The organism is Streptomyces sp. NPDC057438 (assembly GCF_042802995.1).
Classification (GTDB): Bacteria; Actinomycetota; Actinomycetes; order Streptomycetales; family Streptomycetaceae; genus Streptomyces.
On the sequence record NZ_JBHVDD010000068.1, the window covers coordinates 1 to 56480 of the forward strand.

General features: G+C 71.9%; 48 protein-coding genes and 1 riboswitch. Of the genes, 8 read left to right on the forward strand and 40 right to left on the reverse strand.

The features are described 5' to 3' along the window. Nucleotides 1-74 precede the first annotated feature (74 nt). Nucleotides 75-1460, reverse strand: coding sequence for a peptidase C39 family protein (locus ACFU5F_RS29665; protein WP_383893682.1), 1386 nt, complete (start codon nucleotides 1458-1460; stop codon nucleotides 75-77). A 173-nt stretch (nucleotides 1461-1633) separates the two neighbouring features. On the opposite strand from ACFU5F_RS29665, the gene ACFU5F_RS29670 reads away from it, so the two are divergent. Continuing rightward, nucleotides 1634-2287: a uridine kinase gene (locus tag ACFU5F_RS29670; RefSeq protein ID WP_383893685.1), complete on the forward strand. Its 654-nt coding sequence runs from the start codon at nucleotides 1634-1636 to the stop codon at nucleotides 2285-2287. 435 nt (nucleotides 2288-2722) lie between these two features. Continuing rightward, nucleotides 2723-4597 carry an AAA family ATPase gene (locus ACFU5F_RS29675; protein ID WP_383893688.1) on the forward strand — a complete coding sequence of 625 codons (1875 nt, stop codon included), beginning with the start codon at nucleotides 2723-2725 and terminating at the stop codon, nucleotides 4595-4597. A gap of 195 nt (nucleotides 4598-4792) precedes the next feature. Here ACFU5F_RS29675 and ACFU5F_RS29680 read toward each other — a convergent pair whose 3' ends face one another. From ACFU5F_RS29680 to ACFU5F_RS29725, 10 genes are all read right to left on the reverse strand, one after another. Beyond that, the gene (locus ACFU5F_RS29680; protein WP_383893690.1) at nucleotides 4793-5881 is read right to left on the reverse strand and encodes a hemolysin family protein; all 1089 of its coding nucleotides are present in this window, start codon (nucleotides 5879-5881) and stop codon (nucleotides 4793-4795) included. Then, nucleotides 5878-7221 (reverse strand): hemolysin family protein, encoded by a 1344-nt coding sequence (locus tag ACFU5F_RS29685; protein ID WP_383893692.1) that lies wholly within the window; start codon nucleotides 7219-7221, stop codon nucleotides 5878-5880. The genes ACFU5F_RS29680 and ACFU5F_RS29685 overlap by 4 nt, the downstream gene beginning before the upstream one ends. 270 nt (nucleotides 7222-7491) lie before the next feature. Beyond that, nucleotides 7492-7956 (reverse strand): PH domain-containing protein, encoded by a 465-nt coding sequence (locus ACFU5F_RS29690; RefSeq protein ID WP_383893695.1) that lies wholly within the window; start codon nucleotides 7954-7956, stop codon nucleotides 7492-7494. Between the two features lie 20 nt (nucleotides 7957-7976). Next, nucleotides 7977-8852: an ATP phosphoribosyltransferase gene (hisG, locus tag ACFU5F_RS29695; protein WP_383893698.1), complete on the reverse strand. Its 876-nt coding sequence runs from the start codon at nucleotides 8850-8852 to the stop codon at nucleotides 7977-7979. Nucleotides 8853-8902: 50 nt separating this feature from the next. After that, nucleotides 8903-9175 (reverse strand): phosphoribosyl-ATP diphosphatase, encoded by a 273-nt coding sequence (locus ACFU5F_RS29700; RefSeq protein WP_013005073.1) that lies wholly within the window; start codon nucleotides 9173-9175, stop codon nucleotides 8903-8905. A 33-nt stretch (nucleotides 9176-9208) separates the two neighbouring features. Continuing rightward, a complete protein-coding gene (ribH, locus tag ACFU5F_RS29705; RefSeq protein WP_319364495.1) occupies nucleotides 9209-9694 on the reverse strand; it encodes a 6,7-dimethyl-8-ribityllumazine synthase in 486 nt (161 codons plus the stop codon). Between the two features lie 75 nt (nucleotides 9695-9769). Further along, the gene (locus ACFU5F_RS29710; protein WP_383893701.1) at nucleotides 9770-11059 is read right to left on the reverse strand and encodes a bifunctional 3,4-dihydroxy-2-butanone-4-phosphate synthase/GTP cyclohydrolase II; all 1290 of its coding nucleotides are present in this window, start codon (nucleotides 11057-11059) and stop codon (nucleotides 9770-9772) included. Next, nucleotides 11056-11688: a nicotinamide riboside transporter PnuC gene (locus ACFU5F_RS29715; protein WP_383893704.1), complete on the reverse strand. Its 633-nt coding sequence runs from the start codon at nucleotides 11686-11688 to the stop codon at nucleotides 11056-11058. Before ACFU5F_RS29715 ends, ACFU5F_RS29710 begins: the two co-directional genes overlap by 4 nt. Beyond that, entirely contained in the window at nucleotides 11685-12317 is a 633-nt protein-coding gene (locus tag ACFU5F_RS29720; protein WP_383893707.1) for a riboflavin synthase, read from the reverse strand. The genes ACFU5F_RS29715 and ACFU5F_RS29720 overlap by 4 nt, the downstream gene beginning before the upstream one ends. Before the next feature lie 155 nt (nucleotides 12318-12472). Further along, nucleotides 12473-12603: riboswitch (FMN riboswitch) on the reverse strand. Nucleotides 12604-12983: 380 nt separating this feature from the next. After that, a complete protein-coding gene (locus tag ACFU5F_RS29725; protein ID WP_383893710.1) occupies nucleotides 12984-14219 on the reverse strand; it encodes an ROK family transcriptional regulator in 1236 nt (411 codons plus the stop codon). A 217-nt stretch (nucleotides 14220-14436) separates the two neighbouring features. On the opposite strand from ACFU5F_RS29725, the gene ACFU5F_RS29730 reads away from it, so the two are divergent. Together ACFU5F_RS29730 and ACFU5F_RS29735 are read left to right on the forward strand one after the other, a co-directional pair. Continuing rightward, nucleotides 14437-15648: an MFS transporter gene (locus ACFU5F_RS29730; protein ID WP_383893712.1), complete on the forward strand. Its 1212-nt coding sequence runs from the start codon at nucleotides 14437-14439 to the stop codon at nucleotides 15646-15648. Nucleotides 15649-15813: 165 nt separating this feature from the next. Then, nucleotides 15814-16545, forward strand: coding sequence for a DUF5995 family protein (locus tag ACFU5F_RS29735; protein ID WP_383893715.1), 732 nt, complete (start codon nucleotides 15814-15816; stop codon nucleotides 16543-16545). Here the strand turns inward: ACFU5F_RS29735 and ACFU5F_RS29740 are convergent. From ACFU5F_RS29740 to ACFU5F_RS29775, 8 genes are all read right to left on the reverse strand, one after another. Beyond that, nucleotides 16542-18239, reverse strand: a complete 1698-nt coding sequence (locus ACFU5F_RS29740) for a flavin monoamine oxidase family protein (RefSeq protein ID WP_383893718.1) — start codon at nucleotides 18237-18239, stop codon at nucleotides 16542-16544. The genes ACFU5F_RS29735 and ACFU5F_RS29740 overlap by 4 nt on opposite strands. Before the next feature lie 50 nt (nucleotides 18240-18289). Next, nucleotides 18290-19078, reverse strand: a complete 789-nt coding sequence (locus ACFU5F_RS29745; RefSeq protein ID WP_383893721.1) for a carbon-nitrogen hydrolase family protein — start codon at nucleotides 19076-19078, stop codon at nucleotides 18290-18292. A 240-nt stretch (nucleotides 19079-19318) separates the two neighbouring features. Further along, complete coding sequence (locus ACFU5F_RS29750) at nucleotides 19319-20518, reverse strand: MFS transporter (protein ID WP_383893723.1); 1200 nt, start codon at nucleotides 20516-20518, stop codon at nucleotides 19319-19321. Between the two features lie 152 nt (nucleotides 20519-20670). Beyond that, nucleotides 20671-22140: an HAD-IA family hydrolase gene (locus ACFU5F_RS29755; RefSeq protein WP_383893725.1), complete on the reverse strand. Its 1470-nt coding sequence runs from the start codon at nucleotides 22138-22140 to the stop codon at nucleotides 20671-20673. 70 nt (nucleotides 22141-22210) lie between these two features. Next, on the reverse strand, nucleotides 22211-23293 hold the full coding sequence (locus ACFU5F_RS29760) for an ABC transporter ATP-binding protein (RefSeq protein WP_383893728.1): 1083 nt from the start codon (nucleotides 23291-23293) through the stop codon (nucleotides 22211-22213). Between the two features lie 3 nt (nucleotides 23294-23296). Next, on the reverse strand, nucleotides 23297-24145 hold the full coding sequence (locus ACFU5F_RS29765) for an ABC transporter permease (RefSeq protein WP_383893731.1): 849 nt from the start codon (nucleotides 24143-24145) through the stop codon (nucleotides 23297-23299). Beyond that, nucleotides 24133-25035 (reverse strand): ABC transporter permease, encoded by a 903-nt coding sequence (locus ACFU5F_RS29770; protein ID WP_383893734.1) that lies wholly within the window; start codon nucleotides 25033-25035, stop codon nucleotides 24133-24135. The genes ACFU5F_RS29765 and ACFU5F_RS29770 overlap by 13 nt, the downstream gene beginning before the upstream one ends. Beyond that, entirely contained in the window at nucleotides 25032-26180 is a 1149-nt protein-coding gene (locus ACFU5F_RS29775; protein WP_383893736.1) for an ABC transporter substrate-binding protein, read from the reverse strand. The genes ACFU5F_RS29770 and ACFU5F_RS29775 overlap by 4 nt, the downstream gene beginning before the upstream one ends. 228 nt (nucleotides 26181-26408) lie before the next feature. Here ACFU5F_RS29775 and ACFU5F_RS29780 point away from each other — a divergent pair, with 228 nt between their 5' ends. Further along, nucleotides 26409-27152, forward strand: a complete 744-nt coding sequence (locus ACFU5F_RS29780; protein WP_318814446.1) for a GntR family transcriptional regulator — start codon at nucleotides 26409-26411, stop codon at nucleotides 27150-27152. An 18-nt stretch (nucleotides 27153-27170) separates the two neighbouring features. Here the strand turns inward: ACFU5F_RS29780 and ACFU5F_RS29785 are convergent, their stop codons facing one another. From ACFU5F_RS29785 to rpe, 5 genes are all read right to left on the reverse strand, one after another. Beyond that, nucleotides 27171-27623: an Lrp/AsnC family transcriptional regulator gene (locus ACFU5F_RS29785; RefSeq protein ID WP_013005052.1), complete on the reverse strand. Its 453-nt coding sequence runs from the start codon at nucleotides 27621-27623 to the stop codon at nucleotides 27171-27173. Between the two features lie 10 nt (nucleotides 27624-27633). Continuing rightward, nucleotides 27634-29154 carry an amino acid permease gene (locus ACFU5F_RS29790; RefSeq protein WP_383893740.1) on the reverse strand — a complete coding sequence of 507 codons (1521 nt, stop codon included), beginning with the start codon at nucleotides 29152-29154 and terminating at the stop codon, nucleotides 27634-27636. A 454-nt stretch (nucleotides 29155-29608) separates the two neighbouring features. After that, complete coding sequence (locus ACFU5F_RS29795) at nucleotides 29609-31051, reverse strand: GuaB1 family IMP dehydrogenase-related protein (protein WP_383893743.1); 1443 nt, start codon at nucleotides 31049-31051, stop codon at nucleotides 29609-29611. A 359-nt stretch (nucleotides 31052-31410) separates the two neighbouring features. Then, a complete protein-coding gene (locus ACFU5F_RS29800; RefSeq protein ID WP_041671170.1) occupies nucleotides 31411-32421 on the reverse strand; it encodes a sugar-binding transcriptional regulator in 1011 nt (336 codons plus the stop codon). A 172-nt stretch (nucleotides 32422-32593) separates the two neighbouring features. Beyond that, nucleotides 32594-33280, reverse strand: a complete 687-nt coding sequence (gene rpe / locus ACFU5F_RS29805; RefSeq protein ID WP_275459700.1) for a ribulose-phosphate 3-epimerase — start codon at nucleotides 33278-33280, stop codon at nucleotides 32594-32596. A gap of 137 nt (nucleotides 33281-33417) precedes the next feature. On the opposite strand from rpe, the gene ACFU5F_RS29810 reads away from it, so the two are divergent. Further along, nucleotides 33418-35559 carry an MMPL family transporter gene (locus ACFU5F_RS29810; protein WP_383893746.1) on the forward strand — a complete coding sequence of 714 codons (2142 nt, stop codon included), beginning with the start codon at nucleotides 33418-33420 and terminating at the stop codon, nucleotides 35557-35559. On the opposite strand, the gene ACFU5F_RS29815 is transcribed toward ACFU5F_RS29810, so the two are convergent. Continuing rightward, a complete protein-coding gene (locus tag ACFU5F_RS29815; RefSeq protein WP_383893749.1) occupies nucleotides 35540-36970 on the reverse strand; it encodes an RsmB/NOP family class I SAM-dependent RNA methyltransferase in 1431 nt (476 codons plus the stop codon). The two genes, ACFU5F_RS29810 and ACFU5F_RS29815, sit on opposite strands and share 20 nt — an antisense overlap. A 132-nt stretch (nucleotides 36971-37102) precedes the next feature. Next, nucleotides 37103-38035, reverse strand: a complete 933-nt coding sequence (fmt, locus tag ACFU5F_RS29820) for a methionyl-tRNA formyltransferase (RefSeq protein ID WP_383893751.1) — start codon at nucleotides 38033-38035, stop codon at nucleotides 37103-37105. A 354-nt stretch (nucleotides 38036-38389) separates the two neighbouring features. On the opposite strand from fmt, the gene ACFU5F_RS29825 reads away from it, so the two are divergent. Then, nucleotides 38390-38959, forward strand: coding sequence for a hypothetical protein (locus ACFU5F_RS29825; RefSeq protein ID WP_383893753.1), 570 nt, complete (start codon nucleotides 38390-38392; stop codon nucleotides 38957-38959). Between the two features lie 83 nt (nucleotides 38960-39042). Here ACFU5F_RS29825 and ACFU5F_RS29830 read toward each other — a convergent pair whose 3' ends face one another. The 14 genes from ACFU5F_RS29830 to pyrR all read right to left on the reverse strand — a co-directional run bounded on the left by ACFU5F_RS29830 (nucleotide 39043) and on the right by pyrR (nucleotide 55698). Beyond that, on the reverse strand, nucleotides 39043-41238 hold the full coding sequence (locus ACFU5F_RS29830; protein WP_383893756.1) for a primosomal protein N': 2196 nt from the start codon (nucleotides 41236-41238) through the stop codon (nucleotides 39043-39045). Between the two features lie 164 nt (nucleotides 41239-41402). Then, the gene (gene metK / locus ACFU5F_RS29835; RefSeq protein ID WP_037725700.1) at nucleotides 41403-42611 is read right to left on the reverse strand and encodes a methionine adenosyltransferase; all 1209 of its coding nucleotides are present in this window, start codon (nucleotides 42609-42611) and stop codon (nucleotides 41403-41405) included. Nucleotides 42612-42851: 240 nt separating this feature from the next. Continuing rightward, nucleotides 42852-44054, reverse strand: coding sequence for a bifunctional phosphopantothenoylcysteine decarboxylase/phosphopantothenate--cysteine ligase CoaBC (gene coaBC / locus ACFU5F_RS29840; protein WP_383893760.1), 1203 nt, complete (start codon nucleotides 44052-44054; stop codon nucleotides 42852-42854). A gap of 106 nt (nucleotides 44055-44160) precedes the next feature. Then, a complete protein-coding gene (rpoZ, locus tag ACFU5F_RS29845; protein WP_005485492.1) occupies nucleotides 44161-44430 on the reverse strand; it encodes a DNA-directed RNA polymerase subunit omega in 270 nt (89 codons plus the stop codon). Between the two features lie 64 nt (nucleotides 44431-44494). Next, nucleotides 44495-45088 (reverse strand): guanylate kinase, encoded by a 594-nt coding sequence (gene gmk / locus ACFU5F_RS29850; RefSeq protein WP_383893763.1) that lies wholly within the window; start codon nucleotides 45086-45088, stop codon nucleotides 44495-44497. 60 nt (nucleotides 45089-45148) lie between these two features. Then, nucleotides 45149-45472 carry an integration host factor gene (locus ACFU5F_RS29855; RefSeq protein WP_003977346.1) on the reverse strand — a complete coding sequence of 108 codons (324 nt, stop codon included), beginning with the start codon at nucleotides 45470-45472 and terminating at the stop codon, nucleotides 45149-45151. Between the two features lie 265 nt (nucleotides 45473-45737). After that, the gene (gene pyrF, locus ACFU5F_RS29860; protein WP_383893766.1) at nucleotides 45738-46577 is read right to left on the reverse strand and encodes an orotidine-5'-phosphate decarboxylase; all 840 of its coding nucleotides are present in this window, start codon (nucleotides 46575-46577) and stop codon (nucleotides 45738-45740) included. Further along, nucleotides 46574-47680: a quinone-dependent dihydroorotate dehydrogenase gene (locus ACFU5F_RS29865; protein ID WP_383893769.1), complete on the reverse strand. Its 1107-nt coding sequence runs from the start codon at nucleotides 47678-47680 to the stop codon at nucleotides 46574-46576. Before ACFU5F_RS29865 ends, pyrF begins: the two co-directional genes overlap by 4 nt. Before the next feature lie 54 nt (nucleotides 47681-47734). Continuing rightward, nucleotides 47735-51043, reverse strand: a complete 3309-nt coding sequence (carB, locus tag ACFU5F_RS29870) for a carbamoyl-phosphate synthase large subunit (protein ID WP_383893772.1) — start codon at nucleotides 51041-51043, stop codon at nucleotides 47735-47737. Next, entirely contained in the window at nucleotides 51036-52178 is a 1143-nt protein-coding gene (gene carA, locus ACFU5F_RS29875; RefSeq protein WP_383893775.1) for a glutamine-hydrolyzing carbamoyl-phosphate synthase small subunit, read from the reverse strand. The genes carB and carA overlap by 8 nt, the downstream gene beginning before the upstream one ends. Next, on the reverse strand, nucleotides 52175-52741 hold the full coding sequence (locus tag ACFU5F_RS29880; protein WP_383893778.1) for a hypothetical protein: 567 nt from the start codon (nucleotides 52739-52741) through the stop codon (nucleotides 52175-52177). Before ACFU5F_RS29880 ends, carA begins: the two co-directional genes overlap by 4 nt. Further along, the gene (locus tag ACFU5F_RS29885; RefSeq protein ID WP_383893780.1) at nucleotides 52738-54024 is read right to left on the reverse strand and encodes a dihydroorotase; all 1287 of its coding nucleotides are present in this window, start codon (nucleotides 54022-54024) and stop codon (nucleotides 52738-52740) included. Before ACFU5F_RS29885 ends, ACFU5F_RS29880 begins: the two co-directional genes overlap by 4 nt. Before the next feature lie 4 nt (nucleotides 54025-54028). Next, nucleotides 54029-55009 carry an aspartate carbamoyltransferase catalytic subunit gene (locus tag ACFU5F_RS29890; RefSeq protein ID WP_013005033.1) on the reverse strand — a complete coding sequence of 327 codons (981 nt, stop codon included), beginning with the start codon at nucleotides 55007-55009 and terminating at the stop codon, nucleotides 54029-54031. Between the two features lie 89 nt (nucleotides 55010-55098). After that, nucleotides 55099-55698 carry a bifunctional pyr operon transcriptional regulator/uracil phosphoribosyltransferase PyrR gene (gene pyrR / locus ACFU5F_RS29895; RefSeq protein ID WP_275459688.1) on the reverse strand — a complete coding sequence of 200 codons (600 nt, stop codon included), beginning with the start codon at nucleotides 55696-55698 and terminating at the stop codon, nucleotides 55099-55101. 219 nt (nucleotides 55699-55917) lie between these two features. Between pyrR and bldD the strand changes: the two genes are divergently transcribed. After that, a complete protein-coding gene (gene bldD, locus ACFU5F_RS29900; RefSeq protein ID WP_005485476.1) occupies nucleotides 55918-56418 on the forward strand; it encodes a transcriptional regulator BldD in 501 nt (166 codons plus the stop codon). The last annotated feature ends 62 nt before the right edge of the window (nucleotides 56419-56480 follow it).

Genomic DNA, 56480 nt, shown 5'->3' on the forward strand with positions numbered 1-56480 from the left:
CCCGGAGGCCACGCCACGTCAGCACGTCAGCACGTCAGCACGTCAGCGGGGCACGCCCGTGCCGCACGCCCGTGTCAGCAGACGCCGACCGCCTCGAGCGCCGCGAGCTGGCGGGGCGTGGGCCGCGCCGGGAAGTACAGGTAGCAGATGCCGCCCGTGCCGGAGGCGACCTTGCCGGCGGCGTTGTACCGCTTGGTCCGCAACCAGATGTTTTCCCACTCACGCCGCCGGTAGACGCGGCGCACCGCCTCGTTGGTCGGCGAATTCGGGTCGTTGGCGACGACGTCGCCGTCGGCGGTGAAGCCGATCACCGTCATGAGGTGCCCGGCCGTGCCGTACCCCGCGCCCGTCAGCTCCGAGGCGAGGAAGGACTGGGAGGTGATCGCCGGAATGCCCGCCGCGATCAGCGTCTCCAGGTCCGTGAGCGAGCCCAGCCGGGTCACCACTCCCTGCATGTCCTTGTAGGTGGCGGCGTACGCCGCGTTGAAGGGCCAGTTGCCACAGCCCTCGTACTGGTAGTCGAAGGTGAACCGCGCAGCGTGGCACACCTGCGGGTCCGCGTACGCCGGGTTCACCCAGGCCAGGTCCGCGGCGCTGGGCTTCCGGCCCCAGAACTCTATGATCATCTGCGAGGAGGTGGGGCTGCACCAGGCCTCGCCACCGTTGTCGTACTCGGGGTACTGGCCCTTGTGGGTCTCCTGGGAGTAGCGCGGGACGTTCAGCTCCCGCGCGACGCCGGGGACGGAGGCCGGAACGGTGAAGCGGTCCGGGACGTCGGAACCCATCGCGCCGAGCCGCCACACCGTGGGCGTGAGCCGGGTGCCGGGCGTGCGGTGGAGGGTCAGCCGCAGCCGGTAGGAGGCGAGACGCAGCCCGGTGGCGGGGTCGTCGATGGCGAAGGTGTCGGTCCAGACGGTGCTCCGGCCGTCCTCCTGCCCGTCCACGGAGGTGCGCCTGATGTCCTGGTCGCCGGACGCCCACCGGCCCAGCACGTACCAGGGCGTGTCCGTGCCGTCGGAGTACGTGCCGCGCAGCTCGATCCCGATCCAGGTGCCGGCCGGGGTGCTCGCGTTCCAGGACGCGATCACCTCGGTCGCGGGCACGGTGAGCCGGTGGACCGGGGAGGTCCAGGTCGCGTACTCCCAGGTGGCCGTCCGCCCGGTGTGCGGGTCGGTGTGGTCGAGCGTGCCGAGCGGAGTCCCGACCACCAGACCCGGGCGTTCTCCCGCCTTGGCCCGGGTGCCCCCGTGACTGCCGGAGCGCCAGTCGGTGTAGGTGGTCCAGGCGTGGTAGTCGGACAGGCGTTCCGGTACTGGTGCGCGGTGGGCGAGGGCTTCGCCCCGGCCGCTCGTGGTGTCGGCCACCGCCTGCCCCGGCGATCCGCCCGCCGCGGCGGTGGCGGCGACGGTGACGGCTGCGGTCAGGACGGTTCTGCGGGACGGCTCGGAAAGGCTCGTCATCTGCGGGAGACCCCCAGTGATCTCTGAAGGAACGGTTCAGACGCACGGCTGTTCGCCCACTATGGACGGCGGGCGACGGCTTCTGCCAGCACCTCGCGCCTCGCCACGCCCGCCAATATTGGTCGACACCACTGGCATGGCCCGGAGCTCGCGCCACGGTGTTGAATCCGGGTATGCACGCCTCCCCCGCGCCCATGGACCCGGCCGTCGCGGCCCTCGCCGCCCGGCTGCGCCGGCTGCCGCCCTCCTGCGGGCCGGTCCGGCTGGTCGGGGTCGACGGCCACGCCGGCTCCGGGAAGAGCACCTTCGCCGGGCTGCTGGCCGACGCGCTCGACGGCGCCCCGGTGCTGCACCTCGACGACGTCGCCACGCACGAGGAACTCTTCTCCTGGACCGGGCGCCTGCTGGAGCAGGTGATCGAGCCGTTCCGGCACGGCCGGAGCGCACGGTGCGCCCCGTACGACTGGCGTGCGCGCGCGTTCGGCCCCGCGCGCGTCCTGCCGCCCGCGCCCGTGATCGCCGTCGAGGGGGTGGGCGCCGGCCGACGTGCCCTGCGGCCGCACCTCGCGGCACTGCTGTGGATGGAGTACCCGCAGGAGGCGGCCTGGGCGCGTGGGCAGGCGCGGGACGGGGCGGAGCAGAGCGAGTTCTGGGCCGGCTGGGTCCGGGCGGAACGCCGGCACTTCGCGGAGGACCCTTCTCGGCCGTTCGCCGATCTGCTGATTCGGCCGGGAGACACGGGGTACGAGGTGCTGCCGGGACCTGCGACGACTCCCGGATCGGGACCGTCCCTCACTGAGGGTGACGGACCATCCGCAATGTGCTGAACCTGTGAAGAGGGCTGTCCGAGAAGTGCCCCGAGAGCCCCAACTCGGCTTGACCCAGGGGCCGTACAGGTCTTACGTTCTCAATGTGCGGTCGTCGACGACTGCCCGAAAACGCGAAGCCCCCGGTTGTTCCCCCGTGATCGGGGGCTTCGTTCTGCCCATTTCCGGCTCCACCGGAACGCTTGGGGGCACGATTCCTTCACCCTCGGTCACCGTCCGCGACGCGCCCCGCGCGCTCCCACCTCCCCGGACGAGCACTGCGGCACCCTTCGAAGGGCGACCGACCCGCAGGTACGATGCCCAAGGTGTGACCTTCGGACGGCTGCAGCAACGCTCCGGCGCAACTCCCGTCCGCTGCACAGCGGTTCGACGAAGGCTGCCGACGGGCACCGGCCCGCTCGGTTACCAACGGGGGCACGGTTTGTGGGGGACGTGATGGACTTCGGCTCGCGGGGCCCCGAGGCACCGGCCGACCTCGCCTGGCTGCGAGGCGTGGACGCCTACACGATGGGCGCCTATCCGCAGGCGGAGGAGGAGTTCCGCGCCGCGGTGCGGATGGATCCGGGGATGGCCGACGGCTGGCTCGGACTGCACGCGCTGCGTGTGGACACGACGACCGCGCTGCTGCGGATGTTCCGGCACCGGGAACGCTTCGGGGAGCAGCGCACCCGGCACCGGCGCACGCTCAACTCCTGGTACTGGCTGGGCTGGTGGGTGCAGCCGGTGCTGGAGAGCCCGCGCGATCTGCTCCTCGCGCACGCCTCCCACTGGCTGGACGGGCGCCATGTGCCCGAGCTGGACCGGGCGCTCGCGGGGCTGCCGCCGGTCGACGCGGACCACCAGGTGCGCTTCCTGCACGCCTGCCGGGCCTATCTCGTCAAGGACTGGGAGCAGTTGGTCCGGCACACCGATCCACTGCTCGACGATCCGCTGCTGGGGATCGAGGCGGGCCTGTTCGGCGGGATGGCCCGGGTCCGGCTGGAGACGTACGGACAGGCCGAGCCGCTGCTCTCCGCCGCGCTGATGCGCTGCCGCAGCGAGCAGCCGCAGCGCAAGGAGCTGCGCTACTGGCTGGCGCGCGCCCACGAGGGCACCGGGCGCAGCGCGGCCGCGCTCCCCCTGTACCGGGCCGTGCACCGGGTCGACCCCGCCTTCATGGACACCTCGGCGCGGCTGGCGGCCATCGCCGAGGGCGACGGTTACGAGGACGACGCGAGCGACTTCGCGGCGATCGCGCTCGCCGGGATCGGACAGGACGTCCTCGACGGCGACGGGCTGGAGCCGTTCTTCGACCCCGAGGGCCGGGACCTGAAGGTCTCCGATCCCGGGCTCCCGCCGTCGGGCGGGCTGCCGCCCGAGGCCGGCGACACCTTCGTACGGGAGAAGTCCGTGGTGCCGGTGGAGCCGCTGTCGCTGCCGGCCGGGCCGACGGATCCGGAGCTGCTGGAGGAGGCGCTCGCGGAGTTGGAGCGGATGGTCGGCCTGGAGCCGGTGAAGCGGCAGGTCAAGGCGTTGTCCGCGCAGCTGAACATGGCACGGCTGCGGGCGGGCCAGGGGTTGCCGGTCCAACCGCCCAAGCGGCACTTCGTCTTCTCCGGGCCGTCCGGGACCGGGAAGACGACCGTGGCGCGAATACTGGGCCGGGTCTTCTACGCGCTCGGGCTGCTCGGCGGCGACCATCTCGTCGAGGCGCAGCGGGCGGACCTCGTGGGCGAGTACCTCGGGCAGACGGCCGTGAAGGCCAACGAGCTGATCGACTCGGCGATCGGCGGCGTGCTGTTCGTGGACGAGGCGTACTCCCTGTCCAACTCCGGGTACGGCAAGGGCGACGCGTACGGCGACGAGGCACTGCAGGTGCTGCTGAAGCGGGCCGAGGACAACCGGGACCACCTGGTCGTGATCCTGGCCGGCTATCCGGAGGGCATGGACCGGCTGCTGGCCGCGAATCCCGGGCTGTCCTCCCGGTTCACGACCCGGGTCGACTTCCCCTCCTACCGCCCGCTGGAGCTGACCTCCATCGGAGAGGTGCTCGCGGCGGAGAACGGGGACGTGTGGGACGAGGAGGCCCTCGACGAGCTGCGGTCGGTCTCCGGGCACGTCGTCGACCAGGGGTGGATCGACGAGCTGGGGAACGGGCGGTTCCTGCGGACGCTGTACGAGAAGAGTTGCGCGTACCGGGATCTGCGGCTGTCGGGGTATCCGACGATTCCGACGCGGGACGATCTGTCGACGCTTCGGTTGCCGGACTTGATGCAGGCGTACGGGGAGGTCCTGTCGGGGCGGGGGCCCGGGGAGCCTTCGGCCATGTGAGCCGTTCTCGCCCCCGCCGCCCCAGCCCGTCCGCGGGTCCGGTGGGGCTTCTCGCGCAGTTCCCCGCGCCCGTATTCAGGGGCGCGGGGAACCGCGCGAACGGGGTCCGGGGCGGAGCCCCGAGTCTTCGACACGGGGGCCGAAGGGGCGCGCAGCCCCTGGAGGTGGGACGGGTAGGGGCGGCGGGGGCGTGAATCAGGTGGCGAGGGCCTGCTTCGGAGGCTCGCTAAGCCTTGGCTCTGTCACGCGGGCCGGCTGGACCTCGCGGTGGGCCGGGTCGCGGACCTCGCCGACCAGGAGCTCCAGGACGTCCTCCAGAGCGGCCAGACCGAGCACCTTCCCGGACGCGTCCGCCACCTGTGCCAGATGGGTGGCCGCCCGCCGCATGACCGTCAGCGCGTCGTCCAGCGGGAGTTCCGCGCGGAGGGTGGTCATGGGGCGCCAGATCTGCTGCGGGACGGCGCGGTCGGAGTCCTCCAGATCGAGGACGTCCTTGACGTGCAGATAGCGGCCCATGAAGGCGCCGTTCTCCGCGATCACCGGGAAGCGGGAGTAGCCCGTACGGGCGGTCAGGGCCACGACCTGGGCGGGGGTCACCGAAGGGCCCACCGTCACCAGGGAGTCGCGCCTGAGCAGGACGTCCGTCACCGGGCGCGAGCCCAGCTCCAGCGCGTCCTCCAGGCGTTCCTGCTCCTCGGGGTCGAGCAGCCCTGCCTGGCCGGAGTCCTCGACCAGCCGTACCAGCTGGACGCTGGTGAAGACGGCTTCGACCTCGTCCTTGGGCTCGACGTGGAACAGCTTGAGCACCAGACGGGCACAGGCGCCGAGGCCGGCCGTGACCGGCCTGCACAGCCGCGCGAAGGCCACCAGAGCCGGGCTCAGCCACAGGGCCGTCCTCTCCGGCGCCGCCATCGCCAGGTTCTTCGGCAGCATCTCGCCGATGACCAGGTGCAGGAAGACGACGACGGCGAGCGCGATCACATAGCCCAGCGGATGGATCATGCCGTGCGGCAGCCGGACCGCCTCGAAGACGGGCTCCAGCAGCTTCGCCACCGTCGGCTCGGCCACCGCGCCCAGCGTCAGCGAGCAGACGGTGATGCCGAACTGGGCCGCCGCCATCATCTGCGGCAGGTTCTCCAGGCCGTACAGGACCTGGCGGGCCCGGGTGGTCCCGAGCGGTTCGATCTGGCTGCGGCGGACGGAGACCAGGGCGAACTCGGCGCCGACGAAGAAGCCGTTGGCGAGCACGAGGAGCAGGGCGAACAGGAGTTGGAGCAGGCTCATCGGGCCGCCTCCGCGAGCGGGGCGGTGTCCGTGGCGGCCGCGGTGCGCACGAGGCGTACGCGCTCGGCCCGGTAGTGCCCGACCTGCCGTACCGCGAGGCGCCAGCCGGGCAGTTCGGCCCTGTCGCCGGGCGCGGGGATCCGGCCGAGGAGGTCGGCGACGAGACCGGCGACCGTCTCGTACGGGCCCTCCGGGACGTCGAGGCCGATGCGCTGGAGCACGTCCACCCGGCAGCTGCCGTCGGCGTCCCAGGCGAGCCGGCCGTCCTCGGGCGGGGCGGCGGCGAGTTCGGGCCCCTCGTGCCCGTCGTGCTCGTCGCGGACCTCGCCGACCAGTTCCTCGACGATGTCCTCCAGGGTCACCACCCCGGCCGTGCCGCCGTACTCGTCGACGACGACGGCGATGGGCTGCTCGCTGCGCAGTCGGGCCAGCAGCGGCTGCACCGGCAGCGACTCCGGGACCAGCAGCGGGGCCTTGGCGATACGGCCGACCGGGGTGTGCAGCCGTTCGTGGGCCGGGATCGCGAGGGCGTCCTTGAGGTGGGCCATGCCGACGATCTCGTCGATCCGCTCCCGGTAGACGGGGAAGCGGGAGAGGCCGGTGGCCCGGGTCAGGTTGACCACGTCCTCGGCGGTGGCCGACGACTGCAGGGCACTGACCTTCACCCGCGGCGTCATCACGTTCTCCGCGGTCAGCTCGCCCAGGGAGAGGGTGCGGACGAAGAGATCGGCCGTGTCCTGCTCCAGGGCGCCGGCCTGGGCCGAGTGCCGGGCGAGGGAGACCAGCTCGCCGGGGGTCCGGGCGGAGGCGAGCTCGTCGGTGGGCTCGACGCCGAAGGCGCGGACCAGCCGGTTGGCGACCGCGTTGAGCCCGGCGATCACCGGGCGGAAGAGGCGGGAGAAGACGTGCTGTGGGCCCGCGACGAAGCGGGCGACCTGCATCGGCTTCGACACCGCCCAGTTCTTGGGCACCAGCTCGCCGATCACCATCTGCACGGCGGAGGCCAGCAGCATGCCGACGACCACGGCGATCCCGGAGACCGCGCCTGCGGGTATGCCGAGGGCGGTGAAGGGGCCGTGGAGTATCTCCGCGAGCGCCGGCTCGGCGAGCATGCCGACGACGAGGGAGGTGATGGTGATGCCGAGCTGGGTGCCGGAGAGCTGGAACGACAGCTCCCTGAGCGCGCCCACCACCTTGTGGGCCCGGCGGTCGCCCTCGGCGGCGGCCTTCTCGGCCTCCGCCCGTTCGACCGTCACGAGGCCGAACTCGGCGGCCACGAAGAAGCCGTTGGCGAGGATCAGCAGGAACGCGGCTCCGAGGAGCAACAGGGGGATGATCATGCCGCCGCCTCGATAGGCCGGGAGGGGGCGGCGCAGGTACTACAGGACGATCCGTCCATCGCTGGAAGGAGTCACTCCTCGAACTAGCAGGGAGCCCCTGCCTTCCGGGGACGGAGCGGCAGAGGCGGAGGCGTGACGAAAACGCCTCCGCCAACAGATTAATCAAGACAGGGGCCGCTGCGGCAGGGGCGGCGGCCCCGAGTCGTCCCTGATCTTGCTCCGGAACGTCCCCGAGGCGCGCTCGCGCCGGGCCCCCATGCCGGGGCCCGGTCAGTCCCCGCGCTGATCGGGCTCGGTGACCGACCTGGCCTCCACCAGGGCCCGGAGGGTCCGGGCGTCCTCGATGGCGCGCTGCTTGGCGATGCCGGGCTGGATACCGAGGGCGGGCAGGCTGGTGCCGTCGGTGAGGTCGAGGAAGACCCAGGGGTCACCGACCCGCAGGTTCACCTGCACGATCTCCGCCCAGCCCAACTGCCGCCTGGCGGTGATGTTGACCACGGTCACCCCGGACTCGTCGGCCACCACCCGGGGCCGGGAGAGCAGGCCGAGCACTCCGGCGAGGAGGGCCGCCGTGAAGACGAAGCTGAGGCGCTCCCCCGGACCGAGTGTCGGCAGGAGCAGTGCGACCACCGTGATGACCACGAAGATCGCGCCCGCCGCGGTCAGCAGCACGGCACGGGTGCGGCCCGGCCGAAAAGTGACCGGCAGGACGGGGAGGACGGACTGGTCCGGCATGGTGTACGACTCCCCGGCCGTCAGAGTCGGCAGGCGTGGATGGCGGTGGTCAGGATGGCCCGGGCGCCGATGTCGTACAGATCGTCCATGATCCGCTGGGCCTCCTTGGCCGGAACCATGGCGCGCACGGCGACCCAGCCCTCGTTGTGCAGCGGCGACACGGTCGGGGACTCCAGGCCCGGCGTGAGGGCGACGGCCTTCTCCAACTGCTCGACGCGGCAGTCGTAGTCCATCATCACGTAGGTCCGGGCGACGAGGACGCCCTGGAGGCGGCGCAGGAACTGCTGCACCTTGGGCTCGTTCTCCGAGTTCTCCGGGTCCTCCGCGGACGTGCCGGCGCCGACGCGGCGGATGACGACGGCCTCGGACTTCATGATCGGCTCGCCGAACACCTCCAGGCCGGCGTTGCGCAGGGAGGTGCCGGTCTCGACGACGTCGGCGATGACCTCGGCGACACCCAGCTCGATGGCGGTCTCCACGGCGCCGTCGAGGTGGACCACGGAGGCGTCGATCCCGTGGTCCGTGAGGTGGCCGGCGACGATGCCCTCGTAGGAGGTGGCGACCGTCTTGCCCTTGAGGTCGGCGACGCCGTTCGCCGTTCCCGGCTTGGCGGCGAAGCGGAAGGTGGAGCGGGCGAAGCCGAGCGGGAGGATCTCCTCGGCGTTGGCGCCGGAGTCGATCAGCAGGTCCCGGCCGGTGATGCCGATGTCGAGGCGGCCGGAGGAGACGTAGATCGCGATGTCGCGCGGTCGGAGGTAGAAGAACTCGACCTCGTTGACCGGGTCGACGATCCGCAGCTCCTTGGACTCCCGGCGCTGCTGGTAGCCCGCCTCATGCAGCATCTCCCCCGCAGGTCCGGACAGGGAACCCTTGTTGGGGACGGCGATGCGCAGCATGAGGCGAGCTTCCTTCGTTCGTTCGTTCGGGAGGGGGTGTGCGGTGCGGTTCAGAGGTGGGCGTACACGTCGTCCAGGGAGATGCCGCGGGCGACCATCATCACCTGGACGTGGTACAGCAGCTGCGAGATCTCCTCGGCGGCTGCTTCCTTGCCCTCGTACTCGGCGGCCATCCAGACCTCGGCGGCCTCCTCGACGACCTTCTTGCCGATGGTATGGACGCCCTTCTCGACCAGTTCAGCGGTGCGGGAAGTGGCGGGGTCGCCGGTGGCGGCCTTGTGCTGGAGCTCGGCGAACAGCTCCTCGAACGTCTTCTTGGACATGGTGAGCTCAGCCTACGCGCAACCGCCCCTGCCTCAGCGCCAGGGTTCAGATACTGAGCGGAGGATGGTCGCGGTCGCCACCGCCGCCGTCACCGCCTCGTGGCCCTTGTCCTCGTTCGAGCCCTCGATGCCCGCGCGGTCCAGGGCCTGCTCCTCGGTGTCGCAGGTCAGTACGCCCATGCCGACGGGGACGCCGGTGTCGACGGAGACCTGGGTGAGGCCCTGGGTGACGCCCTGGCACACGTACTCGAAGTGGGGGGTGCCGCCGCGGATGACGACGCCGAGGGCGACGATGGCGTCGTAGCCGCGGCCCGCGAGGACCTTGGCGACGACCGGGAGTTCCCAGCTGCCGGGGACCCGCAGCAGGGTCGGCTCGTCGATGCCCAGGTCGTGCAGGGCGCGCAGGGCGCCTTCGACGAGGCCGTCCATCACCTTCTCGTGCCACTGGGCCGCGATGACCGCGACGCGCAGGTCGCCGCAGTTGCGTACGGACAGTTCGGGTGCGCCCTTGCCGCTCACGTTGCTCCTTGGTTCCTGTGATTCCTGGGACTGCTGTTCCCTGGATCTTGCCGCTGGTGCTGCTGGTCGCCGGTGTTACTGGTTGCCGCAGGTGGACGCCGTCGCGGTGTCCAGCCAGGGCAGGTCGTGACCCATCCGGTCGCGCTTGGTGCGCAGATAGCGGAGGTTGTGCTCGCCCGCGCGGACCGGCATCGGTTCGCGGTCGGTGACGCGGAGGCCGTGCCGGACGAGGGCGTCGGTCTTCTCGGGGTTGTTGGTCATCAGGCGCAGGCCGCGTACGCCCAGGTCCACCAGGATCTGCGCGCCCGCGCCGTAGTCCCGGGCGTCGGCGGGCAAGCCCAGCTCCAGGTTGGCGTCGAGGGTGTCGCGGCCGAGTTCCTGCAGTTCGTACGCGCGCAGCTTGGACAGCAGCCCGATGCCGCGGCCCTCATGACCGCGCAGGTAGACGACGACGCCCCGGCCCTCGGCGGCGATGCGTTCGAGGGAGGTCTGCAGCTGGGGGCCGCAGTCGCAGCGCAGCGAGTGGAAGATGTCGCCGGTGAGGCATTCGGAGTGCACGCGGACCAGGACGTCCTCGCCGTCGCCGATCTCGCCGTGGACGAGGGCGACGTGCTCGACGCCGTCGACGGTGGAGCGGTACCCGTACGCCGTGAAGTCGCCGAAGGCCGTGGGGAGCCGGGTCTTGGCCTCGCGCCGGACGGTGGGCTCGGCGGAGCGGCGGTAGGCGATGAGGTCCTCGATGGAGATGATCGTCAGGCCGTGCTTGCGGGCGAACGGGATCAGCTCGGGCAGGCGCAGCATCCGGCCGTCCTCGCCGGCGATCTCGACGATCGCCCCGGCCGGTCGCAGACCGGCGAGACGGGCGAGGTCGACGGCGGCCTCGGTGTGGCCGTCGCGCACCAGCACCCCGCCGGTGCGGGCGCGCAGCGGGAAGATGTGGCCGGGGCGGACGAAGTCGCCGGGCTCGGCGGTGCCGCTCGCCAGGAGTTGCAGGGTGGTGGCGCGGTCGGAGGCGGAGATGCCGGTGGTGACGCCGTGCTGGGGGGCCGCGTCGACCGTGACGGTGAAGGCGGTGCGCATGGACTCGGTGTTCTGCTGCACCATCTGCGGCAGTTCGAGCCGGTCCAGTTCGTCGCCCTCCATGGGGGCGCAGATCATGCCCCGGCACTCACTCATCATGAAGGCGATGATCTCGGGGGTGGCCTTCTCCGCGGCGATGACGAGGTCGCCCTCGTTCTCGCGGTCCTCGTCGTCGACGACGACGACCGGGCGGCCCGCAGCGATGTCGGCGATGGCCTGCTCGACGGGGTCGAGCGCGAAGTTCTCGATGTCGCTGGTGCTGTAGAGGATCGGCGCCGTGGTCATGCCGGAGCTCCTTCCAGGAGGGGCTTGCGGGAGCGCAGCCACCAGTCGCGCATGCCCCACAGGACGAGCGCGCCGTAGATGATGTAGACGAAACCGGAGAAGGCGTAGCCGTTGGCGAAGTTGAGCGGGACGCCCACCAGGTCGACCAGCAGCCAGGCGAACCAGAACTCGACCATGCCGCGTGCCTGGGCGTACATGGCGACGATGGTGCCGGTGAAGATGTACGCGTCCGGCCAGGGGTCCCAGGACAGGGTGGGGAACGCGGTGAAGAGGCCGCCGACGGCGAGGGTGCCGAGCACGGCGCCGGCGATCAGCCCGCCGCGCTCGCGCCAGGTGGCGAAGCGGGGGGTGATGGCGCCGTCCGCGGACTGTCCCTTCGTACGGTTCCACTGCCACCAGCCGTACGCGGCGACGGCCATGACGATGACCTGCTTGCCGGCGCTGCCGGTCAGATGGCCGACGAAGGCGCCGAAGAGGACGAGGCCGGAGAGGAACTGCACGGGCCAGTTCCACAGGGAGCGGACGGCACCGAGGGCGAGGGCTATCAGACCGAGGATGTTGCCGATCATGTCCGACCAGAGGATCTGCTGGCCGAAGGCGGTGAAGGCGACGGTGTTCAGCGCGTTCACCGCTGCTCCCCGTGGATCCCGATGCCCTGGGTGTCCGTGCCCCGCGCGCCGAGCAGGCGCTCGACGTACTTGGCGATGACGTCGACCTCCAGGTTGACCGGGTCACCGGGCTGCTTGCGGCCGAGCGTGGTCAGGCCGAGGGTGGTCGGGATGAGGCTCACCGTGAAGTGGTCGGGGCTGGCGTCGACGACGGTGAGGCTGATGCCGTCGACGGTGATGGAACCCTTCTCGACGACGTACCGGGTGAGGTCCGCGGGGAGCGAGATCTTGACGATCTCCCAGTTCTCGGACGGCTTGCGCTCGATGACCTCGCCCGTGCCGTCGACGTGGCCCTGGACGATGTGCCCGCCGAGGCGGTCACCGACGGCCATGGGGCGTTCGAGGTTGACGCGGGAGCCGACGGTGAGGGCGCCGAGGCTGGAGCGCTGCAGGCTCTCCGCCATGACGTCGGCGGTGAACCAGTCGTCCTCGTGCTCCACGACCGTGAGACAGACGCCGTTGACGGCGATGGAGTCGCCGTGGCGCGCGCCCTCGGTGACGACGGGGCCGCGCAGACGGAAGCGGGAGGAGTCGCCGAGCTTCTCGACGGCGGTGACCTCACCCAGCTCTTCGACGATTCCGGTGAACACTTCCCGGGTCCTCCTGCCTCGTAGGGCACGGACTCCGGGGCTGTCGAAGACGACAGACATGAGCGGACAGCGGCACAGGGAGCGACGCCGTGTGAAGACCCACCCCTGTCGGGACAGGCCAAAAACAGACGGCGGCGCGCACGAATGCCCGCCCGCCGCGCACTGCCTCCCATCCGGACTTTAACCGTCGGTCCAGGAATTTCACCTGGTCAACCGGCCGCTGGAAGCGACCGGGTCGCGGACTATAACCGCCGGTTCGGACTTTCACCGACCCCGGAGTGCGCTGCTTCTGGTACAGAGCCAGTGTGCCACGCCCAGTGATCCCCCATGCGGGTGAGAACTGTGGGGTGGCTCACAGGCCGTGTCGCTGGACTTCTTCGGTGACACCTGAATCACTCCGCCCCTCCCTGACCGGGAGTCAACTTCCGTGTCGGCGATCCCACTCGCAGGGGGCGCGATCCATTGACCGGCTTGGTCTAGTCCTTTTAAAGTCTGCGTTCGTGGTACCCGCCCGGTACGGCCCGGCGACGGTGACGACGGCCCTTGCCCCGTCGCCGGGCCCCTCGGCCGTTTCCCGGCGACGGGAACCCACCTCCGACGGGACACACGGCCCGCACGGCCCGCCGAAGCAGGCCGGAGCAGGCCGGAGCAGGCCGGGGAAGGTCCTCACCGGGCCTGCGGTGCGAACAGCTCGTCCTGTGCGACCTCGCGGGCCCTGAGCAGCGCGCCGTGCAGCACCGCGGCCCCGCCGAGCCCGCTCGCCCGCACCTCGGTCGGCAACGGCGACATCACCGCCAGTCGCCGCCCCACCCTGACGGCCAGTTCCTCCCCGCCGGCCTGCCCGACCTCGCCCCCGAGCACCACACGGCCGGGGTCGAGCACCGCGACGACGGAGGCCACGCCGAGCGCGACACGGTCGGCCAGGGCGTCCAGGAAGGACGCACGGGGATCGGCCCGGCGCGCCGACAGGCCACGCCCGGCCGCCGGGGCGGTGGTTCCGCTCGACGGGAGCCCGGCCGCCGCCCGTACCAGCGTCGCCGCGTACGGTTCGCCCGCCACGGCCTCGGCGGTGAGACCGTGGGCCTCGGCCAGGGCCGTCACCGCCGCCGCGCCGGCCAGGGAGTGGAAGCCGCCCTCGCAGTCGGTGGCCGAGGGGACCGTGGCTGTGCCGGGGACCGGGAGGAAGCCGATCTCGCCCGTGCCGCCGGAGGCACCCCGGCGGAGGTGGCCGTCGAGGACGACGGCGGCGCCGGTGCCGAGGCCGAGCCAGAGCAGGACGAAGGTGTCGCGGTCGCGGGCGGCGCCGTCCCGCTGCTCGGCGAGAGCGGCGAGGTTGGTCTCGTTCTCGACGAGGACGCGGGCCGGGAGCCGCTCGCCGAGGGCGGCGACCAGGCGGCGGTGCCACGCGGGGAGACCGCTGGAGTCGCGGAGTTCGCCCGTGGCCGGGTCGATGAGGCCGGGGGCGCCGATCGCCACCGTGTGCAGCCGGTCGGCGCCGGCCTCCTTCGCGGCGCGCTCCACCAGGGCGACCGCCTGCTCCACGGCGGGCCCCGTGCCGCTGTCGTCCGCGATCGGGACCGACGCCCGCGCCAGCTCCGTACCGAGCAGGTCGGCGACGACGACGGTGACGCCCTCGGTGCGCACATCGAGGGCGGCGAGGTGCGCGCGGTCCGCGACGATGCCGTGGACGCGGGCGTTGGGCCCGCGCCGCTGCTCCCCCGACTCCCCCACGACAGCGATCAGCCCGGCGGCCGTGAGGCGCTCCACGAGATCGGCGACCGTGGGCCGGGACAGGCCGGTGAGCTGCTTCAACTGCCCTGCCGTCAGCGGCCCTTCCTGCTGCAGCAGCCGCAGGGCGAGCCGGTCGTTGATGGCTCGGGCGGTGCTGGGTGATGCGGGCATGCCGGGATCCTCCCAGATCTGCGGCGCCGCACGGCCGGTGGCCTCGGGACCGCTCCCTATCTATCAGGCAGGGTTCCTGATAGTTTACTGCGCGCGACGAGCGGGGTGGGTGCGGGGGATCGGGGAACCGGGAGTTCGACAGCCACCAGGGCAAACGCGCCGCTCGGGCGCCGTGCGTGCGGCGGCTCGGCGCATCGGGGCACAGGGAGGCGGAGGCATGGGCGTGGTGGTCTACGAGCAGCGCGAGGTGAGGCGGGCGCGGTACGCCGTGGCGGCCGTGTTCGCCGTGCACGGCGCCGTCACCGGCTCGTTCGCGACGCGCGTGCCGTGGATCCAGGACCACGCGGGGGTCAGCGCGGGCCAGCTGGGCCTCGCCCTGGCCTTTCCGGCGATCGGCGCTTCGCTGGCGATGCCGCTCGCGGGCCGGATCAGCCACCGTTTCGGCGCCCGGACGGCGCTGCGCGGGCTGATCTCCCTGTGGACGCTCGCCCTGGTCCTGCCGTCCCTGTCGCCGAACCTCTGGACGCTCTGCTTCGCGCTGTTCGTGTACGGCTCGTCGGCGGGCATGGCGGACGTGGCGATGAACGCGCTCGGCGTCGAGGTCGAGAACCGTATCGGCAAGTCGATCATGTCGGGTCTGCACGGCATGTGGAGTGTGGGCGCCCTCGTGGGCTCGGCGGCCGGCACCCTCGCCGCCCACCTGGGCTCGGACGCCCGGCTGCACCACGGGCTGGCGGCTGCCACGCTCACCCTCCTCGGTCTGGTCGCCTGCCAGTGGGTGCTGGACCTCAGGCCCACCGAGGACGAGGAGCCGCCGCCCCGGTTCGCGCTGCCGCCCAAGTCGGCCCTGCTGATCGGCGCGGTCGGGTTCTGCGCGGTGTTCGCGGAAGGGGCGGCGCTGGACTGGTCGGCGGTCTATCTGCGGGACCAGCTGGAGGCGTCGGCCGGGCTCGCGGCCGCGTGCACCACCGGTTTCATGCTGACCATGGCGGTGGCCCGGCTCGCGGGCGACGCCGTGGTCAACCGTTTCGGCGCCGTCCGCACGGTACGGGTGAGCGGTGTCCTGGCCGTGCTCGGCGGGGTCCTGATCGTCGTCTCGGACCAGCCGGCGGTCGCGATGGGCGGCTTCGCCCTGATGGGCCTCGGCATCGCGGTCGTCGTCCCGCTCTGCTTCGCCGCGGCCGGCCGCAGCGGGCCGAACGCCAGTCTGGCGATCGCGGGCGTCGCGACCATCACGTACACCTCCGGACTGATCGCGCCGAGCGCGATCGGCGGTCTGGCGGAACTGACCAGCCTGGCCGTGTCGTTCGGCCTGGTCACCGCGCTGGCGTGCGGGCTGGTCGCCTTCGCGGGGGTGCTGCGGACCAGTGACCGGGACCGTCCCCGGGTCACCCGCACGGACGCGGCGGTCCTCGACCCGAAGCCCTGACGCGGACACCCGGCCCCCGAGGCCGATGCGCTGTTGCGCCCCTGCCGTCGAGGACGCCGCCACAGCGGACTTCGCCGCCCCGTCGGCGCGCCGCGTTACCCCGTTCCGGGGACGCGCCGGGCACGGCGGCGGCGGAGGCGGGCCGGGCCTGGGACCCTGCCCCCTATGGCGCAGTCGGAACAGGTCACCCGTCCCGTGGGCTCCCCGGACTCCGTGGACACGGTCGTCTCCCGTATGCGCGCCCTGGGGGCGGTCCTCCCCGAGCGGGACGGGATCGCCGTCTTCAACCGGGTCTACCTCACCGTCACGGAGGACATCGGCCGACGGCTGGACTCCGGTCACTTCCCGGACGCGCAGGCCGCGGTCACCTTGGACGTGCTCTTCGCCGAGCGGTACCTGCGGGTCGCCGAGGGTGAGCACGCCCCCGCCTGCTGGCGGCCGTTGCTGCAGTTCCGGCGCCATCCCGGCGTACGGCCGCTGCAGTTCGCGCTGTGCGGCATCAACGCGCACATCGGACACGACCTCGCGCTGGCCGTCGTGGACACCTGCCGCACGCTCGGCTGCGAACCCTCCGATCTGGAGGACGAGTTCGAGCACGTGGGGGATGTCCTCGTGGCGCTGGAGGAGCGCGTGCGCGAGGAGCTGATGCCCGGCCCGGACCTGCTCCAGCTCGCCGATCCGCTCACCCATCTGCTCGGTGCGTGGAGCCTGGAACGCGCCCGCGAGGCCACCTGGTCGGCGGCGCGCGCCCTGTGGGCGCTGCGCGGGCTCCCCGATCTCGCCGAGGAGTCCGCCCGGAGCCTGGACGCGGCGGTGGGCCTGACGGGCCGCATGCTGCTGACCCCGCTGCCGGACTGCCCGTACCCGGGCGCCTTCGGCAGGGCCCTGGGGCCCTAGTCCTCCGGGAGTTCAACGGGCGCGATCTCGTCGTAGACGTCCCCGGGCCCGGGGTTGGTGGCGTCGGTGGTGCCGCCGAAGTGGTGCATGACGCCCCAGACCGCGTTGAGCGCGGTCTGGATCGCGCCCTCGGCCCAGCCGGCCGTCCAGGAGATGTCGTCGCCGGCGAGGAAGATGCCCCGCTTGTCCTCGGGCAGCCGGTCCTGCATGAAGTGCGTGAACAGGCGCCGCTGGTAGCGGTAGTGGCCGGGCAGGTTCGCCTTGAAGGCGCCCATGAAGTAGGGCTCGTTCTCCCAGGAGACGGTCACCGGGCTGCCGATGACATGACTGCGGATGTCGACCTTCGGGTAGATCTCGCCGAGCGACTTCAGCATGACCTCCATCCGCTCGTTCGCGGACAGCGGCAGCCACTTGAGGCTGTCGTCGCACCAGGTGTAGGAGAGGCAGATGACGGCGGGCCTGTCCGGGCCGTCGTCGAGGAGGTAGGTCCCGCGCGTCATGCGGTCGGTGAGCGTCATCGACATGACGTCCCGGCCGGTGTCCTCGTCCTTGTCCAGCCAGAACGGCCGGTCGACCGGCACGAACAGCTTGCTGGACTCCATGTAGTGGGTCCGCTCGATCGCCGTCCAGTGGTCGATCGGGAAGAGCGAGTCGTCGCAGGCGATCTTCGACAGCAGCATCCAGGACTGGGCGGTGAAGATCGCCGCCCGGTAGGTGCGGATGTCGCCGTTCGCGTCCGTGACGGTGATCCGGTTGCCGGCGGTCCGGTGCAGCCGGGTCACGGCGGGCCGCGGCTCGCCGTCGACGTGCAGGGACTTCAGGGACGTCCCGTACGGCCAGTGCACGATCTTCTTCGGCTCACGCTCCCAGAGCCGCAGCGGGAGTTGCTGGCTGCCGCCGACGATGCCGCGGTGGTGGTCGTCGGCCTCGGTGTAGACGACCCGCAGGATCTCCAGGATCGAGTTCGGGAAGTCGGTGTCCCAGCCGCCCGTGCCGAAGCCGACCTGGCCGAAGATCTCGCGGTGCCGGAAGGACCTGAAGGCCTCGGATGCGCAGAGGAACCCGTAGAAGGTCTGGTTGTCGAGCCGCTCGACGAGCTTCGACCAGATCTCCCGGATGCGCGGCACGTCGCGCTCGCGCAGGGCCCGGTTCATGTCGGAGAAGTCGGCGCCCTCTTCGAGGCAGGCGTTCCAGGCGGCGGCGACGTCCCGGTAGACCTGCGGCAGGTCGTCGATCGTCTCGGCGTAGTGGGACTCGCCCTTGAGGTCGACGACGGTCGAGGGCGTGGCCTCGGCGAGGGGGTTGGGGAAGGGGCGGGTCTCCAGACCTGCCAGATCGATGTAGTGCTGGAGCGCGGTGGAGGACGGCGGGAAGCGCATCGCCCCCATCTCGGCGGTGAGCGAGGGGTCGCACCCGTCGAATCCGACGGTCCGCAGGCGCCCGCCGATCCGGTCGGCCTCGTACACGACCGGCTTGAGCCCCATCTTCATCAGCTCGTACGCCGCCACGATGCCGGACAGCCCGCCGCCGATGACCGCGACCTCGGTGCCGTGCTCGGTGGCCGGGATCTGGCCGAGCCCGGCCGGATGGGCCAGGAAGTCGTCGTACGCGTACGGGAAGTCCGGGCCGAACATGGTGATCGGCGGCTGCTGCTCGTCTGCGTGCTCGATGGCGTTGGGCACGGTGGACGTCATGGGGTACGGACTCCTAGCGGAAAGGGGTGTGCGGGGTGGTGGGACGGGTCTCAGACGAGGGACCCGTAGAGAGCGGGGCGCCGGTCCTGAAGGTAGGGGTTCGCCGCGCGCGAGGCCGCGAGGAAGGCGGGGTCGGCGTCGGCGAGGACCAGATCCTCCTCGCGCCCGGCGCGGGTGCGGGCGATCCCGTCGGGCCCGGCCAGCGTGGACAGCCCGACGAACTCGAACTCCCCTTCGCGGCCGACCCGGTTGACGTAGGCGACGTACATCTGGTTCTCGAAGGCCCGCACCGGGATCATGGACTCGGCGACGAACTGGAACGGATGCATCTGGGCCGTCGGCACCACCAGCAGGTCGGTTCCGGCGAGGGCGTGGGCACGGACGTTCTCCGGGAACTCCACGTCGTAGCAGATCAGGAGCCCGACGCGGAGTCCGTTCAGCTCGGCCTGGACGACGCACCGCTCGCCCGGCGCGAAGTGGTCGCGCTCGAAGCAGCCGAAAAGATGGGTCTTGCGGTAGTTCACCAGCCGCTCGCCGTCGGCGGAGACGAGCTGCGCCGAGTTGAAGACCGCGTCACCGGCACGCTCCGGATACCCGTACACGATCGCGACCCCGTGCCGGCCCGCGAGCTCGGCGACCGCGTCGGCCGAGTCCCCGTCGGCGCTCTCGGCTAGCCGCGCGATCTCGTCACCGATCGCGTACCCGGTGAGGAACATCTCCGGCGCCACCAGAAGCCCCGCCCCGGCGGCGGCCGCCCGCCCCGCGGCCTCGTCGAGCACCTTCAGATTCCCGACGACCGAGCCGGGCCGACCGGAGCTCTGGAGCAGGGCGGTACGCATGCGTGTTCCTCACCGGGAAGAAGGGGGGCGGGGGTCACCTAGACGGTACGGTCGGCGCGCCGAACCGGACAAGCGGCCGCCATTGCGCACCGATGGGTGTTTCGTTGCGCCCGAATGAGCATCGGCGGCGATTCGTTGCGCACCGGGAAGAGGGCACCACCGGCGCCCGCCAAGGGCGCGGGAACTGCGCGACCGGCCACACCGGCCCCGCAGCCGCCCACGCGCCCCACGCCCCGCCCTCTATGCGCCTCTGCGCATCACCAGCACCCCCGCCGTCACCAGATACGGCACCGCGAACACGGCGAACGCGGTCCCGTGCGCGTGCCCCGCACCGATCATGGCGTAGGCGGCGAAGACGGCCACCGTCGCCACCTCCGTCCCCATGCTCGCCACGGACGTCAGCGTCGCCCGTCGCGCCCCCTCGATCCGGTCCTGGAGCCGTGCGTCGACCAGCACGTTCACCAGCTGGAAGCCACCGAAGGCGACGGCCACCAGCCCGACACCGGCCGGCGTCCCCAGCAGCGCGCCCACCGCCAGCGCGACCGCCGAACCCGCCAGGACCACCCCCAGCCCGGCCCGGCTCAACCGCTCCCCCACCCCGGTCAGCAGGCTGCCGAGGGCCGGCCCCACCCAGATCACCAGCAGCAGATAGGGAACCGTCGCCTCGGCCACCCCGGTGTCCCGGGCCAGCAGCGGTGTGTACTCGTCGAGGGCGCCCCACACCGCGCCGACGGCCGGCACGAGCAGCAGCGCCCCGCGCACCGACCGGTCCCGGCGGGCCTCGGCGAGCCCGGTCCGCAGGGTCGTGAGGGCGGAGACCCGGTCACCGTCGCCCGCCACCGCCGGCCGGTGCTCCGGGAACCGGGTGGCCGCCACCGAGGTCAGCACGCACACCAGCACGCTCGCCGCACCCACGGCCGGATGGCCGCCGAGATCGAGGACCGGCCCCGCCAGGCCCATCGCCGCCATCACGGCGACCATGCCGAGCGCCTGGGCCCGGCCCATGACACGCGCATAGCGGTCGGCCGCGCCGAGCCGGTCCAGTTCGTCGTAGACCAGCGCCTCCAGCGCGCCGGAGCCGAGGGCGCCGCGTACGCCCCAGAGGACGAAGCCGACGGCGAAGGCCCCGTACGACGGGACGGCCACCCACAGGGTGAAGCCTGCGGCGGTGAGCAGCGGGCCGAGCCACAGCAGCAGCCGTCGGGAGACGGTGTCGGCCCAGGCGCCGGACGGGACCTCCAGCACGATCCCGGTGATCGACCACAGGGCGAACAGGGAGGAGATCTGCCACAGGGACAGTCCGGCGTCGCTGAACAGCAGCGCGTACACCGGGTAGAGCAGGACGAACTCGTCGAGGAACGCGTAGCCGTACAGCGTGGCCGTCAGCCGACGGACACCACTGGTCCGGGCACCGGGCACACGCGCGGGTGAGAGAGTCATGAGGCCTTCCCGAGGGGGCGGATCGGACGTCGTCGGTACGGCGTCCGAGGCGGCCCTCGGGAGCGGGCACGGCTGGTGGATCAATGTCGCCAGGTCATGGCACCGATGTTAGTCCGGCGGGCCCGTCCGGCCCACCGGAATATCGGAAGGCGTCATGTCCCGGCGGCGGTGACCGGAGCGAACGTGGTGATCACCGCCGCGTGGTCCGACGGCCAGTCGTTGTCCTCGACGTCCGGCCAGGGGCGGGGTGTGCCGCTGACACAGGTCCGGGAGTCGAGGACCGCGAGGCCCCGGTGCAGGACGAAGTCGATGCGGTCCTGGGGCTCCGGCCGGCCGCTGCCGTCCTCGTGCTCGACGTGGATCGGCGACCAGGTGTGACCCGGCTGGCATGCGGGGTCGGGGTGGGCCTCCCGGTAGGAGTCGCGCAGACCGGCCGTCTCGGCGGCGAGGGTGACCGGCCAGTCGACGTCGGGCCGGTCCAGGTGGGACGGGCTGTTGAAGTCGCCCACGAGGACGACCGGCACGCTGCCGTCGATGCGGCGCAGACAGTCCCGCAGCTGGGCGAGCCGCACCTCCTCGTGCGCGATCAGCTCGGCCGCCTCCAGCCCGTCGAAGGCGGCCTCGTAGGGTCCGTAGGGCTTGTAGTCCAGGTGGACCGTCCAGACGTCCACCTCGGCGCCGGAGCCGGTGCGGACGCGGACGCCGGCCGCCCCGTAGAAGCCGACGTCCGGGTCGCCGAAGCGGGCCGTGATCGGGTGGCGGCTGATGATGCCGAGGTTGTCGCCCGCCTGGTGGTGGTACCAGCCGAGGGCGTCGGCGAGTTCGCGCGCTGCGGTGCCGTACGTCTCCTGGAGGCCGACCACGTCGGCGCCGGTCTCGGTGATGACCTTGAGCTGCTTGGCGCGGTGGTCGCGGACCCGGGTGCCTCCGTGCCAGAGGTTCCAGGTCATCACGCGCAGGGTGGGTCCTCCGGGGTCGACCAGGCGGCGCAGGCTCGCCGGGGTCACGGACTCCAGGCTCTCCCGTACGGTCCGTCCGGGGGCCTCGTCGATCGGCGCGAGCGAGGGCACGGCGAGGACCACGCAGCCCGCCGCCTCGGCCGAGGTGACTCCGGTACGGGTGTCCTCGACGGCCACACAGGCGGCGGGTTCGACCCCGAGGGCGTGGCAGGCGGCGAGGTAGGGGTCGGGGGCCGGCTTGGTGTGCTCGGTGTCGTCGGCGGTGACGGAGACGGCGAACAGGTCGCGGCCGAGGGCGTCGAGGACGGTGTCGGCGACGGCCCGCGGGGAGGCGGTGACCAGGGCGGTGGGGACGCCCTCGCGGGCCAGGGCCCGCAGCAGCTCCAGCGCACCCGGGCGGGGCACGATGCCGGTGCGGACGCGGTCGGCGAACTCCCGGTGCAGCTCGTCGGCGAGCCGGTCCGGCGGTGTGCCGGTGATCCCGGCGAGCCAGGCGGCGGTGTACTCGACCGGACGGCCGAGGACGTCCGGCTGGTCGGCCTCGGTCAGTGCGCGCCCGAGGCCGGCGGCCACCTCCTCCACCGCGTCCCACCAGAGCCGCTCGGTGTCGACGAGCGTGCCGTCCATGTCGAACAGGGCGGCCTGGAGCGGCAGTCGGGACAAGGGTCTCCCTTTCCGTGGGGGTGTCGGGGTGTCGCCCGGCCGTGGGGGCCGGGCGGGCAGGGGTGGCCGGTCAGCGGGGGGCACGGTCGGCGACCAGCACCGGCCGCTCGGGGAGGCTCACGGTGACGGCCGCGCCGGAGCCGAGCCCGGCCGCCTCGTGCGTGGGCAGGTCGGCCTTGACCTCGGTGCCGTCGGCGAGCCGCACGGTGAGGCGGGTGGCGGCGCCGAGGAACGCGGTGGCGGTCACCCGGGCGTCACCGGTGTCGTCCGCCCGCACTCCGACCGCCTCCGGCCGCAGGAGGACGTCCACCTCCGTGGCGGCCGGCGCGGCGCCGTCCACGGGCAGCCGGCGGCCCAGCACCTCGACCGTCGTGCCGTCCAGCCGACCCGGGATGCGGCTCATCGTGCCGACGAACTCGGCGACGAAGGCGGTGGCCGGGCGCCCGTACAACTCGACGGGCGCGGCGCACTGTTCGAGCCGCCCGGCGTGCATCACGGCGACCCGGTCCGCCATGGACAGCGCCTCCTCCTGGTCGTGCGTGACGAACAGGGTGGTGATGCCCAACTCCTGCTGGAGCCGGCGGATCTCCTCGCGGAGGGTGAGCCGCACCTTGGCGTCGAGGGCGGAGAGCGGTTCGTCGAGCAGCAGCACCCGGGGCCGCAGGGCGAGCGCCCGGGCGAGGGCGACGCGCTGCTGCTGGCCGCCGGAGAGCTGGTGGGGGTACTGGGCACCCTTGTCGGCGAGGCCCACGAGGTCGAGCAACTCGGCCGCGCGGGAACGCCGTTCGGATGTGCGCACCTTGCGCATGCGCAGCCCGAAGGCGACGTTGTCGAGTGCGCTGAGGTGCGGGAAGAGGCTGTACGACTGGAAGACCATCCCGGCGTCGCGCCGGTGGGCGGGGACGCGGGTGACGTCCTCGCCGTCGACGAGCACCTCGCCGGAGTCGGGGTGTTCGAAGCCGGCGAGCATCCGCAGCGCGGTGGTCTTGCCGCAGCCGGACGGGCCGAGCAGCGCGAGCAGTTCACCGGGCCGGACGGCCAGGTCGAGGCCGTCGAGGGCCACGGTCGCGCCGAACTGCCGCCGCAGGCCACGGAATTCGACGGTGGCGGCGGTACCGGTCGCTGATTTCTCAAGATTCTCAAGCACGGTCATCGTTCATCCCCGGGAGGCGGAGGCGGTTGGGGTACGGCCGCCGAAGGAGGCGAGCGCGAGGAGCATGGCCCAGGTGACGAGCAGGCTGAGCACCGAGACGGCGACGGAGAGCTGGGCCTGCGAGCCGCTGACGTTGACGATCCACACGGCGAACGGCCGGAAGCCCAGCAGCTGGGCGACGGTGAACTCGCCGAGCACGAGCGCCAGGGTGAGGAACGCGGAGTTGAGCAGCGCCCCGCGCAGATTGGGCAGGACGGCCCGCACCAGTGCCTGCGGCCAGTTCGCCCCGCAGCTGCGGGCGGCCTCGACGAGGGTGGGTACGTCCATGGCGCGCAGGCCCGCGTCCAACGCCCGGTAGACGAAGGGCAGCGCCATCACGACGTAGGCGAGGACCAGCACCACGGGGAAGTCGGGGTTCTGGATCGCCACGAAGGTCTGGAACAGCGGGGTCCTGGAGAGGTGTTCGGGTCCCCACTTGAGCACGGTGCCGAGGCCCGCGACGAACGCGATCGGCGGCACCACCAGCGGCAGGGAGCACACCACCTCCACGACGGGCCGCAGCTTCGGCGCGCCGAGCCGCAGCGCGACCATGGCGGGCACCATCAGCAGCAGGACGACGGCGATCGTCGCGGCGGCCAGCTCCAGCGAGAGCAGCAGACTGCTCACGAAGCCGTCGGTGCCGAGGATCTGGCCGTAGGCGTCGAAGGTGATGCCCTCACCCGGTACGTCGACCGTGAAGACCACGGAGGCGGCGAGCGGGACGAGGAAGTACAGCCCGGCGAGGGCGAGGACGAGCGGGCGCCAGAGGGCGGGGCGCCGTACGGCCGGGCGCCCGGGGTTCAGGCCAGCCATCGCGCACTCCGTCGTTGCAGGGGCAGGTACACGGCCATGACCAGCCCGGCGATCAGGACCATGTCGAGGCTGAGGGCGAGCGCCACGTTCTCCTGGCCGACGAGGACGTTGCCGGAGATGGCGTCGGCGATCTGCAGGGTCACCAGGGGGATGGAGCTGCCCACCATGGCGGCGGCGGTGGCGTACGCGGCGAAGGCGCTGCCGAACAGCAGCACGAGTCCGCCGAGCAGCGAGGGCGCGAGCACGGGCAGGGCGACATGGATCCAGTACTGCAGGCCGGTGGCGCCGTTGTTCTGCGCGGCCTCCCGCCACTGGACGCGCAGTCCGTCGAGGGCGGGCGTGATGGTGAGGACCATGAGCGGGATGAGGAAGTACAGGTAGACGATGACCAGGCCCCAGAAGCTGTAGAGGTCCCAGCCCTTGTCGGTCAGGCCCAGCCGCTTGGTCAGCACACCGGCGTTGCCGAGGGTGGCGACGAAGGCGAAGGCGAGCGGGACACCGCCGAAGTTGGCGAGCACCCCGGAGGCGGTGAGCACCGCCTCGCGCAGCGCCGGGAAGCGTGAGGTCACCACGGCCTGGGCGAGCGGCAGCCCGAGGAGGGCCGCGATGCCGGCCGAGACGGCGGACAGCTTCACGCTGCCGAGCATGGCCGTGAGGTAGGCCCCCTGCACGGAGGCCGTCATGTTCGCCGTGCTGTACGAGGAGGCGCCCGTCGCCTGGTCCTTCACGGTGAAGGCGCCGTTCAGCATGGCGATCGCCGGCAGTCCGAAGGCGATCGCGACGAAGACCAGCAGCGGCAGCACGGCGAGCAGGCCCCCGGGGCGGGGCCGCCGCTTCACGGAAGCGGCGGCCACCAGTGCCGGGTCGGCCCCGGTGACGAGGGCGGTCACCCGGAGACCGCCTTGGCCCAGCCCTGTCCGAGGACGTCCTTGGCCTTGGTCTGCTGGTCCTCGGTCGGGAACTCGGGCGTGCCGGACACCGCGGGCAGCTTGGCCGCGGCGGTCTTGTCCAGGGTGCCCGCCTTCTCCATGGCGATCATCAGGGCGGGACGGGCGTATCCGGCGAGCCAGAGGTTCTGGCCCTCGGCGCTGTAGAGGTACTCCTGCCAGAGCCGGGCGGCGGCCGGGTGGGGCGCGTCCTTGTTGATGGCCTGGGAGTAGTACTGGGAGAACTTGCCGTCCGCGGGGACGACGACCTTCCAGTCGACGCCCTTGGACTTGAACTCGTCGGCGTATCCGGCGTTCAGGTAGTCCCAGTCGATGCTGATGGGCGTCTCGCCCTTCTCGACGGTGGCCGGCGTCGACTCGACGGGCGTGTAGTTGCCGTTCTTCTTCAGCTTGGCGAAGAAGTCGAGGCCGGGCTGGATGTCGTCGAACGATCCGCCGCTCGCCAGGGACGCCGCCCAGACGCCGCCGAAGGCGGAGCCGGACTTGGTGGGGTTGCCGTTGAGGGCGACCTGTCCCTTGTACTGCGGCTTCAGCAGGTCGGCGAAGGTCTGCGGGCACTGCTTCACGCGCTTGGCGTCGCAGCCGATGGATATGTAGCCGCCGTAGTCGTTGTACCAGCGGGCCTTCGGGTCCTTCTGGACCTCGGGGATGTCGCCGAACGCGGCCACCTTGTACGGCGCGAGCAGGCCCTGCTGGGCGGCGCTGATGGCGAACGAGCTGCCCAGGTCGAGCACGTCGGGTGCCCGGTCCTGTCCCTTGCGCGAGGTGACGGCGTTGATCTCGTCCTGGCTGGCCCCGTCCGGGTTCTCGACCTCGATCTTGATCCCGTACTTCTTCTGGAACCCGTCGATGAGGGCGCCGTAGTTGGCCCAGTCGCGGGGCAGGGCGATCGCGTTGAGCTTGCCCTCCTGCTTGGCCGCCGCGACGAGCGCGTCCATGCCGCCGAAGTCCTTGGCCGAGGTCGCGGTGGCCGCGTTGACGCCGTCGTCGGTGGTCTGTGTCTCGGGGGCCGCGCCGCAGGCGCTGAGGGTGAGAGCGACGGCGAGGCCGCCGCCGATCACGGCGGTTCTTGTCAGGAAGAGGGTCACGAGCTCTCCAGGGGTACGCGCAGCGGGACGATCCGGGTGGAGCACTTGTCTGAACAAGTTGGCCTCATTACGTCCGCGCTTCATATCACGCAGGTAAACTCCGGCGAAATACTCGTGCACGTTTTCCCGCACAATCACGGGCTGCTCCCGGGGTTCGGTGCTTCCCTCCCCGGGCTCGCTAGGCTGGGCGCGCTGTGCACAGTGGCGAAGGACGAGCGGAGGGGGACCATGGCGGCGCGACACGAGGAGATCGCCGAGGAGCTGCGGCGGGCGATCGACCGTGAGGACCACACGGTGGGGAGTCTGCTGCCGCCGGAGACCGAACTCGCGGCCCGCTACGGCGTCTCGCGCGGCACCGTCCGTCAGGCGGTGGCGACGCTGGCCGCCGAGGGCCTCATCGGCTCACGCCAGGGTGCCCGCCGTGTGGTCCTGGCCGGCCGCCGCAGCCAGAGTTTCGAGGAGCTGCGCAGCTTCGCCCAGTGGGCGCGCGCGATGGGCCGCGAGGCGACGGGCCGGGTGATCGCGCAGGAGTACCGGAGCGCCACCGCCGAGGACCGCGTACGCCTCCAGGTCGCCCCGGGCGCCCGTGTCCTGCACGTGCTGCGGCTGCGCGGACTCGACGGCCGGCCCGTCCTGCTGGAGCGCACGGTCTACGCCGACTGGATCTCCCCCGCCGTCGAGCCCATCGAGGCGGACTGCCCGTCCGTCACCCAGCGCCTGCTCGACGACACGGGCCTGGTCTTCGCCTACGGCGAGCACGTCATCGACGCCGTGGCCGCCGGGGCCCAGGACGCCGAGTTCCTGGCCGTGCGCCGCACGAGCCCCCTGCTGCGGGTCCGGCGCGTCACCACCACCCGCGAGGGCCGGCCGGTGGAGTGGTCGGACGACCGCTACCGCCCGGACGCGGTGAGCTTCAGCGTGCACAACTCGATAGGGAACAACGCCCTGGCGAGGAAGACCGCGGCCCCCTGAGGGGCCGGGCGGGGCCCCTCAGCCGGGCGCCCCGGAGGAGAACCGTCGCAGCAGCGGCGAGAGCACCAGCACCGACTTGGTCCGCTCGACGAACGGCTCTCCGGCGATCCGCTCCAGCACCCGCTCGAAGTGGCGCATGTCCGAGGCGAAGACCTGCACCACGGCGTCGGCCTCACCGGTGACGGTCGACGCCGCGACGACCTCCTGATAGCGCTCCAGCCCCCGCTGGATCGTCTCCGGCGAGGTGTTGCGCCGGCAGTAGATCTCGACGAATCCCTCGGTCTCCCACCCCAGCGCGGCGGGGTCGACCCGGACCGTGAAGCCGGTGATCGCTCCGGTCGCCCGGAGCCGGTCCACCCGCCGTTTGACCGCGGGCGCGGACAGCCCGACGATCCGGCCGATGTCGGAGAAGGAGCGGCGGGCGTCCTCGGCGAGGGCGTGCACGATGCGTTCGTCGAGATGGTTCAGCACTGCGGGTGGATCACTTCTCCGGAATCGACGGGGACGGGGGAGCCGACGGGGACGAGGGGTTCGAGGGGACCGGGGCCGCCGCGAGACGCGAGCGCCGGTAGCCGTAACTGAAGTAGAACACGAGCCCGGCGGCCATCCAGACGCCGAAGACGACCCAGGTGACGGTGTCGAGGCTGCCCATCATCCAGACGCAGAACGCCAGTCCCAGTCCGGGCAGCACCGGCGACAACGGCACCCGGAACGTCCGGGGCATGTCCGGGCGGGTCCGCCGCAGCACCACGACGGCCACGTTGACCAGCGCGAACGCGAACAGCGTCCCGATGCTCGTGGCGTCCGCGAGCTGCCCGAGCGGGATGGCGGCGGCCAGCACACCGCAGAACAGCGAGACGATCACGGTGTTGACCCGCGGCGTCCCGGTCCCCGGGTGCACTCGGGAGAAGACCTTGGGCACCAGCCCGTCCCGGGACATGGCGAACAGGATCCGGGTCTGCCCGTACAGCACGGTCAGCACCACGCTCGCGATGGCGATGACGGCACCGGCCGCCAGCAGTGTCCCCCAGAACGCGTCGCCAGTGACGTCCTTCATGATCCCGGCGAGCGCGGCCTCCGACTCGCCGAACGCCTTCCAGGGCCGTGCGCCGATCGCGACGGCGGCGACCAGCACGTACAGCGCGGTGACGATGAGCAACGACAGCATGATCGCGCGCGGCAGGTCCCGCTGCGCGTCCTTCGCCTCCTCGCCGGCGGTGGACGCCGCGTCGAACCCGATGTACGAGAAGAACAGCGTCGCCCCGGCCGCGCTGACCCCCGCCATGCCGAGCGACATGAAGTTCTCGTAGTTGCCGGACCGGAAGCCCTGCACGCCGATGAGGCAGAACAGCAGCAGGGCGGCGATCTTCACCACGACCATGATCGTGTTGGCGCGGGCGGACTCCCGGGCCCCGCCCAGCAGGAACGCCATCGCGAGCAGGACGACGATCAGGGCGGGCAGGTTGAACACGCCCCCGTCACCGGGCGGCGCGGACAGTGCGTCCGGGATGGTCACACCGATCGTCCCGTCCAGCAGCTCGTTGAGGTACTCGCCCCAGCCGACCGCGACGGCCGCCACCGACACCCCGTACTCCAGCACCAGGCACCAGCCGCAGACCCAGGCCACCAGCTCGCCCATCGTTGCGTACGTGTACGAGTACGAGGACCCGGAGACCGGGATGGTGCCGGCCAGCTCCGCGTACGACAGGGCGGAGAACAGCGCGGTGAGGCCGGCTATCACGAAGGAGAGGGTGACGGCGGGCCCGGCCTCGGGGACGGCCTCGCCGAGGACGACGAAGATGCCGGTGCCGAGCGTGGCGCCGATGCTGATCATCGTCAGCTGCCACAGTCCGAGGGACCGCCGCAGCGACCCGCCCTCACCCTGACCGCCCTCTGCGACCAGGCGTTCCACGGGCTTGCGGCGCATCAGCCGCGCCCCGACGCCACCGGACGGCGGGGCGGGCTGATTCTCGTGTTGCGGGGGTGCGCCTTGGTCGAGCACGCGTGGCTCCTTCATCGCTGCCGGTCAGGGCGGGTGAGGACCGACAGCACCGGACAGCGGGGGGCCACCGAGCAGGCGGTCCCCGCCACGCCACGTACAGCGCCTGACCCTATGAGGCGGAGCTTCGCGAGCGTAATGCGGCAACCTTGCGCGCCGACGCAAGATCATTGCGTTACTCGCGGGTGCGCGGAGCTTCGTTGCGCGGCCCCTCACCACCGTTGCGCGGCGCCGACGGAGTCGGGGGCGCGGGGCTGCATGCGAGATGCGGCCCCGCCGCCTCGGAGCGACAGGCCACGACGGCGCCCGCGCCCGCCGACGCACAGCTCCGCCGAGTGCGAAGACGCCCCGGCCCCAGGGCCCTTCTGCCGGATCTCCGCGGCGTCGCGACGCCCGGCACGCCGAGAGCACGCACCGAACGCCGCTCCTTCTCCCACGGAGATCCGTCAGCAGGGCCCTAGCTCCAGCTGGCGTGCAGCGGCTTGCCCTCCGCGTATCCGGCAGCACTCTGCACGCCCACGACGGCCCGCTCCGCGAACTCCTCCAGGGATCCGGCCCCCGCGTACGTGCAGGAGGACCGCACCCCCGCGATCACGGAGTCGATCAGGTCCTCGACCCCCGGCCGGGCCGGGTCCAGGAACATCCGCGACGTCGAGATGCCCTCCTCGAACAGCGCCTTGCGCGCCCGGTCGTAGGCCGACTCCTCGCTCGTGCGGTTGCGCACCGCCCGCGCCGACGCCATCCCGAACGACTCCTTGTACAGCCGCCCGCTCGCGTCCTGCTGCAGGTCGCCCGGCGACTCGTACGTCCCGGCGAACCAGGACCCGATCATCACGTTGGACGCGCCCGCCGCCAGCGCCATGGCGACATCGCGCGGGTGCCGCACGCCCCCGTCGGCCCACACGTGCTTGCCGTACTTCTTCGCCTCGGCCGCGCACTCCAGGACGGCGGAGAACTGCGGCCGCCCGACCCCGGTCATCATGCGGGTGGTGCACATCGCGCCGGGTCCGACACCGACCTTGACGATGTCCGCGCCCGCCTCGATCAGGTCCCGCACGCCCTCGGCGGCGACGATGTTGCCGGCCACGATCGGCACCCGGGGGTCGAGGTCGCGCACCAGCTTGATCGCGTTGATCATCGACTCCTGGTGGCCGTGCGCGGTGTCGATGACGAGCGTGTCGACGCCCGCGTCGAGCAGTTGCTTGGCCTTGCCCACGAAGTCGCCGTTGACGCCGATCGCGGCGGCGACGCGCAGCTTGCCGTGCGCGTCGACGGCGGGGGTGTAGAGCGTGGCGCGGAGCGCGCCCTTGCGGGTGAGGATGCCGGCGAGACGGCCGTCCTCGTCGACGGCGGGCGCGTAGCGGCGGTTGGCGGCGTCGAGCCGGTTGAAGGCCTCGCGCGGGTCGATGCCGGCGTCCAGGAGCAGCACGTCCCGGGACATGACGACTTCGAGCTGGGTGAAGCGGTCGACACCGGTCAGGTCCGCGTCGGTGACGACTCCGACGGGCCTCAGCGCCTCGTCGACGACGACGCCCGCGTTGTGAGCCCGCTTGGGCAGCAGGGCCAGCGCGTCGGCGACGGTCTGGTGCGGATTCAGCACGATGGGGGTGTCGAGAACGAGGTGGCGGCTCTTGACCCAGGAGATGACGTCGGTGACGACCTCGTTGGGGATGTCCTGCGGGATGACCACCAGACCGCCGCGGCGGGCCACCGTCTCGGCCATGCGGCGGCCGGCGATGGCGGTCATGTTGGCGACGACGAGCGGGATGGTGGTGCCCGTGCCGTCCGGGGAGGCCAGGTCCACGCCCTGCCGCGATCCGACGGCGCTACGCCTCGGGACCATGAAGACGTCGTCGTACGTCAGGTCGTAGGCGGGCTGGATGTCATTGAGGAAACGCACGTGCCGCACATCCCGGTCGATCAGAGGTGACCCCCTGACAGGACCGCCAGGGGGAAGAGCACGTACCTCATTCTCCCATGTCGGCGGGTGTGAGCGACCCCGGCGGATCGTCCAGAGGGGCGGTGGCCGCTCTGGGAGGATCCTCCGAGAGCAAGCACGATCCGGCAGAGTGCCACCGGCGCCGGAGCCGGTGCGGGCCCGGCGCACGCACCCCGGCGTCGCTGTCGGTCACGGCCCCCCGGGGCGGCCGGGCCGCGCCCGGGGACACGCGATCGGCTCCGCGTATCCCCGGGCGCACCACCCGGACCGGGCAGCGCGCCGCGCCCCACGAGTACCGGTGGGGGCCCGGACGGCGCTGTTCAGACGCCGTCGGGATCCGCCCGGTTGAGCGCCGGCCGGGGCGTCTGGCCGGCCGTCAGCAGATAGTCCGCCGCCGAGGTGTCGGTGACGAGGCTGGTCACCAGCCCCGACCGCAGCACCGCGTCGATCGCGGCCGCCTTGCGCTGCCCGCCCGCGATCGCAACGACCTCGGGGATACGGCGGAGCTGGTCGGCCTTGACCGTGATGCACCGCTCGCCCAGGTCCCGCCCGACGCGGCGGCCCTCGGCGTCGAAGAGGTGCGCGGACATCTCCGCGGCGACACCGAGGGAGGCGTAGTGGGCGCGCTCCTCGTCGCTGAGCATGTCGTGCACCGTGGAGATGCCCGCCTCCCACGAGCCGATGGAGACACAGGCGACGGTGACCTTGTCGAAGTACTCGAAGGCCCGCGCGATGCCCGTCTGGTGGCGCAGCGCGCTCGCGGTCGCCGCGTCCGGCAGCAGCATCGGCGCGTAGATGGGGTGGGCGTCGCCGCCCGACACCTGCGCGGCCCGCCGGACCGCCTCGACCGAGCCGCGCTCGGCGGTCCCGGCGTCGTACACCCCCGTCAGCTGCACCACCGTGCAGGGCGGCAGCCGGTCGAGGGCGGCCGCCATGTGGATGGTGGAGCGGCCCCAGGCGAGGCCGAGGATGTCCCCCTCGTCCACCAGTTCGCCGAGCAGGTCCGCGGCGACCTCGCCGAGGTTCTCCGGATCGGTCGTCTCCTCGGCCTCGGCCGGGGACTCGACGACCACGGCGTGCCGCAGGCCGTAGCGGGCGCGCAGCGCGTCGGAGCGCTCGGCGTCCAGTTCCGCGGGGACGCGGATCTCGATGCGTACGAGATCCCGTTCGAGGGCGGTCTCCAGGACCCGGGCCACCTTGAAGCGGCTCACGCCGAACTCCTCGGCGATCTGGATCTTCGACTTGCCCTCTAGGTAGAAACGGCGGGCCATGGCCGCCGCCTGAACCAGCTCAGCGGGTCCCATCCGCATGGCTGACCGGCCCGCCGACATACCCGACACGGTCATCTCCTCACTGCTCTTTCACACATGGATACGCCGTTCATCCTTGCAGATCCGACGTTTTCGATCAGCCCGAAGGAATGTCGTTCACGTTCCCTTGGCCCTCTATACGCATGACGTGCCCCGATCACCTCGGTGTTCGCACGGCCGTGCGACCCGCGGCTCAGTGGCCGCAGGCCCAGCCCGCGGTCGCCGTCGCGGCCTCCGCCTGCGCCCGCAGCGCGCGCACCGCCTCGGCCGGGTCGTCCGCCCCGTACACCGCGGAACCGGCGACGAAGACGTCCGCGCCCGCCTCGGCGCAGCGCTCGACGGTGGACGCGGAGACGCCGCCGTCGACCTGGAGCCACAGGTCGAGGCCGTGCTTGCTGATCAACTCGCGGGTCCGGCGGATCTTGGGGAGCATGATGTCGAGAAAGGCCTGGCCTCCGAAGCCCGGTTCGACCGTCATGATCAGCACCATGTCGAGTTCGGGCAACAGGTCCTCGAACGGCTCGATCGGCGTCGCCGGCCTGAGCGCCATGGAGGCCCGGGCACCCTTGGCCCGGATCTCACGGGCGAGCCGCACCGGTGCGGCGGCCGCCTCGACGTGGAAGGTGACGGAACCCGCACCCGCTTCCACGTACTGGGGCGCCCACCGATCGGGGGCCTCGATCATCAGATGGCAGTCCAGTGGCGTCTGCGTCGCACGGGCCAGGGACTCTACGACCGGCACACCGAGCGTGAGGTTCGGCACGAAATGGTTGTCCATCACGTCCACATGGAGCCAGTCTGCGCCTTCGACCGCCTTCGCCTCGTCGGCGAGACGGGCGAAGTCGGCGGACAGGATGCTGGGGTTGATCTGCGCGGCCATGGGCCAAGCCTGCCATGCCCTCCGGGGGTTGCGGGCATCGGTCCGGCTTGGGGACCGTTGTTTTCCGGCTGCGGGCCGTCGTCGGCCGAGCGCGCAGTTCCCCGCGCCCCTTGCGGGGCGCGGTTCTGGAGGTCGGTATGACAGGGAACCGGGGAATCGGGCACCTCGTCTGCGGGCGGCGGGCCAAGTGGGTCGTGCTGGGACTGTGGCTGGTGGTGCTGTTCGTGGTGGCACCGTTCGCCACGAAACTCACCGACGCCCAGGACAACGACGCGGCCTCGTGGCTTCCCGGCTCGGCCGAGTCGACCCAGGTCCTGGAGATCTCCGAGGGCTTCCGGCCCGAACAGATCCCGGCGGTCGTCGTCTACGCCCGGGACGGCGGGCTGACCGCCGAGGACCGGGCGGCGATCGAGACGGACGTACGGGAGCTCAAGGGGCTCACCGCCCACGGGATCATCGGTGACCAGACCCGGGGGCCCGTCTACGACCGGGCCGTCGACCCGCGGGCGGCCCAGGTCCTCGTCCCGATCACGATGGACGAGAAGGGCTGGGAGCGGATCGCGCCGGCGGTCGACTCGATCCGGGACGACGTGGGTGAGGGCGGCGACGGGCTCGCCGTGCACATCACCGGGCCGGGCGGTACGTCCGCCGACTTCTCCGAGGCGTTCGAGGGCATCGACTCCACGCTGCTGATGTCCGCGATGGCCGTCGTCATCGTGATGCTGCTGCTCACCTACCGCAGTCCGACCCTCATCCTGGTCCCCCTGCTCGGGGTCATCGCCGCCCTGTTCACGGCCCAGGCCCTGATCTACCTGCTCGCGGAGCACACCGGTCTGACCGTGAACGGTCAGAGCGCAGGCATTCTCACCGTCCTCGTCTTCGGCGCGGGCACCGACTACGCCCTGCTGCTCGTGGCCCGCTACCGGGAGGAACTGCGCCGTCACGAGGACCGTCACGAGGCGATGGCCCTCGCCCTGCACCGGGCGGGACCGGCGGTGCTGGCGTCCGGCGCGACGGTCGTGCTGAGCATGCTGGTGCTGCTCGCCGCCGAGATGAACTCCACGAGCGGTCTGGGCCCGGTGGCGGCCATCGGTGTCGCGGTCGCGCTGCTGGCGATGATGACGCTGTTCCCCGCCCTGCTGGTGATCTTCGGCCGCTGGATCTTCTGGCCGGTGATCCCGCACCTCGGCACCGCCGACCCGACCGAGAACGGTGTCTGGGCCCGGATGGGCCGCCGTTTCTCCCGCCGGCCGCGCACGGTCTGGGTCGCCACGGCCGCCGCCCTCGCCCTGTGCTCGCTGGGCCTGATCCAGCTGCGCGCGGAGGGCATCGGCAACGCGGACGCCTTCACCGGGAAACCGGACTCGATCGTCGGCCAGGAGGTCTCGGCACGCTACTTCCCGGCGGGCAGCGGCGACCCCCTGGTGATCGTCAGCAACCAGGCGCAGGCCAGGGAGGTGGGCCGCGCGGTCGCCGACACGGAAGGGGTCGTGCCGGACTCGCTCGGCCTGCCGCCCGGCACGAAACCCGCCCACGAGGGCCGGGTCCTCTTCGAGGCCACCATGTCCGACCCCGCCGACAGCGAGGCCGCCAAGCAGACCGTGGAACGGGTCCGGGACGCCGTCCACGCGGTGCCGGACGCCGACGCCCAGGTGGGCGGCGGTACGGCGGCCCTGCTGGACATGGACGAGGCGACCACCCGCGACAACATCCTGATCATCCCGCTGGTGCTGCTCGTGGTCCTGCTGATCCTCTGCGCCCTGCTCCGCGCCCTGATCGCCCCGCTCCTGCTGATCGGGACGGTGATCCTGTCCTTCGCCGCCGCGCTGGGCATCAGCGCGCTCGCGTTCAGACACCTCTTCGACTACGCGGGCGAGTCGACCGACTTCCCCCTGTTCGTCTTCGTCTTCCTGGTCGCCCTGGGCATCGACTACAACATCTTCCTGACCACCCGCATCCGCGAGGAGGCCGCCCACCAGGGCACCCGCAAGGCCGTGGTGACGGGCCTCGCGACGACAGGCGCGGTGATCACCTCGGCCGGCCTGGTCCTCGCCGGCACCTTCGCGGCCCTCGGCACGCTCCCCATGGTCGCCTTCGCCGAGATCGGCTTCGCGGTGGCCCTGGGCGTCCTCCTGGACACCTTCGTCGTGCGGTCCGTCCTGGTCACCGCCCTGTTCCTGGACGTCGGACCGAAGGTGTGGTGGCCCCACCGGCTCGCCCACGAGGACGGCGGGGCACCGCCCCCGAGGGAACGCGTGGCTACGCGACCCGGCGGATGAGAGCCAGGTACATCGCGTCGGTCCCGTGCAGATGCGGCCACAGCTGGATGTCGGGCCCCTCCCCCAGCGCCGGTACGCCCTCCAGCAGCGGCCGGGCGTCGATGAGGTCGGCCGCGTCGCCGTAACTCTTGAGCACGTCGTCGACCACCGCGCGGGTCTCCGCGAGGTGGGGCGAGCAGGTCGCGTAGCCGACGACCCCACCGACCCGTACGGAGTCCAGCGCGGTCCGCAGCAGCGCGCGCTGGAGCGGGGCGAAGCCCTCCAGGTCCTCGGGCCGCCTCCGCCAGCGGGCCTCGGGCCGCCGCCGGAGGGCCCCCAGCCCCGTACAGGGCACGTCCATCAGCACCCGGTCGAACGCGCCGGGCCGCCACGGCGGGCGGGTGCCGTCGGCGGCGATCACCTGGTACGGGCCCGGGTTGCCGTGCAGCGCCTTCGCGACCAGTCCCGCCCGGTGCGGCTGCTTCTCGGAGGCGAGCAGCACGGCCCCGCGCTCGGCGGCGAGCGCGGCGAGCAGCGCGGCCTTGCCGCCGGGTCCGGCGCACCCGTCGAGCCAGGCCTTGTCGGGTCCCTCCAGCGGGGCGTTGGCGAGCGCGAGCGCCACGAGCTGGCTGCCCTCGTCCTGCACACCCGCCCGGCCCTCCCGTACGGCGTCCACGGCGCCCGGCTCACCGCCCTCGGAGAGCCGCACGGCGTACGGCGACCAGCGCCCCGCCACCGCGGCCTCCTCCCGCAGCAGTTCCTCGGTGGTGGCCCGGCCGGGCCGGGCCACGAGGGTGACCTCGGGCCGCTCGTTGTCGGCCTCCAACAGATCCTCGATGCCGGCGCGCCCGCCGCCGAGGGAGTCCCAGAGCGCGGAGACGACCCAGCGGGGATGCGAGTGCACGACGGCGAGGTGATCCTCCGGATCGTCGTCGTAGGGCGGTGCGACCCGCTCCAGCCAGTCGTCGAGGTCATGCTGGGCGATCTTGCGCAGCACGGCGTTCACGAACTTGGCCCGCCCGTCGCCGAGCACGACCCGCGCGAGGTCCACCGAGGCGGACACGGCGGCATGGGTGGGGATCCTCGTCCCCAGCAGCTGGTGCGCGCCGAGGCTCAGCACGTCGAGCACCGGCGGGTCGACCTCGCGCAGGGGCCGGTCCACGCACTCCGCGATGACCGCGTCGTACGTCCCCTGCCGGCGCAGCGTCCCGTAGACCAGCTCGGTCGCGAGCGCCGCGTCCCGCGCGTCGAACTTCTCGGGCCCCTCCTTCTCCCGCGCCCGGCGCAGCAGCGGCGGCAGAACGAGGTTCGCGTACGCGTCCCGTTCGTCGACGGCCCTGAGCGCCTCGAAGGCCAGCATGCGGACGGGGTCCTTCTGAGGACGACGGTAGGGCTTGCCCGGCTTGCCCGGACGACGGGACTGCTCACTCACGAAAAAGGTGCTCCGGATATGGGTCGAGATGCCACGCCCAGCCTACGCCGCGGGGACGGAGCGCCGGACGTCGGCCGGGTCTGGCCTGCGGACATGGTGAGGGGTACCGATCCCGGTCGCCGCGGGGGCGCCTCAGTCACCGACGGTCTCGCCGACGTCGATCCGTGCCCCGCGCGCCCAGTCGGCGGCCCGCATCGGCTTCTTGCCCTGGGCCTGCACCCAGAGCAGTTCCACCGCGTACGACCCGGTCCCGACGTGGACGCTGTTCTTGCCGATGTCGAGCGCGCCCGGGGCGAGCCCGGTCCGCTCGGGCACCGGCGCCACCTGGACGAGCTTCAGCCGCTCACCGCGGAACGTCGTCCAGGCGCCCGGCGCGGGCGTGCAGCCGCGCACGACCCGGTCGACGCGCAGCGCGGGCGCGGCCCAGTCGATCCGGGCGTCCTCCACGGTGATCTTCGGCGCGAGGGTGATCCCGTCGGCGGGCTGCGGCACGGCCTTGAGGGTGCCGTCCTCGATGCCGTCCATCGTGGCGGCGAGCAGCCCGGAGCCCGCGAAGGCGAGCCGGGTCAGCAGATCGCCGCTGGTGTCCGTCGGCCGGATCTCCTCGGTGACCGTCCCGTACACCGGCCCCGAGTCGAGCCCCTCCTCGATCAGGAAGGTGGAGGCCCCGGTGATCTCGTCCCCCGCCATGATCGAGTGCTGGACGGGTGCGGCGCCCCGCCAGGCAGGCAGCAGGGAGAAGTGCAGGTTGACCCACCCGTGGGCGGGCACGTCGAGGGCGACCCGGGGCAGCAGGGCTCCGTACGCGACGACGGGGCAGCAGTCGGGCGCGATCTCCCTCAGCCGCGCGAGGAAGTCCTCGTCCCCGGGCCGACGCGGCTTCAGCACCTCGATGCCCGCCTCTTCCGCCCGCTGCGCCACCGGGCTCGCGACCAGCCGCCGTCCCCGCCCCGCGGGCGCGTCCGGCCGCGTCACGACCGCGGCCACCTCATGCCTCCCCGACGCGAGCAACGCGTCCAGCGCGGGAACAGCGACCTCTGGGGTACCAGCGAAGACAAGCTTCATGGATGACTGACGGCCTCTCGCACGGAATTTCGACCACCCCGTCGCGACGACGCACACACGACGACGCACACACGACGACGCGGGGCAACGCCCCAGTCTATGTTCCGCGTCCGGCCCGCCTGACGGCGAAGCACCTCCACGGCGGCCCGTACCTGTCGGCCGGTACGTGGACGGGCACCCCCACGGCCCAGCGGCAGCGGGGGCGCATCCCCGCCCGCGCGCCCCGCGCATATGCCGCCACGCCCCCACACCGTGACCAGCGGAGCGAATTCGCGTTGGTCAAGAAAGAGTTGACCACTACGGGCCGCATTCGCGGCACTGCCCCTTTTCAACGCCGGTTCGAGAGGCTTGTTCATGGCCGACCACGCAACCCACGACGCCCAGGCTCGGGCCAGCCTGCACTTGCTGGTGCGGGACATCGAGCGGGTCCGCCGGCAGGTGGACGCACTGCGCACCCTCACCGCCCAGTTGGGCAATGTCTACCGCCCGCGCCGCTCCGGCCCCTCCACGGGCTTCGTCGTCTACGGACGCGCCCCCGCCCCGACCGTCCGCCTCGCCCAGGAGCTGCGGGACAGTGTCGAGACCCTGGTCACGGCCGCCGTGGACTTCGACCGCTCCCTCGGCTTCTCGTGGGACGCGGTGGGATCGGCCCTCGGCGTCACCAAGCAGGCCGTGCACCGCCGTTACGGCGCCCGGCGCGCGGCGGCCCAGGCCGCCGCGGAGGCGGAGCGGACGGGCGAGCCCCAGGGCTCCCGCACCGTCAACGTCGCCGCCGGCATCCCCACGGTCCCCGCGGCCCGTTCGATGCCCGCCCCGATCCCGGCCCCCATGCCCGCGCACATGCCCACCCAGCCGACGGCGGGCAGCCCCACTCTCCGCGAGGACGTCAGACCCACGGCCTTCCCCGGCCCGCGCAACGGCTGACCGACCGACTGCCTCCCGGTGTCCCACCGGGAGGCAGCGCCATGTCGACGGCGTCACGTCGTCTTCCGTGCGCCCGGGGCCTCTCAGCCGATGTCCGGCGGGTCCATCCGGATCCGTACCCGCGCACCCTCGCTCACCCCCCGCGCCATCCGCGCCGCCTGAGCGGCCTTCAGTGCGGCCGCCAGCGCGGCCCCGCTGCCCGGCGGGACCCGGACCAGTGCGCGTTCCCACCGCTCCCCCGGCGGCGGCGACCCCGCCCGCCGCGCCCTCGCCGGCTCCGTGCCCGCGGCGGACCCGGCGCCGGTCCCGGAGAACGGTCCGGCCAGCGGCACGGGTCCCAACACCTCGGCATCCGAAGGCAGTTCGACCGCGGCCAGAAAATCGACGACCGCCTCGGCGGTCCCGGACACGGCCGCCATCCGGGAGACCGGCGGGAACCCCAGCTCGGCCCGCTCGGCCAGTTCCCGCACCGCGTGCCCGACCGGATCCCAGCGCACGAGCGCCTGGACCGGCCGCAGGGTCGGCTCGGCGACCACGACGACCGTGCCGCCCGCCCCCTGGTTCCGAACCAGCGCCGCCGCACCGATCCACCGCCGCAGCGCGTCCTCCCCGGCCCGCAGATCGGGCCGCCCGAGCATGGCCCACCCGTCGAGCAGCAGCGCGGCCGCGTACCCGCCCTCGGCGACGGGCTCGGCCCCCGGCGTGCTCACGACCAGCGCGGGCGTCCCCGGCACGGTGTCCAGCACCTGTTCCCGCCCCGAGGTCCGCACGGGTACGGCCGGGAAGGCGCGCCCCAGTTCCTCGGCGGTCCGCCGCGCCCCCACGACCTGCGCCCGGAGCCGGTGGCCCCCGCACTCGGGGCAGTGCCAGCCGCCCTCCTCACGCCCGCACCACCCGCATACCAGTGCCCCGGCGCCGTCCCGCGCCTCCAGCGGCCCCGCGCAGTGCCGGCACCGCGCGGGCTCCCGGCAGCGCGCGCAGGCCATCCGCGGCACGTACCCGCGCCGGGGGACCTGCACGAGCACCGGCCCGTCCCTGAGGCCGTCCCGCGCGACCTGCCAGGCGAGGCTGGGCAGCCGCGCCGCCCGAGCCGCCTCGTCCCGCGCGAGATCGCCGTCCCCCACGGTCCGCACCAGCGGCGCGGCAGCCCGCACCTGCTCCCGCCCGGCCACGATCGGCGCGGCCCACCCGCTCTCGACGAGCTGGGCGGCCTCGACCGTGCAGGTCCAGCTCCCCAGCAGGAAGGCGCACCTGTCCCGCGAGGCCCGCAGCTCCAGCACCTCGCGTACGTGCGGGAAGGGGGCGTTGTCGTCACTGTGGCCGGAGTCTCCGTCGTCCCAGACGACGACCAGCCCCAGATCGCGCACCGGTGCGAACATGGCCGCCCGGGTCCCGACCACCGCCCGTACGGCCCCCCGCCGCACGGCCAGCCACTCCCGGTACCGCCGCTCCTGCCCGGCGTCGGCCGTCAGCAGTGCGTGCCGCCCCTCCCCCAGCAGCTCCCCGAGCGCCTCGTCCACCCGGGCCGCGGGCCGCCCCGCCGGTACGACGACGAGTGCCCCCCGCCCGGAGGCCAGCGTCGCCTGCACGGCCCGGGCGATCTCCTCGGCCCATTCCGGCCCCGGCAACGCGGTCCACACCGCCCGGGGCGCACCCCCGCCCGCCAGCGACCGGAGAAACTCCACACCTCGCCCGTACCGCGCCCACGACCCGGGCTCGGGCGCGACCGGAGGCCGTGGCGGTTCGCCCGTCCCGGCCGCCTCGGCCCGGGCGTGCCGGGGCGGAACGGCCAGTTGCAGCACGTCCGCGAGGCTCCCGGCGTACCGGTCCGCCACGGCCCGTGCGAGGCCCAGCAGCTCGGGCCCCAGCACGGGCTCCGGCGAGACGACCTGCGCGAGCGCGGCCAGGGCTCCGGGGTAGTCCGACTCGGCGACCCGCTCGACCAGGAACCCGTCGATCAGCGAGCCGCCCTCGCGCCGCCCTTCCCTGACGTTGCGCCCCCCGGCCCCGAACCTCACCCTGACCCGGACCCCGGGTCGGGCGACCTCGTCCAGCTCCTCCGGCACCGCGTAGTCGAAGTACCGGTCGAGGTGCAGCACTCCCTTGTCGACCAGCACACGGGCGACCGGCAGCTCCTTCGCCAGCGCCGCTCCCCGCCAGGTTCGCGGCTTGGCGCGCGGGGCCTTGGCCTTGCGCACCGCTTCCCGGACCAGCGCGAGCTGCTCCGGCCCCACGTCCCCGGCCGCGCCGCCGCCCCTCGTCCCGTCCTCGCCGCTCACACCCGCATTCTCCCAAACGCCACTGACAACCGGCGCCGTCCGCGATCACCGGACCGGCGGCGCCGACGGAACCGCGGGCACGCAAGGGAAGCAACGGGAACGGCGAGGCCCGGCGCCCCCGAAGGGACACCGGGCCTCGCCGGGAAGCGGAGGAGCCGTGGGACCTACAGCCCCGCGGCCGTGCGCAGCGCCTCGACGCGGTCCGTGCGCTCCCAGGTGAACTCGGGCAGCTCACGGCCGAAGTGACCGTACGCGGCGGTCTGGCCGTAGATCGGGCGCAGGAGGTCGAGGTCGCGGATGATGGCGGCCGGGCGGAGGTCGAAGACCTCGTCGATGGCCTTCTCGATCCGGTCGGTGTCGACCTTGGCGGTGCCGAAGGTCTCGACGAAGAGACCGACGGGCTCGGCCTTGCCGATGGCGTACGCCACCTGGACCTCGCAGCGGGAGGCGAGGCCGGCCGCGACGACGTTCTTGGCGACCCAGCGCATCGCGTACGCGGCGGAGCGGTCGACCTTGGACGGGTCCTTGCCGGAGAAGGCGCCGCCACCGTGGCGGGCCATGCCGCCGTAGGTGTCGATGATGATCTTGCGGCCGGTGAGGCCGGCGTCGCCCATCGGGCCGCCGATCTCGAAGCGGCCGGTCGGGTTGACCAGCAGGCGGTAGCCCTCGGTCTCCAGCTTGATGCCGTCGTCCAGCAGGGCCTTCAGCTCCGGCTCCACCACGAACTCGCGGATGTCGGGGGCGAGGAGGGACTCCAGGTCGATGTCGCTGGCGTGCTGCGAGGAGACCACGACCGTGTCCAGACGGACCGCCTTGTCACCGTCGTACTCGATGGTGACCTGGGTCTTTCCGTCGGGACGGAGGTAGGGGATCGTGCCGTTCTTGCGGACCTCGGACAGACGCTTCGACAGCCGGTGCGCCAGGAAGATCGGCAGCGGCATCAGCGTCGGCGTCTCGTCCGTCGCGTAACCGAACATCAGGCCCTGGTCGCCGGCGCCCTGACGGTCCAGCTCGTCCTCGTCACCCTCGACCCGGTTCTCGTAGGCCGTGTCCACACCCTGCGCGATGTCGGGGGACTGCGAGCCGATCGACACCGACACACCGCAGGAGGCGCCGTCGAAGCCCTTCTTCGACGAGTCGTAGCCGATGTCCAGGATGGTGTCGCGCACCAGCTGGGCGATCGGCGCGTACGCCTTGGTCGTGACCTCGCCGGCCACGTGCACCAGGCCGGTCGTGATGAGCGTCTCCACCGCTACACGGGACGTGGGGTCCTCGCGCAGCAGCGCATCGAGAATGGCATCGCTGATCTGGTCAGCGATCTTGTCGGGGTGACCCTCGGTCACGGACTCCGAGGTGAACAGACGACGGGACACAACGCTCCCTGGGGTTGCAGCGGCTGCTGGCTGATCATTGGCGGACGTGCTCGGGGGCTGCGCCCGGCGTCGTCCGAGAACAGTTTATCGGTCGGGCTCGGCCACCGGCCCACCTGTCTCGCCTCTCGGGAGCCTTGTGACCTGCGGCACGTGCATTCTGCCCAATGGCCGTAGCTGTCCGCCAGGGTCGCCACGCCCCAATGTGCGAGGTTCGAGGGAGACGTGACGCGAATGGCACTGTCAGTCGAGGCGGTCCACGACCAGGTCCCACACCGTTTCGGCCAGCGCCTCCTTCGGGCCGTACGGCACCGGCGTCTCACTGCCGTCGGCTCCCAGCACCACCGCCTCGTTCTCCTCGGAGCCGAAGGTCTTGCGCTCCCCCACCTCGTTCACCACCAGCAGATCGCACCCCTTGCGCGCCAGTTTGGCGCGGCCGTTGGCGAGGACGTCGTCGGTCTCCGCGGCGAAGCCGACGACCACCTGGCCGGGGCGGGGGCGGTCCGCCGAGATCTCCGCGAGGATGTCCGGATTACGCACCAGCACGAGGGGCGCGGGCTCCTGGCCGTCCTTCTTCTTGATCTTCCCGGCGGCGTAGGTGTCGGGGCGGAAGTCGGCGACCGCCGCCGCCATCACCACGACGTCGGCGTCCGGCGCCGCCTTGAGCACCGCCTCGCGCAGCTGGACGGCCGTACCGACGCGTACGACGTCCACGCCCGCGGGGTCCGGCAGTCCGGTGTTGGCCTCGATCAGGGTGACGCGCGCGCCCCGGGCGGCGGCCGTACGGGCGAGGGCGTAGCCCTGTTTGCCGGAGGAGCGGTTGCCGAGGAAGCGGACCGGGTCGAGGGGTTCGCGGGTGCCGCCGGCGGTGACGACGACGTGCCGGCCGACGAGGTCCGGCTCGGTGACCCCGCGGGCCAGCACCCGGCGGCAGACCTCGAAGATCTCCCCGGGGTCCGGGAGCCGGCCCTTGCCGGTGTCGGCGCCGGTCAGTCTGCCCACGGCCGGGTCGATGACGAGAGCCCCCCGGCGGCGCAGCGTCGCCACGTTCTCCTGGGTGGCCGGGTGCTCCCACATCTCGGTGTGCATGGCGGGGGCGAAGACGACGGGACAGCGGGCGGTGAGCAGGGTGTTGGTGAGGAGGTCGTCGGCGAGGCCGTGGGCGGCCTTGGCCAGCATGTCGGCGGTCGCCGGGGCCACGACCACCAGGTCGGCCGCCTGGCCGATGCGGACGTGCGGCACCTCGTGGACGCTCTCCCAGACCTCGGTGGAGACCGGGTTGCCGGAGAGCGCGGACCAGGTGGCGGCGCCCACGAAGTGCAGCGCGGAGTCGGTCGGCACGACCCGGACGTCATGCCCGGACTCGGTCAGCCGGCGCAGCAGCTCGCACGCCTTGTAGGCGGCGATCCCACCGCTGACCCCCAGAACGACCTTCGGCTTGCCCACCGTGCCTCCCCGCACTCGGATGTGTACGCGCTCCATGACACACCACAGGCCCGACAGTCGCACTGCCGGGCCTGTGGAAAAAGCTACCGCGATCTGCTGATACGACTTACGCGGGGCCCTCGACGGCCTCGGACGTCAGCAGACCCGCGTTGATCTCGCGCAGGGCGATCGAGAGCGGCTTCTCGTGCACGTGGGTGTCGACGAGAGGACCGACGTACTCGAGGAGACCCTCGCCGAGCTGCGAGTAGTACGCGTTGATCTGGCGAGCACGCTTGGCCGCGTAGATCACGAGGCTGTACTTCGAGTCGGTTGCCTCGAGGAGCTCGTCGATCGGCGGGTTGATGATGCCCTCGGGCGCGGAGATGGAAGAGGACACGCTCTACCTTCCGATGGATGGGAAAAGATCGGTCGTGATCACAGAAAACGGACAGAACCCGTGATCACACAACATCCATCAAGGCTAGCAGCTCGCGGGCCACGTCCTCGACGGAGGTGTTGACCAGGGTGACGTCGAACTCCGGCTCGGCCGCCAGCTCGATCTTGGCCGCCTCCAGGCGGCGTTCGATCACCTCGGGCGGTTCGGTGCCCCGCCCGGTGAGCCGGCGCACCAGCTCCTCCCAGGAAGGCGGAGCCAGGAACACCAGCTGGGCGTCCGGCATGGTCTCGCGGACCTGCCGCGCGCCCTGGAGGTCGATCTCCAGCAGGACGGGCTCGCCCCGCTCCAGGCGTTCGAGCACGGCGGCCCGGGGGGTGCCGTAGCGGTTGCCGGCGAACTCGGCCCACTCCAGCAGCTCGCCGTTGGCGATCAGCTTGTCCATCTCCTCGTCGGTGACGAAGAAGTAGTGGACTCCGCTCTGCTCACCGGGGCGCGGCTTGCGGGTCGTCGCCGACACCGAGAGCCAGACCTCGGGGTGCGCCTTGCGCATATGGGCGACGACCGTGCTCTTGCCGACCCCGGAGGGGCCGGAGAGCACGGTCAGCCGCGGACGTACGTCCGGGGGCTCGGGGGTCGTCCCCCGGAATGTTGCAGCCATGCAGCGATTATTCCAGCAATCCCGGAGTGCCCGGGACTCCCTTCCCGTCAGGGGGCGGGATCAGGAACCGGTGCTGCCGAACTCACGCTCCAGGGAGGCGATCTGGTTGGACCCGAGGCCGCGTACACGACGGCTCTCGGAGATGCCCAGTCGCTCCATGATCTGCTTGGCGCGGACCTTGCCCACGCCCGGCAGGGACTCGAGCAGGGCGGAGACCTTCATCTTGCCGATGACGTCGTTCTCCTGGCCCTGCTTGATGACCTCGTGCAGGGAGGCGCCGGAGTGCTTGAGTCGATTCTTGACCTCGGCCCGCTCCCGGCGAGCCGCGGCGGCCTTTTCGAGCGCGGCTGCGCGCTGTTCAGGGGTAAGGGGCGGAAGAGCCACGCCTACGTCACCTCGGATGTCGAACTGTCGGATACGGACCGGTGAGGAACCTAGTCGCCCCTCACCTGGGGTGCCACGAGCAACACGCTTGCCCGTCGACCCTGCTCGGAGACTAGCGGCCAAGTCCGCCGGAGTCAGCGAGAACAGCGGAAAAGTCCTGGTCAGCCTCCATGGAGTCGGACATAAGCTGCATAATGCCCTGGATTTGAGAATGTATTCAGACTCAAGTCGTCCGGGAACCGCCTCCCGGCACTCATCGGAGGTCTCAGGCGGCCGTCGTCGCGATGCGGATCTCGTCCGCGAAACGACACGAGGCGTCACGCAGAGCGACGATTTCGGGACCGTGACGAAGGACACCTCGGCTGACGTTCGGGACCACCTGACGCACAGCGCTCCCGAAGACCGCCGGAAGATCTGCCGGAGTGGCTCCCTGGGCGCCGATCCCGGGTGCCAGGAGAGGTCCGCCGATGTTCAGGTCGTAGGACGAGAGGTCACCGAGCGTGGCGCCGACGACGGCACCGAAGGACCCCAGGGGCGCCTCGCCCGCGTTCTCGGCCGCCAGGTGCGCCAGCATGGTCGCGCCCACGTTCCGGCCGTCGCCGCGCAGCGCGTGCTGCACCTCTCCGCCCTCGGGGTTGGAGGTGAGCGCCAGCACGAACAGTCCGGCCCCGTTCTCGCGCGCCAGCTCCACGGCGGGCTTCAGCGAGCCGTAACCCAGGTAGGGCGAGACCGTCAGCGCGTCCGAGAAGAGGGGCGCGTCCTTGTGCAGGAAGGTCTCGGCGTAGGCGGCCATGGTGGAGCCGATGTCGCCGCGCTTGGCGTCCATCACCACCAGCGCGCCGGCGGCCCGCGCCTCCTGGACGGACCTCTCCAGCACGGCGACGCCCCGGGACCCGAAGCGCTCGAAGAACGCGCTCTGCGGCTTGAGGACGGCCACCCGGTCCGCGAGTGCCTCGACGACCGTGCGGCTGAAGCGCTCCAGGCCGGCGATGTCGTCGTTCAGGCCCCAGTCGGCGAGCAGGGAGGCGTGCGGGTCGATGCCCACGCAGAGCGGGCCGCGCTCGTCCATGGACCGGCGCAGCCGTGCGCCGAAGGGCTCGGTCATACGGTCTTCCTCACGTCGGCGCCGACCGCGTCGGCGAGAGTGGCGTACGGGCTGGTGCGCAGACGGGCGGCCAGGCCCTTGTGGACGGCGCGGGCCCAGAAGGGGCCCTCGTAGACGAAGGCGCTGTAGCCCTGGACCAGGGTGGCGCCCGCCAGGATGCGCTGCCAGGCGTCCTCGGCGTTCTCGACGCCACCGACGCCCACCAGGGTGATCCGGTCGCCCACGCGCGCGTAGAGGCGGCGCAGGACCGCGAGGGAGCGGGCCTTGACGGGGGCGCCGGACAGACCGCCCGCCTCCTTCACCAGGGAGGGTTCGGAGGTGAGTCCGAGCCCCTCGCGCGCGATGGTGGTGTTCGTGGCGATGATCCCGTCCAGGCCGAGTTCCACGGCGAGGTCGGCGACGGCGTCGATGTCCTCGTCGGCGAGGTCCGGCGCGATCTTCACCAGCAGCGGGACGCGGCGGGTGCGGACCGCGCGGTCGGCGGCCTCGCGGACGGCGGTCAGCAGGGGCCGCAGCGCCTCGGTGGCCTGGAGGTTGCGCAGGCCGGGCGTGTTGGGCGAGGAGACGTTGACGACCAGGTAGTCGGCGTACGGGGCGAGGCGCTCGGTGGACTTCACGTAGTCCCCCGCGGCCTCCTCCTCCGGGACGACCTTGGTCTTGCCGATGTTGACGCCCACGACCGTCCTGAAGACGGGGCTGCGGGAGGCCAGGCGGGCGGCGACGGCGAGGGAGCCCTCGTTGTTGAAGCCCATGCGGTTGATCAGGGCGCGGTCGGCGACCAGGCGGAACAGCCGCTTCTTGGGGTTGCCGGGCTGGGCCTCGCCCGTCACCGTGCCGATCTCGACGTGGTCGAAGCCGAGCATCGACATCCCGTCGATGGCGATCGCGTTCTTGTCGAAGCCGGCGGCGAGTCCGAAGGGGCCGTGCATCCGCAGCCCGAAGGCCTCCGTGCGCAGTTCCTCATAGCGGGGCGCGAGTGCGGCCGCCAGGAAGGTGCGCAGCACGGGGACGCGGGCGACGAGGCGGATCCAGCGGAAGGCCAGGTGATGGGCCTCCTCCGGGTCCATCCGCTTGAAGACCAGACGGAAGAAGAGCTTGTACATGGTGGTGTCCTCACGAAGAGGGGGACACCGTTTCCGATGTCCCCCTCAGGGCTGCTAGTCGCGGGCCGCGATCAGGTGTTCGGCGTGTTCCTGGAGCGAGCGCACGCCCACGTCGCCGTGGTTGAGCGCGTCGATGCCCTGGACGGCCGCGGCGAGCGCCTGCACGGTCGTCAGGCAGGGCACGGAGCGGGCCACGGCCGCCGTACGGATGTCGTAGCCGTCGAGGCGGCCGCCGGTGCCGTACGGCGTGTTGACGATGAGGTCGACCTCGCCGTCGTGGATGAGCTGGACGATCGTCTTCTCCCCGTTCGGGCCGGTGCCCTCGGACTGCTTGCGGACGACGGTGGCGTTGATGCCGTTGCGCCTGAGCACCTCTGCCGTGCCGGACGTGGCGAGCAGTTCGAAGCCGTGCGCCACCAGCTCGCGCGCCGGGAAGATCATCGAGCGCTTGTCGCGGTTGGCGACCGAGATGAACGCGCGGCCCTTGGTGGGCAGCGGCCCGTACGCGCCGGCCTGCGACTTGGCGTACGCCGTGCCGAAGACCGAGTCGATGCCCATGACCTCGCCGGTGGAGCGCATCTCCGGGCCGAGGATGGTGTCGACGCCGCGTCCGTGGATGTCGCGGAAGCGCGACCACGGCATGACGGCCTCCTTGACGGAGATCGGCGCGTCGAGCGGCAGCTCACCGCCGTCCCCGTTGGCAGGGAGCAGTCCCTCCGTCCGCAGCTCGGCGATGGTCGCGCCCAGCGAGATCCGGGCGGCGGCCTTCGCCAGCGGCACCGCGGTCGCCTTCGAGGTGAAGGGGACGGTGCGGGAGGCCCGCGGGTTGGCCTCCAGGACGTAGAGGATGTCCCCGGCCATCGCGAACTGGATGTTGATCAGCCCGCGCACGCCGACGCCCTTGGCGATGGCCTCGGTGGAGGCGCGCAGGCGCTTGATGTCGAAGCCGCCGAGGGTGATGGGGGGCAGGGCGCACGCCGAGTCGCCGGAGTGGATGCCGGCCTCCTCGATGTGCTCCATCACGCCGCCGAGGTACAGCTCGTGCCCGTCGTACAGGGCGTCGACGTCGATCTCGATCGCGTCGTCGAGGAAGCGGTCGACGAGCACCGGCCGGGAGGGGCTGATCTCGGTCGACTCGGCGATGTACGACTCCAGGCGGGTCTCGTCGTACACGATCTCCATGCCGCGTCCGCCGAGCACGTACGACGGGCGGACGAGGACCGGGTAGCCGATCTCGTCGGCGATGGCCTTGGCGCCGCTGAAGGTGGTGGCCGTGCCGTGCTTCGGGGCGGGCAGGCCGGCCTCGGCGAGCACCTGGCCGAAGGCGCCGCGGTCCTCGGCGGCGTGGATGGCCTCCGGGGAGGTGCCCACGACGGGGACGCCGTTGTCCTTGAGCGCCTGCGACAGGCCGAGCGGGGTCTGGCCGCCGAGCTGGACGACCACGCCCGCGAGGGGCCCGGCCAGCGACTCGGCGTGCACGATCTCCAGCACGTCTTCCAGCGTCAGCGGCTCGAAGTACAGACGGTCGGAGGTGTCGTAGTCCGTGGAGACGGTCTCGGGGTTGCAGTTGACCATCACCGTCTCGTAGCCCGCGTCGCTCAGCGCGAAGGAGGCGTGGACGCAGGAGTAGTCGAACTCGATGCCCTGGCCGATACGGTTCGGGCCCGAGCCGAGGATGATCACGGCCGGCTTCTCGCGCGGGGCGACCTCGGTCTCCTCGTCGTAGGAGGAGTAGAAGTACGGCGTCTTCGCCGCGAACTCGGCGGCACAGGTGTCGACCGTCTTGTAGACCGGGCGTACGCCCAGCGCGTGCCGGACCTCGCGCACGACGTCCTCGCGCAGGCCGCGGATCTCGGCGATCTGCTGGTCGGAGAAGCCGTGCCGCTTGGCCTCCGCCAGCAGGTCCGGGTCGAGCTTGTCGGCCTCGGCCAGCTCGTCCGCGATCTCCTTGATCAGGAAGAGCTGGTCGACGAACCACGGGTCGATCTTCGTGGCCTCGAAGACCTCCTCGGGGGTGGCGCCCGCGCGGATGGCCTGCATGACGGTGTTGATCCGGCCGTCGGTCGGCCGGACAGCCTCGCGCAGCAGCTCGGCCTTGTCGCCGCTCTCGCCGACGAAGGTGAACTGGCTGCCCTTCTTCTCCAGCGACCGCAGCGCCTTCTGCAGCGCCTCGGTGAAGTTGCGGCCGATCGCCATGGCCTCGCCGACCGACTTCATGGTCGTGGTCAGGGAGGAGTCGGCGGACGGGAACTTCTCGAAGGCGAAGCGCGGGGCCTTGACGACGACGTAGTCGAGCGTCGGCTCGAAGGAGGCCGGGGTCTTCTCGGTGATGTCGTTGGGGATCTCGTCGAGCGTGTAGCCGACGGCCAGTTTGGCGGCGATCTTGGCGATCGGGAAGCCGGTCGCCTTGGAGGCGAGGGCCGAGGACCGCGACACGCGCGGGTTCATCTCGATGACGATGACCCGGCCGTCCTCGGGGTTCACCGCGAACTGGATGTTGCAGCCGCCGGTGTCGACGCCGACCTCGCGGATGATCGCGATGCCGACGTCACGCAGCACCTGGTACTCACGGTCGGTCAGGGTCATCGCGGGCGCGACGGTGATCGAGTCGCCGGTGTGCACGCCCATGGGGTCGAAGTTCTCGATGGAGCAGACGACCACGACGTTGTCGTTCTTGTCGCGCATCAGCTCCAGCTCGTACTCCTTCCAGCCGAGGATGGACTCCTCCAGGAGCACCTCGGTGGTCGGCGAGAGGGTGAGGCCCTGGCCGGCGATGCGGCGCAGCTCCTCCTCGTCGTGCGCGAAGCCGGAGCCGGCGCCGCCCATGGTGAAGGAGGGGCGGACGACGACGGGGTAGCCGCCGAGGGTCTCGACACCCTTGAGCACGTCGTCCATGGAGTGGCAGATGACCGAGCGGGCGGACTCGCCGTGCCCGATCTTGGCGCGCACGGCCTCGACGACGTCCTTGAAGAGGTCGCGGTCCTCGCCCTTGTTGATGGCCTCGACGTTGGCGCCGATCAGCTCGACGTTGTACTTCTCCAGCGTCCCGGCCTCGTGCAGGGAGATGGCCGTGTTGAGGGCCGTCTGACCGCCGAGGGTGGGCAGCAGGGCGTCGGGGCGCTCCTTGGCGATGATCTTCTCGACGAACTCCGGGGTGATCGGCTCGACGTACGTGGCGTCGGCGATCTCCGGGTCGGTCATGATCGTCGCGGGGTTGGAGTTGACGAGGATGACCCGCAGGCCCTCGGCGCGCAGGATGCGGCACGCCTGGGTGCCGGAGTAGTCGAACTCGGCGGCCTGGCCGATGACGATCGGGCCGGAGCCGATGACCAGGACGGACTGGATATCGGTGCGCTTAGGCACGCTGGCCCTCCATCAGGGATACGAAGCGGTCGAACAGGTAGGCGGCGTCGTGCGGGCCCGCTGCCGCTTCGGGGTGGTACTGGACGCTGAAGGCCGGGCGGTCGAGGAGCTGGAGCCCCTCCACCACGTTGTCGTTGAGGCACACGTGGGAGACCTCGGCGCGGCCGAAGGGGGTCTCGGAGACCTGGTCGAGCGGGGCGTCGACGGCGAAGCCGTGGTTGTGCGCGGTGACCTCGACCTTGCCGGTCGTACGGTCCTGCACCGGCTGGTTGATGCCGCGGTGGCCGTACTTCAGCTTGTAGGTGCCGAAGCCGAGCGCGCGGCCGAGGATCTGGTTGCCGAAGCAGATGCCGAACAGCGGGGTGCCGCGCTCCAGGACCGCCCGCATGACGGAGACCGGGTGGTCGGCGGTGGCCGGGTCGCCGGGGCCGTTGGAGAAGAACACACCGTCGGGGTTCACGGCGTAGACGTCCTCGGCGGTCGCCGTGGCGGGCAGGACGTGCACCTCGATGCCGCGCTCGGCCATGCGGTGCGGGGTCATGCCCTTGATGCCGAGGTCGACGGCGGCCACGGTGAACTTCCTGGTGCCGATCGCGGGGACGACGTACGTCTCCTTGGTGGCGACCTCGGCGGAGAGGTTCGCGCCCTTCATCTCGGGGGCCTGGCGGACCTCGGTGAGCATCGTGCCGTCGTCGGGCAGCGCGTTGCCGGAGAAGATGCCGACGCGCATGGCGCCGCGCTCGCGCAGGTGGCGGGTGAGGGCGCGGGTGTCGATGCCGGAGATGCCGACGACGCCCTGGGCGCGCAGTTCGTCGTCCAGGGAGCGCCGGGAGCGCCAGTTGGAGGGCACGCGCGCGGGGTCGCGGACGACGTAGCCGGAGACCCAGATCTTCTTCGACTCGGGGTCCTCGTCGTTGACGCCGGTGTTGCCGATGTGCGGGGCGGTCATGACGACGACCTGGCGGTGGTACGACGGGTCCGTGAGGGTCTCCTGGTAGCCGGTCATCCCGGTGGAGAACACGGCCTCGCCGAAGGTCACCCCCACGGCCCCGTAGGCACGGCCGCGGAAGATCCGGCCGTCCTCCAGGACGAGTACGGCGGGAACCCTGGTGGCTCCCCGGGTGGAGGTCGTCATCGTGCGCCTTCCGTTTCCGTCTTGTTGATCATCTGGTTCAGGGTCTCGACCCACTCGTTGTGCTCGGCCGCGCGGTCGGAGCGGAACCCGGAGTCGAGCAGCTTGCCGCCGTGCTCCCAGGTGACGACCAGCAGCCCGCCCTCGGTGAGGACCTTCCCGGCGATGCCCTTGTCGAGCCTGGCCTCGCGCAGGGCGCCGGCCGGGACGAAGAAGTCGGTCGCTCCCGGGCGTACGACGTCCAGGCCCGCGTCCGTCAGCGTCAGCTCGACCCGGCTGCGGGCGCCCAGGCCGTGCGCCACGATGCGGTCGAGCCACTGCCCGGCTGTCGTGGAGCCGTGGTACCGGCCGCTCATGCTCAGTCTGGCCTCGACCGGCTCGTCCGGCGCGGTGGGGAGGGCGGGGAGGTCGCCCTGGAGCGTGCCGCGCCACCTCCACCCCTCGCGCATCAGCCAGTAGACGAGCGCGACGAACAGGGCGAGTCCGACGACCCAGCCGATACGCGCGGCCCAGTCGGTGACCTCGGCCGATTCCTTCTCCGCGGCCAGCAGAATTACAGGTGTCACGTGAGCTTCCCGTCGACGAGCGTGGCCTTGCCCCGCAGCCACGTGTGCGTGACACGGCCCGGCAGCTCGCGGCCCTCGTAGGGGGTGTTGCGGCTGCGCGAGGCGAAGCCCGCGGGATCCACCGACCCACGGTATGCCGTGTCGACGAGCACGAGGTTGGCGGGCTCACCTGCCGAGACGGGACGTCCGTGTCCGGCCGCCCCACCGATCCTCGCGGGCTTGACCGACATACGGTCCGCGACGCCGGCCCAGTCGAGCAGACCGGTGGCGACCATCGTCTCCTGGACCACGGACAGCGCGGTCTCCAGGCCGACCATGCCCATGGCCGCGGCGGCCCACTCGCAGTCCTTGTCCTCGTGCGGGTGCGGGGCGTGGTCGGTGGCGACGATGTCGATCGTGCCGTCGGCGAGGGCCTCGCGCAGGGCCAGGACGTCGCGCTCGGTGCGCAGCGGCGGGTTGACCTTGTAGACCGGGTTGTAGGAGCGCACCAGCTCGTCGGTGAGCAGGAGGTGGTGCGGGGTGACCTCGGCGGTCACGTCGATGCCGCGGGACTTGGCCCAGCGGACGATCTCGACGGACCCGGCGGTCGACAGGTGGCAGATGTGGACGCGGGAGCCGACGTGCTCGGCGAGCAGGACGTCCCGGGCGATGATCGACTCCTCGGCCACCGCGGGCCAGCCGCCGAGACCCAGTTCGGCGGAGACGATCCCCTCGTTCATCTGGGCGCCCTCGGTCAGCCGGGGCTCCTGCGCGTGCTGGGCTACGACGCCGCCGAAGGCCTTCACGTACTCCAGGGCCCGGCGCATGATCACCGCGTCGTCGACGCACTTGCCGTCGTCCGAGAAGACGGTGACCCCGGCGGCCGACTCGTGCATGGCCCCCAGCTCGGCGAGCTTCTTGCCCTCCAGGCCGACGGTGACGGCGCCGATGGGCTGTACGTCGCAGTAGCCGTGCTCCTGGCCGAGCCGGTAGACCTGCTCGACCACGCCGGCGGTGTCGGCGACCGGGAAGGTGTTGGCCATGGCGAAGACGGCCGTGTAGCCGCCGGAGGCCGCCGCGCGCGTGCCGGTCAGCACGGTCTCGGAGTCCTCGCGGCCGGGCTCACGCAGATGGGTGTGCAGGTCGACGAGGCCCGGGAGGAGCACCTTGCCGTCGGCCTCGACGACCTGGGCGTCCTCGGCGGACAGCCCGGTACCGACCTCCGCGATGATCTCGCCGTCGATCAGCACGTCCTGCGGCTCGCCGCCCAGCACCTTCGCACCACGGATCAGGATCTTGCTCATGGTCTTACTTCTCCTCGGTGGTGCGGGTGTGGGTCACGGCGGGCTCGTTGCCGCCGAGCAGCAGGTACAGCACGGCCATCCGGATGGAGACGCCGTTGGCGACCTGCTCGACGACGGTGCAGCGGTCGGAGTCGGCGACCTCGGCGGTGATCTCCATGCCGCGGACCATCGGGCCGGGGTGCATCACGATGGCGTGCTCGGGCATCCGCGCCATGCGGTCGCCGTCGAGGCCGTAGCGCCGCGAGTACTCGCGCTCGGTGGGGAAGAAGGCCGCGTTCATCCGCTCCCGCTGCACACGCAGCATCATCACCGCGTCGGACTTGGCGAGCGTGCTGTCGAGGTCGTAGCTGACCTCGCAGGGCCAGGTGTGCACGCCGACCGGCACCAGGGTGGGCGGCGCGACGAGGGTGACCTGGGCGCCGAGGGTGTGCAGCAGGTCCACGTTGGAGCGGGCGACACGGCTGTGCAGGACGTCACCGACGAGCGTGATGCGCTTGCCGGACAGGTCCTGGCCGAGTCCGGCGTCCCGGCCGACGAGGCGGCGGCGCATGGTGAAGGCGTCCAGCAGAGCCTGGGTGGGGTGCTGGTGGGTCCCGTCGCCCGCGTTGATCACGGCGGCGTCGATCCAGCCGGAGGTCGCCAGCCGGTACGGGGCCCCCGAGGCGCCGTGCCGGATGACGACGGCGTCGACGCCCATGGCTTCGAGGGTCTGGGCGGTGTCCTTGAGGGACTCGCCCTTCGACACGCTCGATCCCTTGGCGGTGAAGTTGATGACGTCGGCGGACAGGCGCTTCTCGGCGGCCTCGAAGGAGATCCGGGTGCGCGTGGAGTCCTCGAAGAAGAGGTTGACGATCGTGCGGCCCCGCAGGGTCGGCAGTTTCTTGATCGGCCGGTCCGCGACCCGGGCCATCTCCTCGGCGGTGTCGAGGATCAGGACGGCGTCGTCGCGGGTGAGGTCGGCGGCCGAGATGAGATGACGCTGCATCTTTCAGGCTCCGTAAGGCGGTTCGGGAGATTCCGGGCAGGCAGGGGCATCACGAAGTCGCGTACGGCACGAGGCCGCACGCGCGCGTGCTACTGCTGGGCGGTCCGCTTCGCACCGAGCAGGACGGTGTCCCGACCGTCTTCCTCGGCGAGCTGGACCTTGACCGTCTCCCGCAGCGACGTGGGGAGGTTCTTGCCGACGTAGTCGGCGCGGATGGGCAGTTCGCGGTGGCCGCGGTCGACGAGGACCGCGAGCTGGACGGCGCGCGGACGGCCGATGTCGTTCAGCGCGTCGAGCGCCGCGCGGATCGTCCGGCCGGAGAACAGCACGTCGTCGACGAGGACGACCAGACGGCCGTCGATGCCGTCACCGGGGATCTCGGTGCGGGCCAGCGCACGCGGCGGGTGCATGCGCAGGTCGTCGCGGTACATGGTGATGTCGAGCGAACCGACCGGGATCTTGCGGTCGGTGATCTCCTCCAGCTTGGCGGCGAGCCGCTGGGCGAGGAAGACGCCCCGGGTCGGAATGCCGAGGAGCACCACGTCGTCCGCGCCCTTGGCGCGTTCGACGATCTCGTGGGCGATGCGGGTCAGTACGCGAGCGATGTCGGGGCCTTCGAGAACGGGCCTGGCATCGGACGCCTGCGCGTCCTGTCGCGGGTCTCCCTGCGGGGTCTCTTGCGTGTCCATATGAAACGGACCTCCTTCTCCGCCTCACGGGACGGATCTTAAAGGACGTCGGAATTGCGCCGTCCACGGTAGCAGGCCCCGGCAACGCCCCTGATCACCCCCCTGGCCCAATGGATCTCGGTTACCACGGAAGAGTCGGTCCGGACCATTCGGCTTGACGGGGCAGAGTCACGCTGCGTAACCTCACAGTGAGTCACCAGCCTTCGTCCGGGGAGCTATATGTCCAGCGAATACGCCAAACAGCTCGGGGCCAAGCTCCGGGCCATCCGCACCCAGCAGGGCCTTTCCCTCCACGGTGTCGAGGAGAAGTCCCAGGGACGCTGGAAGGCGGTCGTGGTCGGTTCGTACGAGCGCGGCGACCGCGCCGTCACCGTGCAGCGCCTCGCGGAGCTGGCGGACTTCTACGGGGTCCCCGTGCAGGAACTGCTTCCCGGTACGACCCCGGGCGGCGCCGCCGAGCCGCCGCCGAAGCTCGTCCTGGACCTTGAGCGCCTGGCCCACGTGCCGGCCGAGAAGGCGGGCCCGCTGCAGCGTTACGCGGCGACGATCCAGTCCCAGCGCGGTGACTACAACGGCAAGGTGCTCTCGATCCGCCAGGACGACCTGCGCACACTCGCCGTCATCTACGACCAGTCCCCCTCGGTCCTCACCGAGCAGCTGATCAGCTGGGGCGTCCTGGACGCCGACGCGCGCCGCGCGGTCACCCACGAGGACGCCTGACCCTCCGGGCGGAGCCCAGCAGAAACGTGCCGCCGGGGTGGCCCGAACCAGTTGGTTCGGGC

What these genes read in the sequence shown, in the direction of transcription:
- ACFU5F_RS29665 (WP_383893682.1), bottom strand. Translation starts at nt 1,460, where the DNA reads ATGACGAGCCTTTCCGAGCCGTCCCGCAGAACCGTCCTGACCGCAGCC.
- ACFU5F_RS29670 (WP_383893685.1), top strand. Translation starts at nt 1,634, where the DNA reads ATGCACGCCTCCCCCGCGCCCATGGACCCGGCCGTCGCGGCCCTCGCC.
- ACFU5F_RS29675 (WP_383893688.1), top strand. Translation starts at nt 2,723, where the DNA reads ATGGACTTCGGCTCGCGGGGCCCCGAGGCACCGGCCGACCTCGCCTGG.
- ACFU5F_RS29680 (WP_383893690.1), bottom strand. Translation starts at nt 5,881, where the DNA reads ATGAGCCTGCTCCAACTCCTGTTCGCCCTGCTCCTCGTGCTCGCCAAC.
- ACFU5F_RS29685 (WP_383893692.1), bottom strand. Translation starts at nt 7,221, where the DNA reads ATGATCATCCCCCTGTTGCTCCTCGGAGCCGCGTTCCTGCTGATCCTC.
- ACFU5F_RS29690 (WP_383893695.1), bottom strand. Translation starts at nt 7,956, where the DNA reads ATGCCGGACCAGTCCGTCCTCCCCGTCCTGCCGGTCACTTTTCGGCCG.
- hisG (WP_383893698.1), bottom strand. Translation starts at nt 8,852, where the DNA reads ATGCTGCGCATCGCCGTCCCCAACAAGGGTTCCCTGTCCGGACCTGCG.
- ACFU5F_RS29700 (WP_013005073.1), bottom strand. Translation starts at nt 9,175, where the DNA reads ATGTCCAAGAAGACGTTCGAGGAGCTGTTCGCCGAGCTCCAGCACAAG.
- ACFU5F_RS29710 (WP_383893701.1), bottom strand. Translation starts at nt 11,059, where the DNA reads ATGACCACGGCGCCGATCCTCTACAGCACCAGCGACATCGAGAACTTC.
- ACFU5F_RS29725 (WP_383893710.1), bottom strand. Translation starts at nt 14,219, where the DNA reads ATGCCCGCATCACCCAGCACCGCCCGAGCCATCAACGACCGGCTCGCC.
- ACFU5F_RS29730 (WP_383893712.1), top strand. Translation starts at nt 14,437, where the DNA reads ATGGGCGTGGTGGTCTACGAGCAGCGCGAGGTGAGGCGGGCGCGGTAC.
- ACFU5F_RS29735 (WP_383893715.1), top strand. Translation starts at nt 15,814, where the DNA reads ATGGCGCAGTCGGAACAGGTCACCCGTCCCGTGGGCTCCCCGGACTCC.
- ACFU5F_RS29740 (WP_383893718.1), bottom strand. Translation starts at nt 18,239, where the DNA reads ATGACGTCCACCGTGCCCAACGCCATCGAGCACGCAGACGAGCAGCAG.
- ACFU5F_RS29745 (WP_383893721.1), bottom strand. Translation starts at nt 19,078, where the DNA reads ATGCGTACCGCCCTGCTCCAGAGCTCCGGTCGGCCCGGCTCGGTCGTC.
- ACFU5F_RS29750 (WP_383893723.1), bottom strand. Translation starts at nt 20,518, where the DNA reads ATGACTCTCTCACCCGCGCGTGTGCCCGGTGCCCGGACCAGTGGTGTC.
- ACFU5F_RS29760 (WP_383893728.1), bottom strand. Translation starts at nt 23,293, where the DNA reads ATGACCGTGCTTGAGAATCTTGAGAAATCAGCGACCGGTACCGCCGCC.
- ACFU5F_RS29765 (WP_383893731.1), bottom strand. Translation starts at nt 24,145, where the DNA reads ATGGCTGGCCTGAACCCCGGGCGCCCGGCCGTACGGCGCCCCGCCCTC.
- ACFU5F_RS29780 (WP_318814446.1), top strand. Translation starts at nt 26,409, where the DNA reads ATGGCGGCGCGACACGAGGAGATCGCCGAGGAGCTGCGGCGGGCGATC.
- ACFU5F_RS29800 (WP_041671170.1), bottom strand. Translation starts at nt 32,421, where the DNA reads ATGTCGGCGGGCCGGTCAGCCATGCGGATGGGACCCGCTGAGCTGGTT.
- rpe (WP_275459700.1), bottom strand. Translation starts at nt 33,280, where the DNA reads ATGGCCGCGCAGATCAACCCCAGCATCCTGTCCGCCGACTTCGCCCGT.
- ACFU5F_RS29810 (WP_383893746.1), top strand. Translation starts at nt 33,418, where the DNA reads ATGACAGGGAACCGGGGAATCGGGCACCTCGTCTGCGGGCGGCGGGCC.
- fmt (WP_383893751.1), bottom strand. Translation starts at nt 38,035, where the DNA reads ATGAAGCTTGTCTTCGCTGGTACCCCAGAGGTCGCTGTTCCCGCGCTG.
- ACFU5F_RS29825 (WP_383893753.1), top strand. Translation starts at nt 38,390, where the DNA reads ATGGCCGACCACGCAACCCACGACGCCCAGGCTCGGGCCAGCCTGCAC.
- gmk (WP_383893763.1), bottom strand. Translation starts at nt 45,088, where the DNA reads ATGGCTGCAACATTCCGGGGGACGACCCCCGAGCCCCCGGACGTACGT.
- pyrF (WP_383893766.1), bottom strand. Translation starts at nt 46,577, where the DNA reads ATGACCGAGCCCTTCGGCGCACGGCTGCGCCGGTCCATGGACGAGCGC.
- ACFU5F_RS29865 (WP_383893769.1), bottom strand. Translation starts at nt 47,680, where the DNA reads ATGTACAAGCTCTTCTTCCGTCTGGTCTTCAAGCGGATGGACCCGGAG.
- carA (WP_383893775.1), bottom strand. Translation starts at nt 52,178, where the DNA reads ATGACGACCTCCACCCGGGGAGCCACCAGGGTTCCCGCCGTACTCGTC.
- ACFU5F_RS29885 (WP_383893780.1), bottom strand. Translation starts at nt 54,024, where the DNA reads ATGAGCAAGATCCTGATCCGTGGTGCGAAGGTGCTGGGCGGCGAGCCG.
- ACFU5F_RS29890 (WP_013005033.1), bottom strand. Translation starts at nt 55,009, where the DNA reads ATGCAGCGTCATCTCATCTCGGCCGCCGACCTCACCCGCGACGACGCC.
- pyrR (WP_275459688.1), bottom strand. Translation starts at nt 55,698, where the DNA reads ATGGACACGCAAGAGACCCCGCAGGGAGACCCGCGACAGGACGCGCAG.
- bldD (WP_005485476.1), top strand. Translation starts at nt 55,918, where the DNA reads ATGTCCAGCGAATACGCCAAACAGCTCGGGGCCAAGCTCCGGGCCATC.